This window comes from Methanobrevibacter sp. V74 (genome assembly GCF_963082495.1).
In the GTDB taxonomy this organism is placed as follows: domain Archaea; phylum Methanobacteriota; class Methanobacteria; order Methanobacteriales; family Methanobacteriaceae; genus Methanocatella.
In genome coordinates this window covers 1-57,671 of record NZ_CAUJAN010000003.1, presented here as the reverse complement: position 1 = coordinate 57,671, position 57,671 = coordinate 1, and the positions used below count along the sequence as shown (strand labels likewise).

Genomic DNA, 57,671 nt, shown 5'->3' with positions numbered 1-57,671 from the left:
GATGTTTTATTTGCACCGGGCAAAGCTTCCAATGCAGGTGGAGTAGCTACTTCAGCACTTGAAATGTCTCAAAACTCACAAAGATTATCTTGGACCTTTGAAGAAGTGGATGCTAAACTTCAAGGCATCATGGAAGATATCTTTGCAAATGTTGCTGCAGCTGCTACTGAATATGGAATGGATAAAAATTACGTGGCAGGAGCAAATATTGCAGGATTTAAAAAAGTAGTTGAAGCAATGAATGCACAAGGAATTGTATGATATTGCTTTAATTTTACACTAGAAGATATGAATAATAACATCATGTTATTAAAATAATCATGATGTTAATGAAGATGATTTTTTCATCAATTGATGTTAAAATTCTCTTCATTTCTTCTATAATAAAAGTATAATGTTGTATTAAAATTTTATCTTGATTTGAAGTGAAAAATACTTTTTACATTAACTTCATTTCATATATTAAAATACAATCTTTATTTGATTTATTTTTCTTTATTGATGTTAAAACAAATTAATAATATTTATTTTAAAAATATCTTTCGAAATTGTTAATTAATTTTTATTATAATGATTAATTATAATAAATAATTTATTTTGCGAATTTGGAGTCTATTTTCTTTGTGTAATTTATATATTACTTATTTTAAATAAAAATAGATTATTATTAAATCTTTATTTATCTGAGGACTGTATAATTTTGATTTACAAATTTTAAACAGTATATCAAAATATTTTTTTTTTTTTAAATTATTTTCATTAAATTTATATATATTAAAAAATAATAATCAATTGACTTAATGTTAATTTTATAGAATTAATATTTAAGTCGAAAAATAATGAGGTTAAATTAAATGTTTAAATTTGATAAAGAACAAGAAGTTTTTGACTTTGCCGGAGTCAAAATGGGTGGACAACCTGGGGAATATCCTACTGTTTTAGCAGGAACCATTTTCTATGGTGGACACAACATTATTAATGATGAATTGATTGGTGATTTCGATAAAGCTAGAGCTGAACAATTAGTTAATGAAATGGCATCTATTTCAGATGTAACCGGTAATCCATATATTGTACAAGTTTTCGGACAAACTGTCGAAGCACTTCCAAAATATATTGAATACATTGGTGAAATTTGTGACGCTCCTTTCCTTATAGATTCTACCTCTGGTGATGCTAGAGTTGCTGGTGCACAGTACGCTGATGAAGTAGGCTTAACCGAACGTGCAATCTATAACTCAATTAACATGGCAGCAGATAAATCTGAATTAGATGCACTTGCCGAAACAAACATTTCCGCTTCCATCATATTAGGATTCAACCCAATGAATGCAACCGTTGAAGGTAAAATGAATATGTGGGAAAACGGAGATGATGGTGCTTATGAAAAAGGTTTACTTGAAGTAGCTGCTGATTGTGGTATTGATAAATTTATGATGGATACTGCTGTGACTCCTTTAGGTCAGGGAGCAGGTATTGCTGCTAGAACTTCTTTTGCTGAAAAAGCAAAATGGGGTTATCCTGTTGGATCTGGTATTCACAACGTTCCATCTGCATGGGATTGGTTAAGAGACTATAAAAAAGAAGGAAATAAAACTGCATTTACTGTTTGTGATATTGGTGCAAACATTGTTCAAGTTATGTGTGCAGGAGACTTTGTTCTCTTTGGACCTATTGAAAATGCTAAAATCGCATTCCCTGCAGTTGCTCAAACAGACATGTTCATTTCAGAGGCTTCAAAACCTTTAGGAACTGAGCCTGTTGAAAATCACCCTATGAATAAATTATTATAATCTTGTTAATAACATTTTCAAACCTCAATATCGATTTGTTCTAAGTATCATTTTTCAATGATATTTGCAAATCTAAACATTAATCCAAAAATACCGAATTAGCACTGGACATCCTAAACACGTCCGGTGCTTTAATTAATAATAAACTATTAACCTTGCAGAAACCTTCGTCTTAAAATACTTGGAGTGTTATGTAAATATCATGCCTCTTCTAGTTTGATTCATTTGTTTTGTAGTTTTGTGCTTCCATTATAGTTTTTTTCGTTGAATTTTCTTTTTATTAGAATTATTACTCTTTTGTATTATTTTTCGTGCATATAAGTCCTTTCAGAAGATTGTTAGATTATTTAGTCTATAATGTCCTGTTTTTGCACCTTGGACATATCGATGTACCTGTTTAGCCATTTATATATTTTCTTATGGGTTCTGAATTATATGCTCTGTCTGCAAGTGCAAGTGAAAAAGAAAATTAATAAAAAGCATTTTTCCTATTGTTTTTTAATTTTTTAATGTTTCATATTAAACAGTTTCATTAGAAACGTTTATAATGTTTTAAGATAAATTATAATTATGAATGAAGAAATTTTTGATAATGTTCCATTTATAGCATTGATTCATAATATCTCTAAAAATCAATTAAAATACTTAAATTCAAAATTAGGTGATTTAGGTATAGATCATGACATTCGATTCATACTGTTTATTCATGATAATCCTGATTGTTCACAAGACGATTTAGCTAGTTTATTGGCTCAAAGTAAGGGAAATATTGCTAAAGTTTTAAAAAAACTTGAAGATAAAGGGTATATTGAACGTGAAATTAATCCTGAAAATCGTCGAAAATATATGTTAAAAACCACATCTAAAGCTAATGAAATAGTTCCTAAAGTAAGACAAATATCAAAAGATTGGGAAATGAAAGTAGGATTAACTGAAGCCGATGAAAATTTAAAAAGAAGAATTAAAGAAATTTCAATTAATTCTATGAATATTATTGGGAAGTAATTAATATGGAAATAAAATTTGAAACAATTGTAATGTTTATATCTTTCATTACATCTTTTTTTGCAATATTTTTATCAAATGGGATAATAATTGGTGTTCCTGCAATTGCACAGGATTTTGTAATGAATAATGTAGTTCAAAATTGGATTCCAACAATATTTTTCCTAGTTGTTGCGGTGTTCACCGTTCCGGCAGGTCAAATTTCAGGAAAATTCGGAGTTAAAAAATCACTTTTAGCAGGTATTATTGTATATTTGATAGGATCTATTGGAGGATGTCTTTCTTTTTCAACAGAATCCTTTTTATTATTTAAAATTGTTCAAGGGATTGGTGTATCATTTTTAAATGTTTCATCAATGGCTATGGTAGTTCAAGCAGTTAAACCACAAAATCGTGGTAAAGCTTTAGGTGTTACTGTAACTGGTGTTTATCTTGCAACCTCACTATCGCCGGTAATCGGAGGATTTTTAGTTCACAATCTAGGTTGGAGATCGCTATTTTATTTTGTAATTCCATTTTTAGTTTTATGTATGATACTGATGGCGGTAAAAATCCCACAAGAATGGAAAACCTATGAAAACCAACCTATTGATAAATTAGGTTCTATTTTATGGGGAATAGGTATTTTAACATTCATTTATGGATTCACCTCTTTAGTAAATACTCGAGGTGTTATTTTAACCATAGTAGGTATAATAATTTTATGCATATTCGGTGTTTATGAGTTAAAACAAAGTTTCCCTGTATTTAATTTGAATTTATTTAAAAATAATAAGTTCACATCATCAAATATTGCGGCATTATGTAGTTATTTCGCCATAATGGTTGTAACAACTATTTTAAATTACCATTTTCAGTATGTGCGGGGTTGGGATGCCCAAATGTCTGGTTTAATATTAGTTATTACGCCAATTATAATGGCAGTAATGGCTCCGAATACTGGTAAGTTATCTGATAGAATTCATCCACAGAAATTAGCAGCAGTTGGAATTGGAATTGCAGCAGTATCATTAGGAATATTAATATTTCTCAATGAAGGCACTCCATTATTCGTCGTTGTTTTAGCCATGATTTTACAAGGTATTGGAATGGGTTTATTCTCAAGTCCTAATATGAATGCGATTATGAGTTCTGTTCCACCAAAATATGCTCCAACAGCATCTGCTTCACAAGCAACAATGAGGACAATTGGTCAGACAATGAGTTTGGGTCTTTTAACATTGGTATTTGCTTGGGTTATGGGCAATTTAAAATTATCCCATGAATATGCAACTATGATTGTTCAGGCATCTCAAACAATTTGTTTGATTTGTTTTATTGCATGTATAATTGCGGTTTTCGCTTCTCTTGTTGGAGTACATTCAAAAGATGAATTTAACACAAATAGGAATCATTAATTTGATTCCTTTAAAATTCTAGTTGCTTAGCAATATAAATTTTACAAACCGTATTTGGAGATTCAAGATTAGCATCCTTAAATGATATTATATGGATTCAGCATGCTTTTTCAGCTATTGTTAAATTCATTATAATTGAGATGATTATTCATTCACAAATTTTTCTAAAGCTTCACCTTTAAAATGGAATAACTCCCAATCTTTCATTTCAGCTCCAATTGACAAGTAAAAATCAATACTTGGTTTATTCCAAGAAAGACAAGTCCATTCAAAGCGTCCATAACCTCTATTAAGTACTATTTTTCCAAGTTCTTTTAGAAGTGCTTTCCCGTAACCTTTGTTTCTGTGTTCAGGTTCAATAAATAGGTCTTCAAGATGCATATTTACATTTCCAGTATATGTTGAAAAACTTAAGAAGTATAGTGCAAAACCTATTGGTTCGCCATCTAGAAGAGCAAATATTACTTCCGCCTGATTTTCATCAAAGACCCATTTTTCAATGTCTTGGGATGTTGCAATAACTTCATCTGATCTTTTTTCATAATCAGCAAGTTTTTTAATGTATTCTAAAATTAAACCTGATTCTTGTCTTTCAGCTATCTTCAAAGTTAATTTTTCCATATTATTAATATAATAATTTCTCATTATATTAATTTTGACAGGTATTTAAAATATTTAATTATAATGAATATCTAAATAATTAGTAGGTGTTAAATATGGTTAATTATGATTCAGTCGAAAGTGCAAGAGAATTTTTCTATCAAGACAAATTTGCAGTAAATACTGAAATAAGATTAGATGATTTAACTGAAGATGAAGCATTTTGTAGTTTGGAATTAAGTGATGAACATAGAAATGCTTATGGTGGAGTAATGGGTGGAGTAATATTTACATTGGCCGATTTCGCTTTTGCAATTCTCTCAAATCAAATACACCAATTAACAGTTGCTCAACAAGTAAGTATTAATTATTTATCTGCTCCAAAAGGGGATAAACTCTTTGCCAAGGCAACTTGCCGTAAAAGTGGCCGAACATCATCAATTATAATTGTTAACATATCTGATGATTTGGGCAGGGACGTTGCACAGTTTGTCGGAACTGGTTTTAAGTTATAAACTAGATTTAATTTTTATTTTTCAAAACCAAATAGGATATTAATTTTTTTCATGCGTTCAAGCAGTTTAAAAAACGCATCGTGTTTTTCAATGCCGCCACTATCTGGATTAATTTCAAATGCTTTTTTAAAAGATTGTATTGCATCTCCAATTCTACCAATTCTAATAAATAATTCACCTTGCGCAAACCAAATTTCATCATAATTTTGATTTAAATCTATTGCTTTTTTAAAATAACTCGCAGAAATTTCAAAATCATTCATTTGCCAATGTTTAAGAGCTTTATACATAAAATCATGTGGTGTTATATTAACATTATTTTTCTTTTTGAGAAGTTGTGATTTTAAATTTGCAGCATTTTCATTTTTCGGATCAATTTTAAAGACAATATTATAAACATTTTCAGCCAGTTTAAACTCTTCTAATTCAACTAAATTCCTCCCTTTGAAAAGCAATGCTGAAATATTATGGGGTTGTTGTTTAATGATTTTATCAATACATATAATCGCTTTTTGATTTTGATTAGTCTTTTCTAAGTAATGGGCTTTTTGAAATAATCCTACAATATTGGTTGAATTTATCTTTAATAATGCGTCAACAGCTTCATTTAACTCCAGAGTTCTTTTAAGAGAAATTAATGCATTGGTTTTAAGCATTAAAATAGTTTCATCTTGGGTATGTTTCAATTGTTTATTACATTCTTCTAAAAGAATTTCATTATAATTCTTTGATTTTTCATTATCTCCAAGAATACTATAGATTTGAGCTAAATTATTTAAAACGCAAACATTGTCAGGTTCCAGTGCAAGACATTCTAGATATGTATTTTTAGATTCACCATATCTCTCATTTTGCAATTCCTTTTCAGCTTTTTTAAGTATTTTTTCAAATGAATTTTTTTTAAACATTCAATCTCTCCTTAAATAAGTCGTAATATTAATTAGTGCGAGGATGTTGTAGGGATTAATATGTAACAGTTCATTTGTTGTTTCAAGAGATTTATAGGATTTGTTTAGGTAATTTAAGGAGTTAATTTTGAATTGAAGCATTGCTTCGTTTTTTGGAAACTTGTCGCAAAGATTAATAATATTTTTGTGATATTTTCTAGACTTTTCATTTTGATTTGTAATGCTGTAGAGTTTAGCTATTTCGCTCATACGAGTAATGTCATTAATAATAATATTGCTTTTAATTTGCATATTTTCCACCAATTTAATTTGTAATTACTTAATATTATTTTAATTATTTTTAAATGTATCTATTATGTAATTTGAATAATATTGATTTGTTATTATTATTTTTAAGCTTAAATAAACATTATTTTTATCATGTAGTTGTCAAGAATATTGTTAATATGTAATTTGTTTTATTTTCTGGTGAAAACCGTTGTTGCGTATTTTGCTGAAGTTTGCCTATTTTGAATTTAGATTAAAATTCTTTTTTTTTAAAATTTGCAATATAATCTGATTAAATACTTTCTAAATACTTTATTTTCATATTCTTAATAAATAATACGATTTGTATGGCTTTTTTTATAAATTTAGATTGTTTAATTCATTTTTATCTTGGATATGCATTTGGACTAACCATTTAGTTTATATGTAATGAATGCAATAACTATTAAGTGATTTATTATCAAGTCGTGAAAAATTTTGATTTCGGAGTTTGCACTGCCGTAGACTCTGAAATTTTTTATAGAATTTTGACTGTTGTGATTATCAACAGATTTATAGCTATTTTTGATGAAATTACTTTTTATTGCAGTATTATTGCTAACTTTAAAGGGTAATTGAAATAAATTATTGTTGATTTGACTTAATTTTTTGATTTATTTTGTTTGAATGGTAATATTTAAATATTTAGTTATACCTAAAATACTATAAGATATATTTTTATTATATCTGTGTACTTGAGGTGAAATTATTAAAAATAATAAATTTATTATGGCTGTTTTAGTTATTGCCATAACTCTACTATTCTTAGGTTCTGTTAGTGCTGCAGATGATATTAATGATGTAAATCTAACAGATTATGATAATTCTCTTGAAATAAGTGAATTAAATGAAATAGATGATGTTGATGATGTTGCCAGGGAAGGCAACACTGTTAATGTCGGTGATGAAAAATGTAATGAAGTTCTAGGGGCTTCTAACGATGATGTTTTAGAAGGAACAGCATATACTTCTTTAACTCCTGTAAGTGGATATGTTGATGTTGGCGGAGTAATAACCGCTACTGTCAATGTCCCTATCTATGTTAAAATGGGTACTGATTATGATACATCATATGGTCCTCCATCTAGTGGGGATACTGTTTATATTCGTGAAAATCAGAATACTTATGTGAATTTGCTTCCATCAACAACTTATGGGGTAGCTACAAGTGGTGAGGGTGCTCCATTAACATTCACATCTGTGGGCACTTATTCTTTCTTATTTAAAGTACCTAAGGACAATTATGATATTTATTCCAATATATTGAATGTAAATGTTGTTGAAAATTCTGAACCTTTGGCTACTACTGTAACTTTGGAATTGTCTCCAAGTGAAGTAATAATTAATAATAATATTACGGTTATTCCTACGGTTAAGGATGAAAATAATAATGTTGTAACTTCTGGTGTTGTTAAAATTTATGATACTTTAAATTATTATTATGCTGATCCTGTTTTAACTATTAATGCTGGTGAAACTGGTAATTATTCTGATTCAGTTCATTCCCCAGGTTATACTGGATATTTGTATGGTGTCTACTTCCCGGGTGAAGGTAATTATAAGCAAAGTGATGTGTCTGCGGGGGCTTCATACACTCTTTTATCTTCAAATACTTTAGACTTAACCGTTAATGGCGGCACTGAAATTACTGTTGAGAATGGCACAAGTTTTGATGTGTTAGCTAGCTTAACTGGTGGAAATGGTGTAATAACATTATATGTTAATGGTGTTGAAAACATTACTTTAACTAAAAATGTTGTTACTGCTTTAACTTTACCTGTTGGTAATTATACTTTATCTGCTAGTTACAAAAAAGATGGTGGCGATTTTTATGCATCAGCTGAAAGTAACGAAGTAACTGTTCATGTTGTTGAAAAATCTGCTCAAAATCAAATTGTAGTTTCTGTTGAAGATGTAACGTTACAAAGTCAAGTCGAAATCAAAGTTGCCGCAACAATTGATGGCAAATACACTATTGATGTTAACGGAACTATGGTGGAAGTAACCGTAACTGGTGGAAAAGGCAGTCAAAATATTACTTTAGCTGCTGGCGAGTACTATGCTAATGTAACAGGTCAGGATGGGGCAAATATTACAAATGCAGTCTTTACTGTATACCCTGAACCAAAAATCGGCGAATTAATTATTAGGGATGCTAACTACATTAGTAATGACACCATTACAATATCTGCTGAAGGCAATGTTACAATTTATATTGAATATTACCTTACTTCTTCTGTTGATAATCCAACTACTGAAAGAATCGAATTTAATGTTGGAGGATTTAAAAAAGCTGTTGATAATCCAGTAAGGGGAACTTACACTGGTGCATTTAGTTTTGTTGTAAATGAAACTGCTGATTTCACTATTAACGCAAGTTATTATGCATACAAATTCATGGAAGGTGAATATGCATTTGAAAGTAACAATATTTTAAGATATTCAGTTGTAATCAACGGATCGTCTAAAAAAGATGTTACCTTAAATGTCACTGTTAACCATGAACATAATGATGATAATTATTATACTGGAACTTGGGATGACAAGTCATTTGATGTTGTCACAACCACTTTAGAGGGTATCGACGGAGTAATTATCTATAAAAAAGGCGAAACTGAATTAGGTAGAGCAAACATCGGTGAAGAATTTGTATTAAATGCTAGTACTTTAGGAATAGGAGCTCATGAAATCACTGCTGTATTTGAAGGTAATGATTCATACAATGGAGCTAATTATACTTTTACTATTGCTATTGCTAAAGCAGAAATTAACTACGTATTGACTATAGATAATGTAACTTATCCTAATCATGCTATTGGTAAATTCTATGCTAATGTAGGTGGTAATTATACCATAACTATTGGAGGAACTGATTATATTGTTAATTATGTGGAATCAGAAGATGATAATCCAGTGTCATTCGATATTAATTTATTGCCTGTTGGAGTTTACACACCTTCAAACATTGTATATGAAGATATGGAACATTATGAATTTGCCATGACAAATGCGCTTCCTACATTTGAAGTTATTGTTGGTGAAGTTGAATTAGATAGTAATGTTTTGACAATTGTAAACAGTACAACTCCTACATTCACAATCAGTTTACCTAATGCAACTGGCAATTTAACTGTATCTGTTGAGGGTAAAAATTATACTGCTGAATTAAAAGATGGTAAAGCTACCGTTAAGATTACTGATTTGAATCCAGATAATTACACAGCTACTGTAACTTACTCTGGGGATGATAACTATAAAGGCAGTTCAATCGAATCCAGTTTTGTTGTTAAAGAAAAAGTACCTATTGATGCAAATTCTACTTTATATGTGACCATTCCTGATGGAAGCCCTAATCCTGTATTTAGTATTAATTTGACTGATGCTACTGGTAATTTAACTGTAACTATTGGAAATAAAACCTATACTAAAGAGTTAGTAAATGGTAGTGCAACTATTGTTGTTGATGATTTAAATCATGGATCTTACAATGCAACTATAACTTACTCAGGGGATGATAAGTACCCAAGTATTTCTAAAAACACTACTATTACTATTCCAAAACCTGTTTTAAAAGCTTCAAATGTCAATGCTGTTTACTCTGCTAAAGCATATTATAAAGTTCTTGTGACAGTTAATGGAAAAGCTGTAGCTGGCGGAAATGTAACCATTAAATTCAATGGCATAACATACTTTGTCATTACTGATAAGTATGGTTATGCTGTTTTTAAAGTTAAAACAAATGTAAAACCTAAAAAATATGTTATAATATCTTCTTATAAAGGAGTGCAGGTTAAAAACATTGTAAAAGTTGCACATGTTATTAAAGCTAAAAATTACAATGTTAAAAAGTCTAAAAAGGTTACTAAAGTAAAAATTAAACTTAAAAAGGTTGATGGAAAATACCTCAAAAACAAAAAACTCAAAATTAAATTTAAAGGTAAATTCTATAATGTTAAAACCGGCAAAAAAGGTGTAGCTACTTGGAAAGTTAAAAAATCCATGCTTAAAAAACTTAAAGTTGGTAAAAAATACAAATATCAGGTAAAACTTGGAAATGATAAAGTAACTAAAAAATTAAAAATTAAAAGATAGGGATTAAATTCTCTATCAACTTTTTCTATTTTTCACAAGAAAACTTTCTTCAATATAATTGATTTTTTGATTAATTAAACTGCTATTTTTGATAAAATTATTCCATTTAAAATATTTTTCATCTAATATTTATCGGCCAATAATATAATTTTATTTATCTTTCCCGTTCATTGGCACTTTCAAAAACTTGTTTGATTTAAATATTTGCAAGTTTTTTATTAAAAACTTTTTCTTAATATTTGGAGTTATTTTTATAATTTAAAGCTAATTAATCAGTTATTTTGAAAAATTTAAATGAATAGATTAATCGAAAAAATTAGTTATCACACAAGTTTTTGAAAGAGTCCGTTCATTATACATCACAATATATAATTACTTATTTTTCTAAAAATATTAGTATGGGACTTATGGATGTAATGCTTAAAAGAAGGAGTACAAGGAAATTTGGTGACGAGCAGATAACAAAAGAAGAATTGGATAAAATCTTGCAAGCGGCACTTCTTGCTCCAACAAGTATGAATAGAAAACCATGTAACTTTATGGTAGTTGAAAGGGCTGAAACCTTGGAAAAATTATCAAAATCTAAGAATCATGGTGCAGATTTAATCAAAGGGGCTAATAAGGCCATAGTTGTTATTGCAGATACGATGATTGCAGATACTTGGTGTGAGGACTCATCAATTGCTCTGACTTATATGCATTTAATGGCAACAGAACTGGGGGTAGGAAGTTGCTGGGTACAAATACACTTAAGAAGTAAAGAGGGTATTGATTCAGAAGAAATTGTAAGGGATATTTTAAAAATTGATAATCATTACAGGATTGTGGGGATTCTTGCATTGGGTCACTCAGAAGATATCCCTAAACCCCACAAGGAAGCTGACATTGATAAGAGTAGGATACACTTTTTAGTTTAAATACTTTTTACCCTTAAATAGTTACAAAATATTTATATATGTTTTAAATTAACTCTTATACATAGGTAATTAGAAGGTATTAAAATGCATGTTAAAGATTTATTGGATTATCTAGAGGTTAAAATTAAATTACCACAACATTGGTATTCAACAGATATTAGTAATGATTTTGAAGGTGCAGAACTTATTCAAAATGATGAAGTTATTGAAATAGAAACAGTTGGTGAAAAAAACACAAAATTGATTGTTATCGATGTTAATGACGGAATGAGTGTGGTTACAAAATTCCCAGACGGCAAAGTAATTGGTGTTAAATATTTAGATAATAAAGATGATTTTGAATATATTGGAAAACCTTCTGAATTATATTATTAATAGTTAAGGATTATTGAGACATATTTAATGTTCATGAATTTTAAATTCAATTAAAATAAATGGAGGAATCTATCATGGCTGATAAAAAAGCACCTGCAGATGGTTGGCCGGTTATTAGTGGTGATTATATTGTAGGTGACCCAGAAAGTCCTGTTGCGGTAACTACTCTTGCTTCCCATATTGAAGCTGATCTGACAGGAGCAGCTATTGCAGGACCATGTAAAACAGAAAACTTAGGTATTGAGAAAGTAGTTGCAAATATTATATCCAATCCGAACATTAGATTTTTAATTTTGGCTGGTGCCGAAGTACAAGGTCATATTACTGGTCAAAGTTTTAAAGCGTTATACGAAAACGGTGCGGATGCAGATAAAAAGAAAATCATTGGCGCTACTGGGGCAATTCCATTTGTTGAAAATGTTCCTCTTGAAGGTGTTGAAAGATTCCAGCAACAATTAGAAATTGTTGATTTAATTGACACTGAAGATATTGGGGCAATTCAATCAAAAATCAATGAATGTGTTGAAAAAGATCCTGGAGCACTAGAAGCAGAACCTATTGTAATGGAAGTTGACGAAGAAGAAGAAAAATTAGTAATTGTCAACAAAAAAGATTCTAAGAAAAAAACTGAGGCATAACTTGTCTCAGTTTACTGTTTTTTTTTTAAAAAATTAAAAAATAGGATTGAATTAGCCAGTTCAATCCTTAAAATAAACCTGTATCATTTAAACGCTCTTCAAAGTAGTGAGCTGCATCATCTGCTTTTTCTTTAATAATGACTGCAACAATGACTGTTACAACAGCAATTCCAATTGAAATAGCTAATGCTGGAAGATAATTGGACCAAACCACTCCTAATTGGGCTTCTCTAATCAAATCAATAGCATATGTCATTGGCAGGTATGGATAAAGTGTTTGGAAAACATTATCCATAATTTCAATTGGATAGATTCCTCCAGTTCCAGAAATTTGAAGTACTAAAAGAACCACTCCAATTCCTTTTCCAACTTGTCCCAGGGCAGATATTAAAGAATACATTAACACCATAAAGGTCACCGATATCAGTGCTGCTGAAAATGTAAACAGTAAGGGATTTTCAATTTCAACTCCTAATAAAAATAATCCTGAAATTGTAACAGCTGCTTGAAGCAAACTCATTATTATAAATAATAATAGTTTTCCAAAGTACATTTCAATAGGTGAATATTTGGTTTCAGTACTACTTTCTATTCTAAGCATTACGCAGGTAATTACCGCTCCAACCCACATTGATAAAACAATGTAAAATGGTGCAACATTAGATCCATAATTTTCAACGGGATATACTTCGTTACGTTCTAATTTAATCGGGGAATAAATATAATCTCCGATTTGTGATTCGTTAACTCCGGTTATTCCTGAAAGTGAATTTGATGCACCATATAATGCACTAGCTGCTGAAAATAATGCTTGTGTCGCTGAATTTGATAATAATTGGGAACCTGCTGCAAGACTTAGCGCGCCGTTTGCTAATTCAGTAGAACCATCTGCTAACTTGTTTGCACCGTCAGCTACATTGCTGGCTCCTCCTGCAACATCACTTGCACCATTTGCAAGTTTTGAAGAACTGCTGGCTAATTGAACAGAACCCTCTGCCAGGTCACTGGATCCTCCCGCTAGTTTCGAACTCGAATTTGCAAGATTAACTGAACCCTCAACTACTCCTTTTACAGGTCCAGGTAATGTTGATGGATCAACTGATGATTCTAAATCACTTGCACCTTTTTGAACTTGCTTGGAACCAGATTTAATTTTATCTGCTGATGAGGATACTTTGCTTGCTCCGTTTTCAACAGATTTTGACCCTGACTTTATTTTGTTGGCACCATGATTCACATCTGAAGCACCTGATTTTACTTTACTGGCACCGGAACTCACGGAATTTGCTCCAGATGATACGTGGTCTGCTCCAGAGGCGATTTTATTCGCTCCATTTGAAAGTTGAGTAGCCCCGCTTGAAAGTTGTCCTGCTCCTGAAGATAAACCGTCTTGTAATTCACCTAATTTTCCATATGCGGCTATGTCAATAAATTCAACGATTTTAGCATTTATACGGGTATAAACGGCATTTGCTGCAGCATCAGTGAGTTTATTTGCAACAGGGTTGGCTTTAATATTAACAAGGTAATTTATTTTTGCGGATTTTGGATTGTCGGTTGTTATTGAAATGACATCTTTACTTAAATCCTTGGGAATTATCATCCCAGCATAATAGTCACCATTATTAACTCCTTCTCGCAGTTCATCTTCTGTGACAAAAACCCATTTATAGTTGCTGTCATTTTTCAGGTCTTTTACAATTTCATTTCCAACATTTAACTGTTGATTTTCGTATGTAGCTCCTTTATCAAGATTTGCTATTGCAAATTCGATGGAATCGGTATTTTCATAAGGATCCCAACATGCTTGGATATTTAAAAGAGCGTATAGTGAAGGTAAGATTATTATAGCAACTAATACAATTATTACAATTGGATTAGAAAATGATGCTTTTAAATCTCTTTTCATAATTTCAACAATATTGTTGATCTCTCTTCCACTCATTTTATTCACGTGTCCCGTTTAAGACGATATCTAGGAAGTCTTAAATATATATAATATATATCTCGCTTTGGAGTTTTTATAAACTCTCCAAAGAATCATTGGTTTAAAAAAAGAATACTGATCATGCTAAAATATAATGCCTAACTTTGTGCATTTTTCGTTGTTTGATTTTTAAAGTAAAAAATTCACTTAATTTTTTACATTATAATTTCATTAATTTTTAAAAATACATTATTTCGACAGAAAAGTTGCTATTCCTATTTTAATGACATTTAATTCATCATCGGTTAAGAAAACCACCTTGTAAAAGCAATCCATTAAATATTCTTCAAGACTTATAGAAGCCAAATTCAGATATTCCTTTGAGTTTATTGATTAAAATACACCAATGCTCTTTAGGTATTTATTGGATTTTCCATTCTAAAAAGATTAACTTCAAATTAATTACTGTAGTAGCTTCAGATATTCCATTTTTTCAAAACATGAAATGGGGTATTGATGATTTTCAATACTTCCATTTACAACTTCCATATGTAAGTAAGTATTTAATTACATTTAATTATTATGTTTTTGTGGGCTTCTGTCTTTACACTTTTTTGCATTTTTTTAAAAAATACAAAAACTTTATATATTTCACGAAATACATAGTATATTACAGTTTTAAAACTGCATTTTTTTGAAAGATATGATATTAATAGTTAAATTTATATATCATTAAAATTAATGTATTATTACAAAAATGCATAACTTTTTAAAAAATGCATTAATTTTAAAAAACCACACCATTGTATTTTAAGGTGACAAAAAAATAACCGAGGTAATAATATGAATGCTAAAATTAACTGGAGTGAAAAAGTAAAAAATTTGGATGAAAATATAAGAAAAGAAATTGGTATTGAAGAAGAGAACCATACTAAACATATATTAATCAATGTACAGACAAATGCCTCCGAAGATATTGGACCGGCATTTATCGTTGGGGAAGATGAAATATTCCTTGATTTATTTGTACTGTCATCACAAGGACTTGGAATAACATCAACTGCTGTTTTGAAAGATAACATTCAAAGTATAGGGGTTATTGGAGGCGTTTCTGCAGAAAAAGTTAACTTATCAGAAGTTACTGACGAAACACCGCTGCTTGATGATGTTACTGATTTATATCAATAGATTAGTTTTGCCTCACCACCAAAACTAATGCTCATTCAACCACCATTATTTTTTTCCAACTTTCTTCAAGGGATTGAAATGCAAGAAATAAAATTAACTGCTATAGCTGAAATAAATTCTGGCCTTTCATATAGGCGTTATTTAGATGAAAATGGGGATAAATTCAAAATAATTGTACAGAGATCCATAAAAAAAGATGGAGTATTGTCTGATTTTGAAGAAGTAACTTTAAATCACCACATTAAAGGCAGGTATTTTACACAAAGAAATGATGTGCTAATTAAAATGACATATCCCTATGATATAGTCTGCGTTAAACAAGAAAATTTGGTTATAAGTGATAAAATTGCAATAATACGACTTAAAAAAGGTTATGATCCAGAATTTATTGCACATTTACTTGCTAATGCCCATATTAAAAAACAACTTCATGAACTTGGAGGCAGTGGTAAAATGCCTCACACATCACTAAAAGAAATAAAGCAACTTCAACTTCATGTTCCTGATTTAGAAACACAAATCAAATATGGAAAATTATTGGATACAATAAATGATAAAATATTTGAGGATTTGCGCCAAGTTGAATATGACAGGAACCTCAAAGAAGCAATATTGAATGATTTATGGGATGGGGGTAATGAACTTAAAATCTAATAACTACAATATTTTAAAACAATTAATGTCAAATTCAAGAAGATTCAAGCTGCCTCCTCAAATTGACTACATTGTCCTTTACACATTTTTGTATAAATATTGCTCTGATATTGTAAAAGATTATTTGTTGATGGAGCTAAAAAATGCCGAAGTCACTCTTGACGAAGCTTATGTGAATAAAGTTTTCCAATCACAGCTTCGTCTTGATTCATTAAAATTAAATGGGTTTTTTATTAAAAGGCCTGAAGCTTTTATTGAAGAAGTAGTCAATGATAATTACTTAAAACCGGACTTTTTACAATATTTTTTAAATGCATTTCCAAAATATGCAGTATTCAGTTCGGAATATCATAATATGGAATATTTCAACCATTTATTCAAAACAATTGATGAAATTGATATATATGAATTTAGCAATGAGGGAAGTGAAAATATCTGTGAGGTGATATATTTAATTTCAAAATTAAATGTTTTTGAGCAAGATTTTGAATTTAAGGAGGTATTTAATGTAATCTCTTCCTCAAGATTGATGCATGTGGAATCAAATCCTGATTATATCACCCAAGTTCTGTCTGAACTTGTTTTAAGTGATAAAAAAAGGATGGGCAGTGTGTATGATCCTTTTATTAAAAATGGAGATTCTATCATGTCCTTAAATGAGAGTAACATCCAGTATTGTTATGGTAAAGATGAAAATAAATCAAATTTCTTATATGTATTTGCTAAATTTTTTATAAATAATTTTCCATCAAATAATGTCTTTTTAAAGCATGAAAATGCAATTAATTCTATAGATATAAATGGAGCTTCATTTGATGTTATTTTATCAAGAATTCCTATAGCTATTAAAAATTATCATTCCTCAAATTTTCAACAGAATATGGAAATTGTTAAAAGGAGTAAACGTTGTGAAATTGAAACATTGTTAGTTGATAAATTAAATATTGATGAGAATTCTTTTAAACAAGATTATGAGTTAAATAAAGCTCTTGAAAATCTTGTTGATAAAATTGACTTAAACGATTCAAATGTTGATTTTTCCGGAGAGTATAAATCATTAGCGGATAGTGAATTTTTATTTTTAATTAATCTTGCTGATTCACTAAAAGATGATGGAATCATGGTCATTAGTATTTCTGAAAATTTCTTATTTAAAGATTCACTTGAAATTCTTAGGAAGTATTTGACTCTTGAGAAGAATTACATAGACACAATTATTCGCATTCCTAGTGAAATTGATAAATCAGGGCCTGAAGTTGTTATTGTATTTAGAAAAGATAAGGTTTATCGGAATATCTTATTTATTGACATGTCTTCAGATTATGAAACACAAAGAGCTAAACGAGTTTTCCCAGGTTTATTTAGGAAAAATCTCATTTTAGATAATAAAACAATAGATAAAATGAAAAAAGTATTTTCAGACAAATTAACAGTATCTAAATTTTCAAATTTCATTTCAATAAATGAAATTAAAAATAATAAGTTTAATTTGTCTGTTTCTCGCTATGTAGATACTTTTGAAGGGGAATTCATTTCACTAGATGAGTTAATTTCACAAAAAGAAGATATTGATTCTAACATTAACAGGTTAAATCTAAAAATTGAAAAAATGATGGATGAATTAAATATCCGTTTTTAAGCGGATATCCTCATAAACATCATCATTTATAATCTCTTCTGCTTTATTAAAGTAAGATAAGTGTATAATTTGATTTTCATAAAGGTATAGTTTTCCAAGCCCTTCGGGATTTTCAAAATCATATGGTTTTTCTAACCCCATGTTTTCTCTTTTTTCAAATGTAGAATCAAATACATTGTTTATTATTTCTCTTACAGTATCAATATTCACTGTAAATATTTTATCTTCAATTTTCGCGTCAATTAAATAACTTTTTAATATTTTTTCATGAAATGCATTGTAAATTGTTGGGTTTAAAAATAATTCAAATCCTTTAATTTCACCATTAATCATGATTAAAACACCATTTTGACCATCAACAATTTCAAATTCTTTAATAATTTTATCGTGATTGCTTTTCAATTGTTCATAGCTTTCTTCCATTGCACTGGTTGGTGAAACATATGAATTTTCATCTTCTAAATCATTAATAGATGACCAAATGACGTCTTGGTATTGGGATCTACTTCTTGAGGCGATTTCTTTTGACCTTCTTGTGTTATAATTTGCAATATAGTCCGAATTTTTAAATTCACTTTTGTATCCCCATCTACCTCTTTCAGTACAGCTCACTGGAATTTTCATAGTACTTTTTGGCTCCATAACTATTGTATTGTTAACTAATCGGTTTTGATCTCCTCCGATTACTTCTTCTCCATCAATTAGGATTAAGGGGGTTATTGCATTGTTTTCAACAATTAATGTGTTTACTGTTGAGACTTCACATTCTTTAACTTGAACTAATCCTAGTTCGAATCCATTTTTAAGTGTTAAAATGTCTAACTTATTGTTAATTTGGGTTTTTAGGGGTATTATTGTAATATTTTTATGGCTTTGTGGAGTTAGGATATCAATATCTCTATTTACTTCATCTAATTTAATTGTCATGTTATCACTCTTTTAGCTCAACTTTTGATAAATCTTCACAGAGGAAATGAACATCACTTTCAAGATTTTTAATTTCTTCACTGAGTTCATCAATTGACAGTACTTTAGCTATTGCATCATTGGGGTGTATAAATTGTATTTTTGCAAAGTATTCATCAGTAATTTTGTCATATAATCTTCCAGCACTCATTGTACCTTTAATTACTGTGTTGGTGCTGTTGGATACATAACCTATTTTTCCAAAATATCTCATTTCACAAGCTATTGCTTCTGTATCTTGTCTATTTTCTGGTTCTTTTGTCAGCTTCACAATTCCATTTAGAACTAATGGTTTTGCCCCGTGCATATTCTCAAATGCCATTAGCGTAATATACATTTTTTACCTCCTTGTGTGTATCTTGTGTGTTACTATTATTTAAGGGTATCGTTAAATTGTAAAAAAATATTAAAAAAGAGTTAATAAAAAGGAAAAAATAGATTTTATAATCTGCTGACTTTAATTAAAGATTCAACAGGCACACCTTCAATTTCTGAAAGCCCTGCTTTATCAATTAACACTGTAACACAAGTAGGTTCTCCACCTAAATCTTTAACAGTGTGGATAACTTCTTTTGCAGTTTTGCCACTGGTAATTACATCATCAACAATAACAACTTTTTTGCCTTCAACAGTTCCGAAGTTAGTGCTGATTGTACCTTCATCATCAATTTCATCAGCATCTTTTCTGTGTTTTTGAGGGTGGAATATTGCAAGAGAAGTGTTTATGCCAGTCATGTCCTCAATTAAATCAGCCATTACGGTTGCAAATGGAATTCCACTAACTGCAATGCCTACAATGGTATCCACTTCCCCATGTGATAATGCCATGTCACTTAGGGCACCTGAAACATAACTTAAACGTGTTGAATTTCCACCTATGCTTTTCCAGTTAATAGCAAAGTCAACTGGTGCTTCTGCTTTCATTTCAGCTGTTTTTTGAAGGGTTAACCATCTTGCGGTGTCCATACTCACATTGAGTTCATCAGCTATTTCTCCAGTGGTAAATCCATGTTGTCTGAGTTCCTTAGCTTTTTGAATTAATTTTTGTTTCACGCTATCACCTTATTTTAGTTCTTCAAAACTAATCGGTTTATGTTCATTAGAGGATTTGTTAGCAGCAATAACCATTTTAAGGGCTTTAAGTCCATCTTCACCAGTGATTTCTGGTTCAATTCCATTCATCACTGCATTTACGAAGGATTTTAATTCGCCTTTAAGGGGTTCTTCATGTTTAATTTGAATATCTTGAGCAAATTTACCGTATACTTCAATACTCTGTTTGATGTAATCGACTGAGATTATTCCAGCAGTACCGGTAACTTCTAATTCTCTACGTTTATATGGAGTTAACCAATTTACTTCAACTATTCCAGTAGATTCATTATCAAAATTCACCATAATTTCTGCATGGTCTTCGAATTCACTGTCATCGAAACTACAGTTCATTGAACCATAAACTTGAACAACTTCTTCTTCAAATAAGTAATTCATTATGTCTAAATCATGAATAGCTAAATCTATTGACACACCGACATCTTTAATTCTTGGTGGAAGGGGCCCTACTCTTTTTGCAAAAGCAGATACCACGTCTCCAATAACTCCGTCATCAATAAGTTCTTTAGCTTTTTGAACAGCGGGATTAAATCTTTCAACATGTCCTGTTGCAAGCATGACTCCTGCTTCTTTAGCCGCGGAAATCATTTCTTCAGCTTCTTGCACGGTAAATGCAATTGGTTTTTCTACTAAAACATGTTTTCCATGATCAATAGCTTCCATTACAACTGCATGGTGGAATGTGGTTGGTACACATACACTTACTGCTTCAATTTCAGGATTTTCTAATAGTTCGCTATATTCAGTAAAACCTTTAGCACCATACTTTTTCTCAATTTTTTTAAGTGCTCTTTCACTTACATCACTTACAGCGACTAAATTTGCTTCTTCCATTTTGTGGTAAACACGAACATGGTTTTCACCCATTGCGCCTACACCGACAACTCCTACATTAATAGTTTTCAATCTAATTCCTCCGTTTAAACGTAATCCTTGAAAAGTTTCCCAATACGGCCACCAAGTTCAACCGCACTGCGAACAGATCCCTTTTCTGTTTGTCCTTTAAGGATTTCTCCTTCTTTAGTTAATAAAATTGAATAAATACTGAACTCATTATTTTTCACACGTGCTATAGCACCAATTGGCCATTGGCATCCAACGCCAAGTTCCTCTAGCACTTTTTTCTCAGCAAGTACTTCCTGCATTGAAACATAATCATTTAATTTAGAAATTAACTCGTTTTTATCAGAGTCACGTCTTGTAATAATAGCCAGTGCCCCTTGACCTGCCGGTGGCGTAATATACTCTAGTGGAAATACATTTTTAATATATTTTGTTAGATTTAATCTTTTAAGGCCAGCTTCAGCCATAATTGTTGCATCTAAATCGCTATTTAAGGCTTTTTGAATTCTAGTTTCAATATTTCCTCTGATGGGTTTAAGTTCAAATTCCTTTTCGTAATGATTACAAAAAGCTTCTCTTCTAAGACTACTAGTTCCAAGGCGTGAACCCGGACCTAGATTATTCCAGTCTTTTTTAGAGATTAATACTTCATTTGGAGATTCACGTTTTGGAACAGCTATAACTTTTAAATCTTCATCCAATTCAGTAGGCAAATCTTTAAAACTATGAACTGTAAAGTCAACTTCTTCTTCTAAAAGAGCAATATCCAATTCCTTAGTAAAAAGTCCTTTCGAATCCATATTGTACAATTGGGAGGTAGTAATTTTATCTCCTTTTGTCTTAATAATTTCAATATCAATAGTTTCGCCAGTTATTTTACTTAAATCTGAGCAAACTTGTTTTGTTTGAGCTAAAGCCAATTGGCTTCCACGGGTTCCAACAATCATTAGTTATCTCCAAAATTTAAAATTTATTTATAAGCTTATAACTTATAATATTTGCTACATTATTAATTTTTACATTAATATTTATTAAATGTTTCAATTTTTAAAAAATTTTATCTTTGTGAAAGTTTCCGGTAATCTGAACGATAAATAAAAAGGAGGTTTTTATTATTTTTTATAGCTAAATCGTAAATATCTTCATAATTTTCGAAATATAAGTAGTTTTGAGTTGTTTTTTTAGAAATTGACAATCCTAATTCTCCGGTCAAAATCAGATCTATGTTAACATTATTTAAATATTGTGTTAATTTTTCTTCATCAATCTCTTCGCAGGTAATCCCATAATCTCCTCCGATGGAAACATAATAATCATCTAGATCCTTAATCATGTTTATTGATTCTTTTATAGCTTGAGTATTCAGTCCGGGATTTATTTCTTCGATGATAATTGAGTTTTGCATTGTTTTTTTATTGGTTCTGCCGGGGATGCCTTTATAATTTTCAACTCCATTTATTATTTTGTCCAAATCAATTTCTAAACTCAGACAAGTTAAAATTACTCCTAATGTATTGCTGACATGATGAGGTCCGGGTGCAAAGCAATTCAGGCGAAGTTCGCCTGAAACAATATTGCTATTAACAGTTTTAATGTCATGATATATTATTTCAAGTTGTGTCCGGTCTAAATCATATTCCACATTTTTGATAAATAAATTTGAAGATGGGTCATTCAGTGAAAAGCTATTGATTTTGCCATGTTTTATATTAGAATAATATTTATCCAATGCTTCTTTTTGGATACATACGCATTTACATCTGAATACTTGTTTTTTAGCTTCACTTGCAGAACTTTTACCTTTTGCTATTGGATAGTCTTCGGTGATGTTTAATAGAAGTCCAACATCTCCAATTCCACTTGCTCCTAGGGAGGATTCAAAAATAGCGCAATCATATTTTCGTATGTTTTTGCTTTCAACGATGCCTTCAGCTATCTCACAAATGGGATTTGCAGTTTTATATGCTAAATCAATCGTTTCCTTGATATTGGCAGGCGCAATTGAAATATTTTTTTTTAGAATAATCTCTTTTCTGTTTTCATATAGCAATGCTCCTAAACTTGATAATATCAGTGGATTTTTATCAATTAATATTTCTTTAAGCATAAAAACGGAGGTGGTCTTTCCTTTAACTCCTGTAACTTCTATTTTGACTATATCTTCTCCCCAATCAATTAAAAGTTCTTTCATGATTTCATGATGGCTTTTGAAAGTATAGTTTAAGTTGGAATTATATGATTCAACCTCTTCAAAACTCAATGGCATATGGATTGGATATATTATAGTTATATCTCCTTTCAGATCTGCCAAATCACTTAATCGGATTAATTTAACATTATAAACGTCAAGCAGTTTACTGTCGGTACTGTTTAATGTATTGTATAGGTCATATACAAAGACATTTTTACCTTCTTTAGCTAAACTAATGGCTATTTTAACTCCTCCATGAGTTAAATCAATAACAAGATTATTCATTATTGCACCGATTATGTGTTTCAATTCCACCTTCTTTTAATTTGTCTTTTACTTTTTCATAGAAGTATTTACTTGAAGTTCTAATGAAGTATGCATCTTTCCTAGATTTTTTGAATTTAATTTCTTCTTCATATTTTGCTTCCTCATTAATCTGACCATCCATTACAAATACTGCATTTTTACCTTTTTTAAGCAATTTAACAGTGATTTCACTATTATCCGATACTACAAATGGCCTTACTCCAAGTTTATATGGACAAATTGGAATTATGACAAATCCCGCAACTTTCGGATCTACAATAGGTCCTCCTGCAGACATGGAATATGCTGTTGAACCGCTGGGGGTCGATATGATTAATCCGTCTGCTCTAACTTCTTCAATTATCTCCCCATCAACTAAAATCTCGAAATTAAGCATTTTCGCAGGTTTGTCAGTCATAACAACTACTTCGTTCATTGCTGTGAAATTATGATTTTCATGTGATACAACAAGTCGGGTTCTTTTTTCTTTATAATAATCTCCTTTTAAGATATCTTTAAATGCATCAAATGTATTTTCAACTTCAATTTCTGTTAAAAATCCTACTGTACCCATATTTATTCCAAAAATCGGAATTTCTGGTTTCAGCCTGGACTGCGCTCTTAATAGTGTGCCGTCCCCGCCGAGAATTGTTGCCATGTCACACTCAAAATTATATAACTCTTCAGCTAATTTTTCATAATCTATATTAAAATCAATGTCATCAAGCATGTTAGCAATTTTAGGGTAAGTTTCTTGGGTTTCTTTAATAATCTTTTCTAAATTAGGGTTTTGTTTAATTTCAGTTAATTTTTGAGCTAATTCTTTTTCAATGACTACTTCACAGCCATTTGTTAAAATATGGTCAATAATTTTTGCTGAAAATAAAATGGGTTTATCTTGATCAATTCTTGAAATAATTCCAATTTTACCAATAACATCTGCTTGATTATTATTTAAGATATCAATAATTTGTTTGTGCATTTCTCTGTTATTTGCAGCCACAACAATTGTTTTTTCATAAATGCTTAAGATATTGTTGAGTTTTTGACCGTATTTGTCTGTAATTATGCATCCTGCTTCTTCAAGAATTAATTTTCCTGCTGCAATATCAATTATTCTGCTTCCTCTTAAATCAAGAAACGCATCATATTTTCCGCTTGCAACATATGAAAGTTCCAAAACAACACTTCCAAGTACTCTCATACGTCTAGCACGGTCAACAAGGGTTGATGCTTCTGAAGTTCCTGTTTTTGTAAATCCTCCAAGAGTCATTTTGTTTATTTTAACATTATCCCGTGGTTTAACTTTTTCATTATTCAACAAGCATCCTTTACCTTTTTCAGCTTCAAAATAATTGCCGCTTGCTATATTATATACGAAACCAAGCTCCACATCATTTATTGTTGCAAGATTGCCTTGGTTAACTTCTGCCACAGCGATTGAAATAGCATATGCAGGAATTTCATTAATGGCATTATTTGTACCGTCAATCGGATCAATTAAAAATATGAATTTCGGAGTTTCATCTTCGCTCAAATCAGTTCTTCTCAATTCCTGGGTTAGGATAATACTTCTTTTTGTACCTTTTCCAAGTTTCAATTCCCCTACTTCTTCACTAACTAAATATGATAATACTTCTGCATTCTTTAGAATATTTATGAGTTTTTCTTCAGCTATTTGGTCGATATATGATGTTGGGGTTCCATCAGCTCCGATTTTTATTTCTGTTCCCCCTAATTCGGTTCCAACATATTCTCTAACAGCTGGACCAACTGCTTTGATTATTTTATTTACCAATTTTTTGGCGATTTTTTTGGTTTCGCTGTCCATATTATCACTCTATAATTTCGTCATTTAGATAAACTACTGAGGATACAACTGATGCAATGTTTTCAACAGTTGTGGTGGAATATTCAACTTTCAAATCTTTAATTTCACAGTGGCGTTTATTCATCATGTATTTAACCATTTTTTCGGATTCATCGATTAAATCACCAGTGTTTTTATTAATCCCTGTTGTTTCAACTACACAACCCAGTTTCTCACCAATAGCTACTGCGACAACTGCAGTTATAACATCACCTGGATTGTCTGAAGTCACTTCTGATAAAACACAGTTTACCATAGCACCGGCTTTAAGTTTTGGAAGTTTGCATATCTCAGCATTGCCTGCAAGCATGCTAGATACTTTAATCAGGTTAACATCTCCAATTCCAGCTTTGCTTAGTGCATTATCGAAAGCATTTAATTTTGCAGGTCCTTCGTCTTTTCCAGTAACAATTGCTATTTTCATGTTTATCACTTATTTTTTAATATGTATTTTAATGTATTTAATCATTATAATAAACGAATACTTTAAATAAAATGGAGAAGATAATTTATATTAATCTAATAATATTCCTTATTATAAGATTAAAAACCGGTTTTTAAATAAAATGGAGGAAAATTAATGTCAACAAAAGTTGTAGAAATTAAAACATTAAAAGTTGGAAAATATATTGTTTTAGGCGGAGAAGCTTGTAAAATTATTAGTTATACTACTTCATCTCCTGGTAAACACGGAGCTGCAAAAGCAAGAATCGAAGCAGTTGGTGTTTTCGATAATCAAAAAAGAAGTCTTGTTAAACCTGTAGATAACAAAGTTGATATTCCTATTATTGATAAAAGATTAGGACAAGTTATTTCTATTCAAGGGGCTAATGTTCAAATTATGGACTTAGAAAATTACGATACTATTGACTTACCAATGCCTGAAGATTTAAAAGATGAAATTACTGAAGGCAGAGAGGTTGAATATATTGTCGCTATGGGAAATATGAAAATAATGAGAACTAGAGGATCATAAGTTCTCTTAATCATTTTCCTTTTTAGATTTATTATGCTTTTAAATACTTATGAACCATGGAAATTTGCATTTTCTCAGGAAATTGAGAATTTAAAAGAAAATTCATATGGAATAATTGGAGTTCCATTTGACAGTACTACTTCTTATCATTCCGGTGCACGTTTAGGACCGATTGTTGTTCGCGAAGCTTCATTTAGTTTTGAAAAATACAATACTGTTTTTAATAAGGATTTAACAACTACTTTCCATGATTTTGGAGATGTTAATGTTATTCCTGGAAATTGTGAAGCAACTTGCAAGATTATTGAGCAAACTGTTGGCGAACTTTTAGATTTAAATATTAAGCCAATAATCATTGGCGGCGAACATTCCGCTTCTATTGGAGCTATTAAAATTCTAAGTGAAAAATATGATAAATTGACTGTTATTCACCTAGATGCTCACAGAGACCTTGCTTTTGAATTCATTGGTGAAAAGTATTCTCATGCAACTGTCATGAGAAGAGCTCATGAAAACGGTGTTGATTTGGTTCAAATCGGAATTAGGTCCTCTTCTTTAGAAGAAGATGAATTTGTAAAATCAACTTATAATATTCAAACATTTAAAAATAAGGATGTTCACAAACATATGGATGCTGTTGAATATTATTTGACTAATATTGAAGGGCCTATTTATATTTCAGTTGATATGGATGTTGTTGATCCAGCTATCGCTCCTAATGTAGGTAATCCTACTCCTGGGGGATTGTTTGTTTCTGAAATTGAGACTATTATTAAAACGTTAGCTCATAAAAATGTTGTAGGTTTGGATGTTGTTGAAACGGCTAGTGATAAGCTTGGAGACAACACTGCTGTTGTTGCAGCCAAAATTATTTACGATTTTTTAACATTAATCGGATAATTATTAACAATTCTTATTTTAAATAATACTTTAAACTTAGGTTTTGTTAATCATTGTTTCAATATTTTCAATTTATTTTATATCAAACGAACAAGTCTTATTTCTTAAAAAGAATTTATATTATTGAAAATATGTTAAATTCCTTGTTATGTCCTTTAATTTAGGTTTAACTAAATATTTTGTCTTCTTTTAGGTTAATATGGTTATAAAATCATTATATTTACACATGGCTTATTTGAAATTATTATTTACAAGCAGAATCATGACTGGGAATAAGAAGGTTTGGCTTTAAATCTGATTGAAATAGTTGTGTATAATGTTTAAAACAGGCTTTTATTGATGTATTCATGGTTAAAGGCCTATTGAATATGGATAATGTTGGTGATAAAGAATAATTAGTTCTTTACCATTTGTATTTCATCGCCATTTTTTCCATAATGGAAATAATCTTTCTGAGCTTTTATTATTTCTCAATATGCCACAAGAATAATTTAGATAAATTTAATACTGATTTTTTCAATATATTATAGTGTCTCAGAGGAACAATTGATTTTTCTGAAGAGGTGTTATATGTTAGATAACTATTTTAATTTTAAGGGAAATGATACAGATTTTAAAACTGAAATATTGGCAGGAATAACTACATTTCTTGCTATGGCTTATATTTTGGGTGTAAACCCAACAATGCTTGCGGATGGTGGAATGTCTGCAACTGGAGTATTTTTTGCAACTGCAATTGCATCAGGTGTTGCATGTATAATTATGGGGCTTGTCTCAAAATATCCTGTTGGGCTTGCTCCTGGAATGGGACTTAACGCACTGTTTACATATACGATTATATTGGGAATGGGTAATACATGGGAAACTGCACTTGCAGCAGTATTTGTTTCAAGTATAGTGTTCTTATTAATTACTATTTCCGGTTTAAGGGAAGCTATTTTAAATATTATTCCTGTTGACTTAAAATTGGGAATTGGTGCAGGTATCGGATTCTTCTTGGCATTCCTTGGACTTAAAGGTTCAGGAATTATTGTAGCTGATCCGTCAACTTATGTTGCAATGGGCAATTTACTTGCTCCTTCAGCACTTTTAGCTTTAATTGGTATTTTTATAACATTAATTTTCCATATTCGTAAAGTGCCGGCTGCTGTGTTCATTGGTATGATAATTACAGCTGTAATTGGTCTTATAATGTCAGTTATAGGATTTGGAGCTGGAAACCCATTAATGCCAACATTACCTGCTCAGGTAATTACTACCAATTTTGATTTGTCATTATTTGGAGGATTTGCAAGAGGATTTGGACAACTTTTCTCAAATATTCCAAACTTACTCATGATTGTATTCTCATTGGTATTTGTTACATTCTTTGATACAACTGGAACTTTAATATCCTTAGGCAGGCAATGCGGATTTATCGATGAAGACGGTCAAGCTGTCGGAATTGAAAAAGCGTTTTTCAGTGATGCAATAAGTGGAATTGTTGGTTCTATTTGCGGTACAAGTACAGTAACTGCATATGTTGAAAGTGCAACTGGTATTGGAATGGGTGCTAAAACAGGTTTAGCAGCTATTGTAACAGGTATATTATTTATTCTTTCAATTTTCTTCTCACCAATCGTATTATCTTTATTTACATCTTCAGTAACTACTGCTGCTTTAGTAATTGTTGGTATCTTAATGATGGCTCAATTAAAAGAGGTAGAATGGGATAATGTTGTTGTTGCGGCTTCAGTCTTTATGACAATCATTATGATGCTTTTATCATACTCAATATCCCTTGGTATTGCATGGGGTTTTGTAACTTACGCAGTTGCAACAATTGCCACTGGCAAATTTAAAGAAATGAATGCAGGAATATATGTTCTTGCAATTGTATTCTTGATATACTTATTCTTTGGACTTTAAACTCACTTCGGTGGGTTTAAACCATTTTTTTAAAAAATTAATATATATTACTGTAAAATCTTGCTTATTTTATCATGTAATTGCTATTATTAGTTCTTTTTCTGCAATTTTCAGATCTTCCTCTCAATAGGAATATGAACTTGTAAAATCGACTTATAATATTAAAACATTTAAAGATGTTATAAACATATGAGGAAATTGAATATTTCTTGAATAATTAATTATTCTATTTATATTTCAATAGATATGGATATAATTGAGTTATATATTGCATTTATTGTTATTTACTCATGAATGTTTATTTATCTATGAAATTGAAATATTGCTTTTTTTCTTATAAATGTTGTATGTTTTTGTTATTGAAACTGCATGTGTTGGTTTAGGAGATAATGTTGCAATGGTTCTAGCTAATTAATTCATGATTTTTTAACATTAAAATAAGATATTCTACTTTTGGTCTTTATACTCGTGTTCTATTTTATCAAGGTAATATTTACCTTTATCTGTAATGGCATAAAATCTATATCGTTTATCTTCTTCATTAAGACATTTTACTAATTTCGCTTCTTTCAATGTCTTTAAATATTTGGATACATGATTACTGTTATCATCAATATCTTTGCTAATTTTTGAGGGTATTTTATTTTCTTTTTCTAGAGATTTTAGAACTTTAAACCTTTTTTTAGAGCGTGTTAGTAAAGAAATAATGCTCATATCCTCTTTTCTATCCATATTTTGAATTTTAATTTTAGCTATTTAATAGATATCTATATGATATTAGCATGCTAATAGCAATGTTTATATTCTGTGTTTAATATAATCTAATAATATAAAATATTAAGGTTATAATTTTTCAATAAAATCTATTTAAATCTCATGAGGATATAAATGGAATGTCGAATAATTCTGACCTTAAAAAGTAAATGATTTAATAAATTTAGAGTTAAATAGGTGATAAAATGTTAGTGCGTAATTTAGATTTTCTATCTATTCCAAAAGAATTTTTCAAAGTAGAAATTGATATTCATGACAATAAATCAATTGTTTTAGTTTATATTGAACACAAAGGATACTCGTTAGTTTTAAAAGATGATGGCGATATTAATTCTGTATTTTTACTTAAGACAGATATTCTCCCAAATAATGTTAATGACCACTCTGACAGAGAAGATTTCATTAATGTCATTAAAATGTTGTTAAACAAAATTTACAGTGTTGCAGATATAAAAGAATATGAAAAACAACATCAAGAACATGTATTTTTAAGATTAATGGACATGTTGAATGAGGGAAAGGAGGTAGAGAAGATTAATGAAGAAAATTCTCAAACATATAAAGACATTGAAAAAGGATTCATGAAATTAGAATTAGATATTATGGATAATAAAATCAATGCGTTAAATAGCTCTATTTCTAATGTTTCAAGTAATTTGGATTCCACGGTTAAAGATATGGAAGAAAAAGCTTGGGGAAATAAAATTAAGAAAACTCTTGAACAAAATAATTGGGGTTAAATTATGGTTAATTGTCAAAACTGTGGAGCAGAAATTGTTGGATCAGATTTCTGTTTTAATTGTGGTGAGAAAGTAGAAAAATTTGAGGGTACTTCAGATGTTTGTCCAAAATGTGGAACTACGAATGATAAAAACACAACATTTTGTCGTGAATGTGGTTATAAATTAGAAAATGGAGCTTCTATTTCTTTCAAACAACAAGATTGGAATGTTAGACGTGATGAGATTCTTGCAAGGTATGATAAACTTGCTGAAGAATTCGGAATTAAAGATGAAGATTATTTCTTAACTAGTGTAAAACGTTTTAACATGTTAGAAAAATCTACTAGCAAACATAAAACTATTAATAAGTATATTGGAGGTTTTAATCCAGATAATTATATTGGTAATGAAACTATGATTGATGGTTTTTTCTTAATTAAAGAAAATAAATTCGTTTTTATGGAAATTGATAATAGAAACTGGGAAAAGGTCAATGCTGGAATAAATAATTTTTACTTTGATAAAATTGTATCAATAAGAGTTACTAAACGATTAGGTGATGAAAGTAGATATGAAGATATCACTAAAAGAGCTTGGACATCTCCTCATGATATCAGAAAAGACATTGAAAATAAAATACAATCTCTTAAAGCGACAAGATTTAAAGACATGATTGCAAATAACGACAGTGCAGATATGTTTGATAGATTATTAATAAAATTAGTTGACAATACTTCTTATGAAATTAGACTACCTAGTTTTGAATTTGGTCAAAGTTTAGTGGATTTATATGAATCTTTAAAAGACAAACCACAAACTGTTGTTGTTCAAAATCAAATTTCAAAACCTTCTAAAGCTCAACAATTAAAAGAATTCCAAGAATTATTAAATTCTGGTGCAATTACTCAAGAAGAATTTGATAAATTTAAACAAGATTTATTGTTTGGATGAGGATTTTAAATGGTTAAATGCAATAATTGTGGAATTACTGTTTCAAAGGATTCGGAAAATTGTCCAAATTGTGGAAATGATCTTATTAACTCTGATGAAAATCAAAGTTCATCAGATAATAATATTAACATAAACTCTGATAAATGTGGTGCCGAACTATCTTTTAATAATGACTTTTATCATTCTTGTGGTAATAAATTTGAAAATGAAGATAAAAATCTAAAATGTAGGAATTGTGGATCAGAATTATATGAAAATGTTTTGTTTTGTCCAACATGTGGTTCTAAGGTAATTTTTTCAAAAAAAATAATTCAAATAAAAACATGTCCAAATTGTAGAAAGGAAGTAGAAAATGATGTTGAGTTTTGCCCAGAATGTGGAACTAATATAGGTTCTGATGGGAAAACAAATCATGAATCTGTTCCTACTTCTTTTGAGAATAAAATTAATTTGGAAAAGATTATAAAACCATCTATAATAGCTTTAGTTGTATCTATAATTCTATCTTTATTAGGATTATTCATTGGATTTTCATGGTTCTCATTTATACTAGCGGTTATTTTGACTGTAGGTTTTTTTGCAGGAATTATTGATAATGAAGTTAATGCTATAATATTTGGTTTATTTGTTGGATTGATATTAGGTATTTTAGAAATTCAATTAGTTGAATTAATTTATGGTGCATTTGTTGCAAGATTTTATGAAGGTTTTTTTGGTGAGCATTTAATTATTTTGATGATTTCTGGAGTTATTGTAGCTTATATATCAAATATGTTTTTAAAAGAAACTATTGGGGACATCATCAGTAAATTCAAAGGCATGCTTTAATCTCTTTCTTTTTGTGCGACAAGCAATTATCTTAAATTTTGTCATATGCTCATTTCTTTTTTTTGAGAGTTTTATGTCAGTATAACTATTAACCTATTAACCTTGTTATACAGGATATTATCACTTGAAACTGTGGCACTGGCAACAGTGGTGGGATTACATGATAGTTTAAAGCATAATCTAATCATTATATCTGTATTGTCTTTATTTGGATGATATTTGATGGAGTGGTCTTGAGGAAGTCTGATGTTCTTTTATGGATAAATGATTATGAGAAAGTAAAATACCACTTTAGTCTAAAAACAGTAGAAAAATGACAAATAACTATAATGGATATATTGAGTTAAAAATGAGTATAATATGAATAATAGAAAGTAAAGTATATTTAAATGTGATTGTGGATGGTTTAGGTAATGAAAACTGGAAAACAAAATATTTTGGTGTTCAATATGTTGAACTATTCAAACTCGAAAACGAGATGTATTTAAAATACAACAATGAATATTTCGTGCTGAAGTAAATTGTGGATATTATATGTTTTAAATAACTGATATGCTTGAGATTACTTGTTTGAAAACGGGCACGGGTGGGTCTGATAAGAGGAGAAGTGAGTTATCATTCTGATTTATTTGATTTTTAAAATCATAACAATACCATTAAATATCACCAAAACTAAAACTTTAATATTAACTAAAAAATGGAGCATATTGTTATGAATAAAAGAACTATTGAGCTTTCAGGCCATATTATTGACTCATTGACTTTAACTAAGACAATGGGTATAATTATGGATAAAGGTGGGGAATTTGACATATTGGAAATTGATGTTGGACGTAAAAAATCAGATGAAAGTCATGCAAAGATTGAAGTTTCAGCAGATTCTCCCGAATTATTGGAATCTATTTTAGATGAATTATCTGTACTTGGTGCATCAATTGATGAAATTAAAGAAGTTAATCTTGTTGCATCTGTTAAAGATAAAGTTGCTCCTGAAGGTTTTTATTCATCATCTAATCACACAACTCATATTTTCTATGATGGGGATTGGATTCCTGTTGAAGAAATCGAAATGGACTGTTTGGTTGTTGTTGATGTTGATGCTAAACGTGCTTTTGTAAAACCTATTGCAGAGGTCAAATCCGGAGATAAAATTGTGGTGGGCCTTGATGGTGTTAAAGTTACTCCGCCCCATAGGTCTCGTGAAGAACAACAAGTATTTGAATTCATGAACAGTGAGGTGTCCTCTGAAAAACCTTTAATGAATCTTATACATGGTATTGCTAGAGAGATGAAAGAAATCAAAGCTAAAGGTGGAAAAATAGGTATTGTTGGAGGACCAGCAATTGTACACACTGGGTCTGGTAAATTTTTAGCATCACTTGTAAAAGAAGGATACATTGATGTTATCATGGCGGGCAATGCACTTGCAACTCATGATATTGAATCTGATTTATTCGGCACATCTTTAGGTATTGAAGTAAAAACTGGTAAAATTGTAGCTCATGGCCACACTCACCATATGAGAGCTATTAACAGAATAAATAATTCCGGTTCTATTAAAAATGCAGTTGAAGATGGTACTTTAACTGGTGGAATTATGTACGAATGTATTAAAAACGATGTTCCATTTGTCCTTGCAGGTTCTATTCGCGATGATGGTCCCTTGCCGGATGTTATAACAGATACTGCCGAAGCTCAGAAGTTAATGAGACATTATGCTCAGGAAGTTGATATGGTAATTATGATTGCAACAATGCTTCATTCTATCGCAACTGGTAACTTGCTTCCTTCAAGAGTTAAAAGTATCTGTGTAGATATTAATCCATCCACCGTTACTAAATTGTCTGATAGGGGTAGTGCACAAGTAGTGGGTATTGTAACTGATATTGGAACATTCTTGCCTCTCCTTTACAATGCTTTGAAGGAGGATTAAATGATATTTACTGCATATATCCTTGATGTTTTGACCGATTCAGTTTATCCGGCTAGAATAACGCTGGGAGATGGTGTTTTTAAAGAAATTGTTCCTATTAATGTCACTGAAGAAACTAAAATTGATGTCAAGGGTTTGCTGCTTCCGGGGTTCATCGATTCCCATATTCATATAGAAAGCAGCATGCTAACACCAGCACAATTTGCTAAAATTGCAGTTCGCCACGGTACTACTTCTGTTGTTTGTGATCCTCATGAAATAGCTAATGTTGCCGGAATTGAAGGGATAGAATTCATGATTGATAATGCTTCCACAGTTCCATTTAATTTTTATTTTTCCGCACCTTCTTGTGTGCCTGCTACTTCATTTGAAACAGCAGGTTGTGTTTTAGATTCATCGGATATTGAATATTTGCTTAAAAAAGAGGAAATTGTTGCACTTGGGGAAATGATGAATTTTCCGGGAGTGTTAAGTGGGGAGGAAGAGGTAATTAAAAAGTTGGAATTGGCTAGAAAGTATAAAAAACCTATTGATGGGCATGCTCCATTACTTTCGGGTAAGAATTTGGATAAATATCTGGAACAGTATATAGTTACAGACCATGAATGCAGTAATTTTGCTGAAGCTATTGAGAAAAAGCAAAAAGGTATGAAAATTATGGTTCGTGATGGTTCATCTGCTAAAAATATGGAAGCTCTTTTTGATTTTTCACAACGCTTGGCTCATTTGAAAAATCAAGATAGTTTTGGTATAATTCCAACAGAAGTTTTGGAAAGAAGAATCCACTCTCCGATTTTTGATTTTATTGTAAGTGATGACAAACATCCAAATGATTTAATTCATGGCCATTTGGATAAATCCGTTAAAAAAGCAGCTAATTTGGGTGTTGATATAATAAAAGCTATTGGAATGGTCACAATTAATCCTGCAACACATTATGGATTGGATGCAGGGGTTATTGTAACTGGTGCTAAAGCGGATTTCATCATCATTGATAATTTAACCGATTTCAATATATTGAAAACATATATTGGTGGCGAATGTGTATTTGATGGAGAAAATGTTCTGTTTGAGGTTCCTGAAGTCGAATCTAAAAATACTATAAACACTTCAAAAAAATCTTCCGAAGACTTTGAGATATATTATGATGGTGAGGAATGTGAGGTTAATGTAATAAAATGCTTCAATGGGGTGTTGCTTACAGAAAGAGCTACTACTAAACTATATTGTAGAGAAGGCAAAGTGCAGTCGGATATCTATGAAGATGTTTTAAGGATATCTGTTGTTGAGAGATATGGTTTAGAGAATATTGCAAATGCATTTATTAAAGGGTTCGGTCTTAAAAAAGGAGCATTGGCGTCATCAATTGCTCATGATTCCCATAATATCATTGTCATTGGATATGATACTGAAATGATGGCTCGTGCAGTCAACAAAATCATAGATAATAAAGGGGGAATAGCTGTAGTAAGCGAGGACTTTGAAGATTCATTATCTTTACCGATTGCCGGTTTAATGACTAATGAAGATGCATATGAAGTTGCTTCTAAGTTAAATATTTTACATAAAATGTGCTCAGCTCTTGGCTGTAAATTAGACTCTCCATTTATGACTATGGCATTCATGGCATTATTGGTCATTCCGTCTTTGAAAATATCTGATTTGGGCCTATTTGATGTTGATAACTTTGAATTTATTGATGTTATTAAAAATTAAGGTTTCAAACCTTTTTTCATTAACTCTTTTTTTATAGCTTTCATAGCAAGGATATCCTCTTTATGCCCCACTTTAACAACAACACGATTTGCCTCACGAAAACGATTTAAATATTCTTCTTTTTGATTGTCATCAAACATATCAAAGCGTGTAAGGTTAGATAAAGATTCAATCACATAATTAAATCCTCTATTCAAAGCTTTGGTATTTTTATTTATTACTAATTCTTTAACTTCAGCTTTAATAACAATAGCTTCGTCTTTCTTTTTAATTGGATCGCTTTGTTTTATCGCTTCGCTAAAATTAATAACTTCACATTTAAAATAAGCATCAGCATTTTTAATTGAACAATTCTGGTTAAAATAGTTCTCAGGCAAATTTCCAAGTGTAGATAATGTAAATAATTCTGGATCATGAGTAATATTTACAATAAACTCTTTTTGAGATAATATATTATCTAAAGTTTTGCTTCCTTTAAAAATACGGCAAAGTACTTTAGATTTACCAGAGCAAATTATTCCTATAGGGGCTGCATTTTTTATACTCTTTGAGTTTATAGTACTTACAATTGTTTCGTATTGCCTTCCTTTCACCATTCCTATTTTTAATAAATCAATATCCATTTTAACCCTTTTATAAAAAACATTTTTATATCTTGTTTAACAATATATTAATTATAATATTTAATTTTAAGGAGTTTAATCCATGAAATATAAAATGTATGATGAGATGATGGAACAACCTGACTCACTTAGAAAAACTTTTGAATGTGAAAAATCAACAATGGATGAAGTTTCTAAACTGATTCCTGAAAAAGATAAGGTATATTTAATCGGTTGTGGAAGTTCTATTTCAACTTGTTATAGTGTTAGAGATGCAATAAGAATGTCAAGCACAAATATTGACATTGAAGTTTATACTGGTTATGAATTTTACTACAATAAAAAATTAACCATTAATGAAAACTCTATTGCTATTTTTACCTCACAATCTGGTGAAACTGCTGATACTCTTGCTTCACTTAGAAAAACTAATGAATTTAATATTCACAGTGTATCTATTTCTAATGAACCTGAAAGCTCAATGATTAAAGAAGCTAAAACTCCAATTATTACAAGATGTGAAAAAGAAACAGCAATTTTAGGTACTAAAACTTACATTACTCAACTTGCTTGTCTGTATCAAATTTTATTCGCGGCCAGTAATTATGATGGAAAGGATACTTTATTAAAGCAATTAATTGTAATTCCCGACATTCTTGAAGATTTATTAAAAACTACTGAATATGATAATAGATTATTAGCTGAAAATTTTAAAAATGAGGATATTTTCTATTGTTTAGGTAGTGGACCCAACTTTGGGCTTGCTTATAAGTTAGCAATGACCATGCTCATGGAAGGGGCTATTAAACATGCATGCCCGGAATATTCTGCTGAATTTAGGCATGGTTTAATTGAAAGAGCCGAAAAGGATGTTCCGATTATATTTTTAAAATCAGATTTTGAATCTGATGAAATTACACAAAAAGCTATTGAATTTTCAGAAAATTTAAAATTAAAATCAATTATTTATGAATTAAAAGATTATGCGGATATTGATAAATTATTATCTCCATTTGTATTTGTAATCCCTCTTGAATGGTTTGTTTATTATTTAGCACATTATAATGGTGAAGATCCTGGTGCTACAAGACATATTGGAAAAGTAAGATATTAATCTTTAAAAAAAGAATAATGTAGAGTTTACTCTACATTGACTTTATGTTTTGGAATTACTAATTTCGGAATGGTTACAATAATGATTCCGTTAGAGAATTTAGCAGAAATATTTTCTAAATCAATGCTGTTTTCAAATCTTATAGTTTTAACACATCTGCCAGTCTTAATTGAAGACACGATTACTTCTGCATCTTCTTCTTCAAATTCTTCAATGAATGATTTGAAAGTAGTTTCAATGGTTAAATCATTGTCTCCTGCTTCAATTAAAACATCTTCTTTATCAACACCAGGAACTGCTGCTTTAATATGGTATTTGTTTTCGGTTTCAACAAGATCAATGTCTAAGGTTTGAACAGTAGATTTTTTGTAATCAGCATATTTTTGGTCTGCAGTTTTTTGAACATTTTTAATGTATTCTTTGAATTCATCTATGCTGGCGTTTAAATCGTTGATTACATTATCTGCAATATTTTTGCCTTTTTCTTTGGTTTCTTCATACTTATCTTTTTGTTCTTCTTTTTTCTCATCAAATTTATCTTTTGTATCAGAAATTTTAGTTTCTATAGTTTCACTATCCACCATAATTTCACGCTCCTTATTGATGAATTGATTATAAGTATGTGTTAATTACGTTTTGTCAGTATATAAATTTAACTATTAATAACTTCAAGTTACTAAATTTAGGCATTAGTAATACTCATCATCTTCTTCGAGTTTTCTGTCGATTTTTTTAATAGTATCAATTTTTCTGTTAATTTTATCAATGCCTTCTCCTTCAATAGCTGAAATAAAAATTGAATTGTTTTCATCATCAATATATTGATTGAGATATTCTGCATCGTCAATTAAGTCCATTTTATTAAATAAGTAAACAGTTGGAATTTCGGAAAATATTTTTTCAATTTGTTTTAATAAGTTGTATTGGTTATCTAAGTGAAATCCGCAAGTTTCAGAAGCATCAAAGATAAATAATATGGCATCCGCTAAATGTTCAAGTGCGACAATTGCATTCATCTCAATATCGTTCATTTCTAAAACTGGTCTGTCTAAAAGTCCTGGGGTGTCAATAATTTGAATACTTTTCCAATGTCTTTCTGTATGGCCAATCTGAATACCTTTTGTTGTAAATGGATAATTGGCAACTTGAGGATCTGCTCCGGTAATTTGTCTTAAAAGAGTAGATTTACCTACGTTAGGAAAACCAGCAATTACTATTGTTGTTGCATCAAAATCAATTGTAGGCATATTCCTTAAGTTTTGTTTTGCAAAATCAAGGAAATCCAGATTTTTTTTGATTTTATTTATAACTGATGCGATTCTGCCATAAGCCTGCTTTTGTATTGCAGTTGCATTTTCAGAAGGGTTTTTCCTAATTTTAGCCCCATATTCTTTTTCAAGTTGTGTTATGATTCCATAAGCCCAGTTAAGACCCCCAAGTGCCTGTTTCATATCATCAACACCAACAGTAATGTCGATATAGTCTTGATAAAACGGATGTAAACTCTCAATTTCAGGAACTGCATCAAGAATAGATTTTAATTTATCTTTAATAACTTGACAAGAAGTTACAACTCTTCTTTCTTCAATTCTTTTACCTTTTAAATGTTTAGGTATTTTTTGACTCCTCATTAAGTCTGCTTGTTTTTTACCTCTGCTGAATCCTTTATCTAAAATTTCATCAGGCGTAGGTATTGTAGGTATCATCATTATTATCACTAAAATATCAGTTACTTTTATGGTTTCACTTACCTTTTTTACAATAATCTTTTTGATTGGGATGCTTAATTAAATTTGCGGATGAAGTCCCAATTATTAGTTGGTTATAACATTTAAATAAACAGTTGTTTAGGTGTATATCGAAATGATGATTTCCATAAAATGCAAAATAATGTGGTGAAAATTGACTATGAATTTGTTTATTGTGGTTGTTAATGTTCTTGGACTTCAGATAATTTTCATCAAGAAAACATTAATTACGAATACAAAATTTAATGCAGTTTTAGATAATTGTAAAGAAGTTGTTGAATCCCAAATAGAAATATTAAATGCTTTAACTCCTACAGAAAAAACAAAATATGAAATAGCTTCGAGAAAAAAGTTAATCAAAGAATTAATTGGTAAAGTAGATGATTTAACTAATGAGTTAATCTTATCTGAAGAAAATAATATTGAAGATGTTATTGATGATATGGATAATTTGATTAATTCTGTTAATGATTATGAATAATATTTGAAGGAATGATAAAAAATGAAAATAATCAGTTGGAATTGTAATAGTAGGTTTAGAGAAAAAATCACATCAATTATGGATGAAGATTCAGAAAATTATTTAGATGAGGATATTTATGTAATCTGCGAATGTGAAAATCCTGAAGACCCACTTCCAAAATATAATGAATATAAAAGGATGGTAATGGATATATCTAATACTTATCTCTCTCAATGTACATTTTTGTACATTATACTATTTAATATTTTATGTTTTAGTTGTGTTGAAATTAATCACAGTGAAGCTGCAGAAATTCAGGAATCTGGTGTTGCTGCTGATTTGACAGTGATGTTTCATCACATAATTCTTCATGACACTGTTACTTAAATTAAAAGTAAATCAGTAACTATAACTTTAATAAAGTGTCTTTCGCATTAACGGTAAGCTAATTGAAATTTAATTTGTTTTCAAACATTATATTATACCAAATACATTCAAAGTAATAAATCTGGGTTGTTATTATCCTTAAAATTCATAGTCAGATTCATTAAAAATAGAATAGCCATTATTTCTTTCATGCTAAAATTATAGTCACAGATATTATATAAAAATATTAAACAATATAAAATACATCATATGAGAAGGTATATTGCAAATTGTATTAATGAAATATAATTTTAAATAATGGAAGATAGGAGTTTAAAAAAAAAAAAAAAAAACTCCTATTCTATATTTAACTTTATTTTTAAATGTTTTTTCTAATTTTAAGCTAATCACTATTTAAATTGAATAAAATTTTAGCCCAGTCATAACCATTTCACAGATTTAAAATTATTTTCTTCAAGAACTTATTTTACTCAACTAAATCTGATTCTTTAAAATGTTTTTCAATTATTTTCATTCCAATCCAAGCCCCAAATATAGCACAAACAATATTTAATACAAGTAAAATAATAAAAGTCGACCATGTGAAATAGTGAAGTGAAGAATTGATTGCTGCTTCAGTAATGCCGTACCTTGCACCTCTCTCAAGTATATATGATGGTCCAAAAGCAAATATTGGTAAATTTATGCCTATAAAATCAAAAGTCATTAAAGCAACAAATGCAGAGGATATTTTTTTAGAAGTACTATAATCTCCTGCTAGCATTTCAGCTATTACGGCACCAATTATCACTGAAATAACATGATAAATCTGGCCTGAAGAAAGAGATATTATTGCTAGTATTATTCCACAAATTAAAAATACTCCTCTTTTTCGTATTTTAATAGCCGGCAATAAATATACCACTCCAATCACTAAATAAACTGCAGCAGTAGAAATTAGTGATCCCAATATTGTTATGCAAAATAAAGAGGATACTAACATATATACTACAATAGCTATAGCATTAAAAATTCCTAAAGTTATTAAGTCTCGTGTATTCAATTTATTGTCATCTTTCATTTTAAATTCCATTGTTACACCTTCATTTTCTTAAAAAATTTTAATATAAAAAATTAAAGTAGATATTATGATTACGAATATTAGTAAATAATCGAATTTTGTAAATTTCAAATCATAAAGCATTGTTTTAGTTTTTCCACTATCTAACCCCCTTAACATTGCATAAGCCGATAACTCGTCGGCAATCTTAAAACTTCTAATTAAAATAGGGACAAGGAAATATTCCATATAATCTAATGGTTTTTTAATAATCATCTTAAACGAAGATGTTATGCCTCGAATTTTCATACTATCTTTTAGATAATTATATTCCTCAAATATGGTTGGTAAAAATCTTATCATCACGGAAAATGGTAATATTATGGTCTGAGGGATATTAAAATTTTCAAGAGCTATTATAAACTCAGATAATTTGGTTGTTTTAAATATGTAAAAACCCATCATCCCAAAAACAAAAAATCTTTCAATAAGATACAATGCTGTGGATACAGCAATATTCAACCCTATATTCCCTATAAAAATAGATAAGTAATCTATCAATAACAGAAAAGCAAAGATTAAAAACATTTTAAATGATTCTTTGAATATTCCATCATTAATAGATAAAAAAATAAATAAAAGTAAAATAAATACCATGTAACTTATTTCACTCAAATAAAACATCATAAATCCAATGACTATTATCAAAAAAAATTTAGTTCTAGGATCTAAATGATGATTCATTTCAAAAATACTGTGATTCATAATTTAATCTCCTAAAAATAATAATTGTTTAAACAAATCCAGATTTTCTTCTTTTAATTCGAAATCCTCGATTATTTCAGCATTATTTAAATATAAAATCCTTGTGGACACCATTAAAAGAAATTCAAAATCATGTGATATTATAAAAATAATTTTCCCTTTTTTAGACAAATTTATAATCAAATCGCATACATATTTCATGTTGTTAAAATCTAATCCGCTTGTAGGCTCATCGAAAATTATAATATCCTTTTCAGGAATAATGGAACAGGCAATAGTTAATCTTTGTTTTTGACCTCTAGAAAGACTTGTAGGATGATGTTCTAAATATTTATATAATCCCAGTTTCTTTGTTATTTTTTCTATTTTTTCATCCAAATCCACTACATTTTCATTGGCCAGTTCCAATTCCTTTCTGACACTACTTTCAAATAACTGATAATCTGAATCCTGCATTACAAAATAAGATTCTTTTAACCTGTCCTTATTAGATTTGACAACATTATCAATTGAAATCTCACCGCATTCTTCTTTTAGAAGTCCGGATATAATTTTTGCCAAGGTGGTTTTTCCAGCACCGTTTTTACCAATCAGACCTATAATTTCTCCGCCAAAAACTTTTAAATTAATATTGTCTAGATTTCTAGAACAACTGCCCTGTGAAAAGAGTAGTGAAGTTTTATGATTATAGGAAAAACATATGTCCTTAAGTTCTAAACATCTGCTTTTGTCAATATTGTTTGGATTGTTTTTAATAGAAATCTTATCCAAATGAAGGGACCTCAAACCTAAAGAATTAAATTCGTCATTGGACATTCTACAAATGTCTTCAAATGAATATTCTTTTTTTATTTTCCCATTTTCTATATAAATCATCCTATCAATCAGATTCTTTAGATAATAAATCCTATGTTCAATAACTATAATTGTATGGCCTTTACTTTTCAATAGTCTAAAAAGTTCAGTCAATTTATTAATTGAATCAAAATCTAAATTAGCAGAGGGTTCATCAAAAATATAAACTGACGGATTGAGAACAGCTGCAGAAGCAATAGCAATTTTCTGTTTTTCTCCACTAGATAATTTAAAAATATTTTTATCTTTTAAATATTCAATATCCAAGAAGGAAAAAACATCATCAACTTTTTTAATTATTTCATATTTATCCATAGCCATATTCTGACAAACAAATGATATTTCATCGGTAGTGTCTGTTGTGAAAAATTGAGAACGTGGGTCTTGAAAAACGGAACCGATTACTTCTGAAATTTCATGTAGAGCTAATTCTTTAGTATTTTTATCATTTACCAAAACATCACCCTCAAAAATTCCATTATAAAAATGAGGTATTAATCCGTTGAAACAATTGAAAAGAGTGCTTTTGCCCGATCCGCTAACTCCACTTACCAAAATTAATTCGTTTTCATTCATGTTTAAATTTATACCTTTTAAAATTTCCCTATTTTTTTTATAAGAAAAATTGAGATTTTGTATTGAAATCATATTTGTCACCAATATTTTAGATTTAAAAAGTATACTCTTTAGATTTTGATTGTACATTCCAAAGAGTTTTATACAAGCCTTCTTTTATAATTAAATCATCATGAGTTCCATTTTGAACAATTTGACCATCATCAAAGACCAATATATTCTCTGCATTTTTAATTGTGTTTAAATGATGGGCTATTACTAAAATCGTTTTATTTTTTGCTAATTCACTTATTGCATTTTGAATTTTGGATTCGTTAATTGGGTCTACGTTACTTGTAATTTCATCCAATATCAATATTGGAGCATTTTGTAAAAATGCACGGGCAATTGATATTCTTTGTTTCTGTCCGCCTGAAAGACCCAAACCATTTTCACCAATCATTGTATCATAACCGTCTGGCAATGTCATTATAAACTCATGAATTTGAGCTTTCTTTGCGGCTTCAATTACTTCTTCTTTGCTTGCATTTTTATCTCCTATTTTTATATTGTTGTAAATAGTGTCAGCAAATAAAATTACATTTTGCATAACAACACTTAAGTTACTTAATAGATAATCATAATCCATTTCTTGGATATCTACGCCTCCAATTTTAATTTTTCCCTCATCAGGATCCCAAAATCGTAAAAGCAAATTGGTGATTGTGGTTTTTCCAGAACCTGATGGTCCAACAAGTGCAGTTAAAGTATTCTCTTCAATTTCAAAATTGACGTTTTTAAGTTTAAAATCTTCATCCTCATATGAAAATTCAACATTTTCAAAGGTAATGTCGAAATTATTAGTTTTTTTAGGATTTGCAGGATTTTCAATACACTTTTCATTTAGGAACTTTAAAATTCGTTTATATGAATCAGATACTTTAATGTAATTCAAATAGTGCATTTCCATGGCAAAAAACGGTTTATAAAACTCCCTGCTTATAATAATAAATATCAAGTATGTTGCAAGGTTTATGTTATTTTTAAATAATAAAAACACTCCGATTATTAATAAAAATGATATTCCTAAACTCTAATATTAAATTATAGGTTCCCAGATATTTTGCATTGAATTTAGATAAATTTTTACTGCTTTTAGAAAATTTTTTAACCTTTCCTTTTAATAGATTTTCAAATTTTTTATTCTTGTTAAATGCTTTAATTAAGGGGATGCTTTTAACATACTCTACAAACAAACTGACCATGTCAAAAGAGTCATCTTTAACTGTCTTTTCTAAATATTTACCTCTTTTAATACTGTGATATAAAACAATGCCTGCAAACGGCAGTGGAATTATCATAACTAAACTAAGCTTCCAATTAAATAGGGTTAAACCTATTGCAATTAATGTTGCAATTATGAAATCGCTAATCATCCTTGACCAGATGTGTGCAACAACTTCTTCCATATTGTCAACATCCTTATGAATTATCGTACTAATTTCACCCAACCGTTCATTAGTATAAACTCCAAGAGAAAATTTTTTAAGCTTTAGAATAATCGATGTTCTAATTTTTTCAACTATTTCAAAGCCAGTGAAATGTTTTAAAATATCTGCAGAACAATTTGAAATTACTTTAATTATAAGTAAAAGAATCATGGATATCCAGTAATGCATTAAATCAACATGCATTCCTTCAATTATTTTGGAAATCATATCCAAAGCCAAAATTAAAATTCCAATACCACTTAAAGAATATGCAACAAAAGACAGTATGGAAATGAATAACATCAATTTTGCTTTAAAAGTCATGTCTTTAAAAATTAATCTATACATTTTAAATCTCCTTAATCTGCCAATTATCCACTTGATTCTGTTTATTTAACATATCCCTATATTTTTGACAATTTAATAATATTTCATGTTTTCCACTGCAAATTAACTTCCCATTGTCCATTAAAATTATATTGTCGAGGTTTTTGATTGTGTTTAAATGATGTGCAATTATTATAACTGTTTTATTCTTTCCAAGATTGTTTATTGCCTCATGAATAAGGTATTCGTTAGCAGAATCAACAGCTGAAGTAGCTTCATCCAAAATTACTATTGGAGAGTCTTTTAGTATCATTCTTGCTATTGAAATTCTTTGTTTTTCTCCACCTGAAAATTTAACACCGTTTTCTCCAACTACAGTATCATAACCATCTTTTAAAGAAATTATAAACTCATGAATCTGTGCTTTTTTGGCGGCTTCGATTATTTCTTCTTTTGTTGCATTTTCCCTTCCGATTTGGATATTATCTTCAATTGATTGATTGAAAAGAAAAACATCTTGTTGTACAATTGAGATTAAACTAGAAAGATCTTTTTCACTTATACTGTCAACATTTGTATTTCCGATGGTTACTGATCCCTTATCCACTTTCCAAAATCCCATTATTAGATTGGCTATAGTTGTTTTTCCACTGCCTGAAGATCCAATAATTCCAGTAGTTGAATTTTCCTTAAAAATCATATTAATATCGGATAAAGCTTTTTCGTTACCATCATATGAAAAATCAACATTTTTAAATACAATATCTCCATTGATAGGATTTTTAGTAATGTTATCCTTAGCTATTGGATTGACATTTAATATTGTGTTGATTTTTCTGATGGATTCATTTAAAATTATGTTAATATGCTGATAGGTGGGAAATCTATTTATTGTTTTTGAAAATTGTTCTCCTAGGATAATGGATAAAATAAAAATTATTAGAGGAATTTCATTATCAACTAAGAGCTTTGAGCCAATGATAATTAGTAAAATTAGTCCTAATTCTGAAAAGAATGAAATTACTGCTGATGGGATTGTAATGTTTAACATTTCAGATTTAATCCATTTTAGGTAATCATTCATACCATTTAAAACATCATTTGTTTTATTTTCATTATTACTGAATGCTTTTATTACAGAAATTGTGTTTATATATTCAACTAAATCTTCTGACATTTTTTTAGAGCTTTCTGTAAATTTTCTTAAAGAGTCACTTAAATAATAATCCGTTATTTTTTTAAGAATGAATATAATTGGCATTGTTGAAACTAATGCTAATGCAAGACACCAATTGCAAATTAATAAAATTATAAAAATTAATATTGGAATTAAAGTCATTGACATGATTTCAGGTGATGCATGTGCCAAATATAATTCTATTTGTTCGACATCATGATTTATAATGTTTGAAAAGTTTCCAATCTTTTTATCTTGAAAAAACCCGAGGGATAATTTCTTTAGATGATTTATAACTTTTAATCTTATTTCTACTAGTACTTCATATGCATATTCATGGGTTTTCCATATGGACAATCCATAAAAAACGGATTTTAATACAGAAAAAATTATAATTAATAATGATATGATTAGTAAATTATTCAAATCCATTGAATTAAACATGATTTGATTAATAATATAGACTGTTAGCAGTAAAGGCAATATTTCAAATATTGATTTGATTAATATTAAGAAATCAGAAACCCAATTTCTTTTTTTAAATATGATGCTGTTAATTCATTGTCCATGATGACCACAATTAATATTCGAACATTTGTTTAATTTTAGGTTTGTAAAAATTTTATTCGAACCAGAATAATGTCACAGAATACGAAGCATATTTTCCAAAATAAAATATCACAAAATCAAAACTAAACTTTTGTTTAATATTGAATTGTTTTAAACCACATATAAATTTTTCTATTTGAGGCCATTCCTAGAAACTTAAGATTTTTCATGTGAAATTTTTTATTAATTCTGTTTATTTGATAACGTTGTTATATTATTTTGGGATTAGGATTTGATTTTCGTAAGTTTTTTATATGATTTGTGAACAGAACTATTAAACAAGATGTGAAAACTCACTAATTTTTGGTGAAATTATTTGATTAGTGTGTTTTTTTCTTGTTTCCTGGATGTTTATTATAAACATCCGGGGGTTTTCGTTCTTTATTATTGTATTGATTTTCTTTATATTGTATTAGTTCTTTAGATGCTTCTTTTACTATAAAATCGATTATTTGCTCTCTTTTCGTTTGCGTTTCAAAATATTAGGTCAAATAAGAATAAATAGATGTTTCCCGTTATTTTTGCGAAATTCGACTGATAAATTATTTTTTCATCTTTATTTCTGGGTATTCTTGTTATATTGTTTTCTGCATGATTTTTAATTGTCATTGCTAGGTTATAAACGAATATGTGGGCGTGAAAATCTTGTTCGATTATTGTTCTTCGAATTCCGCTGAAATCTTCGATTTCGATTAAATTTTTTTAATCTGTCAAATCCAGTTTCAACTGACCATCTTTTACCATATAATTCTTTTAAATCTTCTGTTGAGAATTCTTCAGATGTTAAATTTGTTGCAAGTATTTCAGGTTCGTTCTTACCAATATCTACTAATGCTATGCGAATTTCTAATCGCCCCATCTTTCTTGCTTTTTCTTTTAAATTTTCATCATCAAAATGACTTAATCTATTATTTGTTAAATTTATTTTTATAATTTCATCATTAGTCTTCATTTGTTTGATTAAATGTCTAAATACATTTCTTTTTTGGTAGTCTTATTAAAAATTTAGAGTTTAAATCAATGGTTTTTGCCATGAGTTCGATTGATGGATATCCTCGATCGTAAATGGTAATTAATTTTGTAATGTTTAATCTTTGTTTTAAGTTCTCTAAATGTTCAATTGCTAAATCTACTTCATTTATTGTTGTTTCAACAATTTTTGCTGTTAAAATATGTTTAGAATGAACGTCTAAAAGACATGAAACTCTTGCACGAATTCTTTTTTCTTTTAACAGGTTTTCATCACCAACAGGGAATTCTTCATGTGTTAAAGTAACATTGGGAAGATCAATAATACTTCCATCACAAGCACTAACAATATATCCTTTAAATTTTGAAAATCCAGAATATTTGCCATATAATTGGTCAATAAAAGATTCATTCATATCAATAAAAACTTTTGGGTCAATGAACATTCTTTGTTTTCCAATTCCTTGGCTAGAAATTGTTTTAAACTTCTTATTCAATCCTATTGTGAAAAAAAATCTAATCGTTTCAATATAAGATGTACAGCTTCTTTGAGAAAGAATAAATGTTGTATACTCTTTTTGAGTCATTTTTCTATCTCTAATAAACTTATTATCTTCAGTTACATATTTTTCAGATATAAAAACATCAAATAAACTGAAAAAATCTTTGACAAATCTATCATAAGAATACATCAATCCAACCCCCAATCAAATAAATTCATGATTAAAAAACTTTAATTACTTATATAAATATATATAATTAATAATATTTAAAATAAACTATTAATAATTATTAAAATTAGATATAAATAAATTAAAATTAATTAATAAAGTATTAAAATAAATAATAACGGATTAAAGCAAAATAAATCAAAATTAGCAATTTTCAATGAATAAACAATGATAAAAAAAAATAAAAAATCTTAAGTTTCTAGGAATGATTTGAGGCATATTGAAGAGCTTATTTAAATCCGTTATAATAATATTCCGCAAATAAATCCAGCATACTTTCAGCCCATTTTTTCCCTTTATAATGACGGGCTATTTCCAGGATTCCTTCAATGAAAGTATTTGCTAAAATGTGTATAAATACATCATCAGATTCTAATTTATTATTAAAGTGGGATTTATCAATATTTTCAGAGATGTGAATTGTTAAATTCTCCACTAACTGTTCTTTGTATTCTTCATATTTAGTCCCAGAACTTTTATCAGCCAAAATTACAAATATTTTATGATTATCTAAAAGTTCTAAAATCATATCACGTTCAAAATTAATAAATACATTATATGGATCAGTATTTTTATAATTAAAATTTTCAAATGAAATGTTTATGGCTGGTTTAACAATTTCATCAAATAAATCCTCTTTATTATTAAAATAGGAGTAAATTAAACCAACAGACACATCGGCTTCATTTGCAATAGACCTTAAATTAGCGCTTTTAAAATCTTTTTTATAGAACTCATTTAAAGCAGCTTCAAAAATTCTATTCTTGACATCATCCTTTAAAACTTGAACCATATCACTCACTATTCACTGATGAAATTGTATGAATCCTCATTTAATTTTTTAAATATTAATAAAAAACTGTCTATGAATACAAGAGTATATTTAGTATTTGTTATTAATAAATTTAACACGAAAAATTGCTATAAATAATGGTTCATGACACAATCAGCATATGATGCATTAAGTAGCTATGACAATGACACAATTTACCATTAGTTTCATTTTTTTTACCTGCAAATTGCATACCATAAGTAGAATTAGTGATGGTGTTGCCACTTATTGTTCCTTTAAAGTTGCCTCCAAAGAACATTGCATATTGTCCACCAGTAATATTGTTATTTGAAACTACTGAACTTGGCCAATTACTCCATTCAGAATCTGAAAAGGTTTTATGATTTACTAAGGAAATTGCATCTCTAGTAACACCTGAAATTGTATTACCAGTTATTGTTGTTGCATTATAAGTTTGGAATATGTTTATTCCATCTTTTCCACCAGTAATTGTATTATCAGTAATTGCTACATTAGAAACATTTGATCCATAGATTGCAGCTTTTTGTGTAGAATTAACAATTATGTTAAATCCAGTAATTGTGAAATTAGATTTTCCAGTAATAGTAAACACATTGTCTGTGCCATTACCATAAATTGTTGCTCCGTTACCATATAATGCCACATTGTCTTTTAAGACTAATGCCATACTTTTATATGTTCCTGGAGTGAAATTGACTACGCCAGTTGATGTAGTATTAATATATCGATTTATAGTATCTGAATCCATTGAGTCATCTACATCATAACCACGAGTAGTTTGAATTTCATCATCAATTGAATCATCTTCATCTTGAACAGAATCAGATAAAGGCACATCATCAATGACAACATCATCTACTGAGTCATCAATTACATCATCAGCTACAACTTCTGCTGCTGAAACGGATCCAACTGCAAAAATTGCAAGAACCAACATTGCAATTACGATTTTATAGTTTAATCTCATAAATTTTTTCCTCCATAAATTTAATTATAGAGTTCAAACATAAATTAAAAATTAGAGTTTATTATATAATTTCGTTAATTTGATAGGTTCATATCTTATTAATTATGAATTATCATTCATTTCACAACGATTCTTTATTAATAAAGGAGGAGAAAAATGATTTAATCATTTTTTTATTCAAATTAATTTTTTTATATTTTAACCTCTATTTTTTTAACCAATATTTTAAACTCTTTAAAAGTTTTTGATGTGTAAAAATTCACACATCGAATATATTTATATTAATTATATATATTTAAGGATTATGCTTGTTTTTTTGATTTTCACTCTAATTGCTCCATATTATTAAAACATGACTCTTCGAGGGGGGCAAAACCTACCAAATAATACTAACTAAAATTACAAAAAAAGAAAAATTATTAAAAATAAAATCAAATAAAACAAAACACAAAGATTTCACATAAATAATTAAAGGTTAATTAACGAGTTTTATATCAATGATAATATTAATATATTAATTAAAGATTAGCCAAATTCTAATCTTATTTTTTAATCAATATTTTATTAGCTCTTTTTAATTCGAATTAATGAGAGTAAATTATGAACAAGAAAAAGCATTTGTATCACATTACTGCTTGCATTAGTAATTATACTATCAATTAGTGCGGTTTCAGCTGAAAACGATAATCAGACAATCTGTTGCAGATGAAACTACGTTAAGCACGGAATACAGAGTCAACGGTACCACAACTGATGATATTCAAAGTGCAATCAACAAGGCAAGTGATGGAGATACGGTAAATTTAGGTGAATCCAAGAGTTACAATATTAACACTGATACGATTATAATAACTAAAAGCATCACTTTAAAAGGTGAAAATGTTAATATTACTTCTGGGTCTAGCAATTGTAGAATTCAAATAAGAGGTGACGGAATCAAAATTAATGGAATCACATTCATTAATGCCAAACCGTTGCCGAGTTATATGGGAATTATAGAAGGTCAGGCGATTCAGGTTAGCGGTTCTAGAAATATTGTTATTGACAACTGCAGGTTCATTAACTTTGAAAGCGGTGTGTATTTATCATCAACATCTGATTCAACTATCAGGAATTCATATTTCACAGACACAACCACTCACGTGATTACAAGTGAGACCGGTACAAGGCGGTTAATCTTATGGGTGCCCATAACATCCAGGTAATCAACAATACCTTTGACGGACCGGTACTTGACGGTGTGAGCATTGTATCCACTTCAGGTGATGTATTGGTTGAAAACAACACTTTCATAAACAATGCCTATGCAGTTTTCTACGGAGGTGCATCAACCAAGGGATCAGTTATCAAAAACAACAAATTCATTAGCTGCGGTTATCTTGAAACTTCCTATTACAATAATTTAAAACAATGGGAAAACAATACCTATGACAATCTGCCAGTAATAAGCCTTAAAAAATCATCAGATAACCTTGATATCATAAACAATACTTTTGTTCTACGGGAATAATCTTTTGATTTATTCTGAAGCTGAAAACGAGGATCATGGGTTTCCTTCAGCAATCGGTTCAATAAACATGACAGGAAACACTGTTGAAACTCTAAACAGTAGTGTCAATCCGGCAAGTGTTACTTTTTACTGGTTGAAGGTGCTTAAAAGTCTTGAGTTGAACCCTACCGATGACATTATTGTTAAAAACAACAATATTGCAGAGGGCATTGAGGTTTTCCATCTGGAGTTTGCTGCAATCGAAACGAATCAAAAGGATTGACGAACCCATATCTGAAACCGATTTCCATCTGGAGTTTGCTGCAATCGAAACAGGTGACAACAGCATCTTGATTCCGAAAGCTAAAACTGATACATACATTACTATCAGTTATGTTAAGGGCGGTCCTGTGATACTTGTTTTAAATGACATTGCAGGTGAGCCGATTATTGGTGAAAAAATCACATACACCCTAAACTCAGGTGACAGTGTGGATGATGAAACCGATATGTACGGTCATGTATACATCAACGGTTTAAGTGGTGAAAATAAGATTACTGCTATAGTTTGCGACACTAAAAATTATAATATTTTATAGAAACTTCCAGAGCCAATTTTCCCAGAAACTTTCATTATCTACTACTTGTTCAAATTTGTTTTTAAAGATAAATTTTAATTGTTCAATGCTTGTTATGAATTTTCTTGATATTTTTGCTTTTATTGTCCTCCAAACTTGTTCTATTGGATTATATTTTGGAGAATATGGAGGTAAATGAATTAAGTCCATATTTAAAATATTGCATAACTCAGTGAAAAAGATAGCATGATGCACACTATAATTATCTAAGATTATAGCTATTGGTTTTTCCATTATCAATTGATGTTGAATATATTTATCAGAAAATAATGCTAATATAGTTTTGGACAAAAAATATTTATATTAAATGTGACTAAAATATTAATATGGGTAGGAATGCTTATATTAACAAAAAAATCCCACTTTCTAAAATTCATGAAGTTAAAGCTGCTCAAGGATTTAAAACGTTATATAGAATTTTATGAAAAAATTACATTCATTGAAGACATTTATGCTGGTGAAACAGTAAAATATGCAATAGAAAAACGTGGGAAAACAATTCCAACAGGCCATGCATGGTTAAAAGCTTGGAATGAAGAAGGATTTGATGGATTACTTAGAAAAGAAGGATCTGGACGAAAAACAAAATTATCAGAAAAACAATTTGAAGAACTAAAAGAGAACATTATAAAAAAACAATTAACAAGCGTTAGAGAAGTAAAACACGAAATAATCGAAGAATTTGGCGTTACTTATAGTGATAGACAAATTAGGCGGATAATGAAAAATTTAGGCTTCGGATAATGGAAAACCATATATTATTCCTGCTGAAGCACCAGAAGATGCTTCAGAACAACTAAAAAAAACACAAAAGAAAATAGATTTGAAAAAAGACATATTAATATTCGCAGATCAAACAGCAGTACAAAATAAAGACAATACAACCCGATTATACTATTTATTAGGAACAAAAAAATAGACAGACAAAAATAACTACGAGAATAAAATTAAACACAAATGGATACCAAGCAGTAAATGGCAATTCATTAATCTTATTTCAACCAAATACACGCACATTTGAGGAAATAAAATCATTAATCCAGCTTAAAATTGGCAATTGTGAAAATGAAGATTTAATATTAGAGCTTAAAAATATTTTGGCAGATGCGAAATTAGATGAAACTGAAATATATAATCAACTAAAATCTGAAAGCACAATTAACTCATTAAAAAATGAATTTAAAGAATTTATAGCAAACAATAATAGTTCTGAAGAACAATTTTTAGTAAAAATAAAAAATAAAGCAAATAAATTAATTCCTGAAAAGCACACAAACATAGAAAATATTCAAAAAGAAATACTAATTGAATCACTAAACAAAGAACATTTAATCAATAATCTACAAAAAGAAAGAAGAATTGCAGCAATATTGGATAATTACTCAGTTCACAAAGCTAAATTAGTGATTCAAGCATCAAAAATATTAAATATAAAATTAATTCATTTACCAGTGTATTCCCCTCACTTAAACCCAATAGAACAAGTCTGGAAATCAATAAAAAAACACATAGGAAACTATTTATTTGATACAATAGAATTCATGGAAGAACTATTCGAAAAAGAATTTTATAGGATTATAAATAATGATTCATATTATAAAAATTGGATTAAAAAATTCATCAACCTTAACTAAAAAATTTTTTGTCCAAAACTATATTTTAAAAAAATCTATGATGAATCTATCAAAATAATACATCAGTCCACCTCTATATTAACTTAATCAGTGACTAAAAAACTTTAATCACTAATATTAATATTTATAGTTAATAATATATAAAATAAATCATGCTTAATTATTGAAACTAACTATAATCAAATTAAAACTATTCAATAAAGTATTAGAATAAGTACAGGTAAAATTAATTAAAATAAGTAAAAACTAAGCAATTTAGTAAAAAAATTAAGAATAAAAAAAGAAGAAAAATCTTAAGTTTCTAGGAATGCTTCCTCCCCCACTTAACACTTTTATTTTTTGATTTAATAAAATGTTAAGAGAGAGAGCTAATGATAGTAATTGATATTTTCTATAGTATCATCATTGCCATCACTATTTAAAAATTTGGCCCTGGAATTTAAACACATCACAGCTTTCATCCATCCAGCTGTCTGCACTAATTCCTGCTTTCATACATGTGTGATCTAAAAAGTCTTCTTTTGTAAATGCATTTTCAACAGCTACTTGGGGAAGCAATAATCCTCTAGCATATCCTTTTTGAATAATTAATCCGTCACGACCAATTTCAATTTCATCAAAGTATTGGTTATAGTGCCCTACAACAATCATTTCAGGTTTTGTCAATACTGTAACTTCAAAATCCAAATCTTCAAATTCACTTTCACTTACTTGAGGAAATCTCGGATCATCAAGTGCAGCTGCTAGTGCCATTTCCATTGCCGCATCAATGGCTGGTTTAATAGGTTCTGCATACCCAATACAACCTCTTAATTCATTGTTTTTATTTAAAGTTACAAAAACGCCCAATTCTTCATCTAATTCAATTGGATAATCAGTAGGTTTTTCTAATTGCGTACCTGTTTTTAAAAAATGTTTAATAGATTCTTTTGCTATTTTAACTAAATACTCTCCTGCCCTATCACTTATCATTTAACCCATGCCTCCAACAAGTGCATTTAAAATTCTTGTATGAGGTCCCCCATCACCTACCGGTGCTGTTTGACCGTCTTTTCCACAAAATCCAACACTCAATTTAAAGTCATTACCTATTGCATCAATGTTTTTCAGGGTTTCTAAAATGTTCCCGGATAATGATACATCTCTTAAAGGTGTTGTGATTTCACCATTTTCAATTAAATAACCTTCAGCAGCATTAAATTGGAAAATACCTTTACCAGTATCAACCTGCCCTCCTCTTGAGCCTTTAAGATAAATTCCATTATCGATGTCTTCGAATAATTCACTAACTTCATTATCTCCAGGTTGTAAGAATGTATTGCTCATTCTAACGATTGGTTGGTCTGAAATTATGGATCTTGCATTTCCGGATGATTTCATTCCAAGTTTTGATGAAGTTGATCTTGAATTTAAAAGTGAAATTAGTTTCCCATCTTTAACTAATTGGTTTGGTTTGGTTTTAACTCCTTCAACATCATATGGATAGTATCCAAATCCTTCTCTTAAGCTTGCATCATCAAAAATATTAACAATATCTGAAGCAATTTGTGTACCAATTTTGTCTTTCAGGATAGAATCGTTTTGAAGTATTAAATCACCTTCAACGGCATGTCCTAAAGCTTCATGGATTAAAACTCCTGTAAGCTCAGGGTCAGCTATTACTGGGAATTTTCCAGATGGCGCTGGTTTGGCATCAAGTAATCTGACAGTTTTTTCACCAATTTTTTTCCCGAATTCTTCAATATCCGCTTCAGCTATTATTTCAAATCCTCTTACACCACCAAGACTCCCATGTCCGAATTGAATTATTTCTCCATTGGTTGCAGATGCGTTTAATGCCATTCTGCATCTGCTTGTTTTGATTTGAATTTCACTGCCCTCACTGTTCATGAATAATTCGTTTACCTCACTATCAGCATAGCTTACTGTGGTACTGTTGACTTTGTCAATTGATGCAGCATCATTAGCTTCTTTCATTATGTCTTTTTTTTCTTCAATTGAAATATCTTTGAAAGGTATTTTAACATCAATTTCTACTTTATCTTTGATTATATCACTTTCACTTAAACTAACGTCTCCTTTAAGTGAATTGGATAATTTTAATGCGGTTTCAGTAATTTCATTAATTTTTGATAAATCTGTGGCATATGCAAAACCCCAAGCTCCATTTTTCAACACTCTAATTCTTGCTCCTAAATTCATCCCAGTGTTAATTTCATCTACATTTCCATCTTTCATTAATAGGGAAGTATTTTCTCCCATTTCAAATCTGATATCCATGTAATCTACTTTTTGAGTGGTTTTTGCAATAATATTTTCGAATAAATTTATATATTCTTCCATGTTATCACTCATAAAATATTTATATATAGTATACATTGGATAACATATTTAATAAAAGGTTGCAAGGCTCTTTCAAAAAATTTGTTGATTTTCAAAATAGAGTCTTCGATTTCCATTCCAAATCAAATCTCTGCGGCAGATTCGTTTTAAACACCTTGTGTTGTCTTAAATGTTCTTTTCATTGATTTTAGCATAGTTTTTTGAAAGAGCCTGTTCACAAGAAGCATTATTATAAACTAAAGTCATAAAATATCAAAACACCTAAACTACTAAAACAAAACCAAAACATTTAAGTGTCACAAAGTGTATAAAAATAAAATGTGAGAAGTGTTTTGGTTTCGTGTTGTTAAATAACTATTTATCTTCTCACATACTTATAATTAACTATTTTTAAAAATAAAAAACATGAAATAAGAATTTTTTTAGAAGTATCTAATAAAAAAATAAAGGACAGACTCAATAGGCATTTATTGAATTATTTACAATGCCCATAATAATATCCATCAGAAACTAAAAGAAATTAAGCCCAATTCAAATCTGTTACATTATAATAGAATGCATCTGGTTGTGAATCTAATTTTATACTGAAATCCAAATCAAAAGCCCCATTCTCAGTTTGATTAATATTATTAGATTTAATACCAATCAATTTACCATGATTATAAAATATAATATCAATATTGACCTTCTCTACATCCCGATTATTGGCTGAGGTAATTTTTTGATGGAATTTATATTCCTGTGTATTTTCATTCCAATTTGTTATAGGTTGTTTAGAATAATCAAATAGAAGCGTATCATCACTGAGATTCGGAATATTATCTTCACTACTAGACATGAAATAATACCCTACACATACTAAAATAATGATAACTACTGCAGAAACTAGCACGAGCAAATTTTTATTCATAATTATTCCCACGTTCAAATAATTAGATAATTATTTCTTTAATAATAACTATAAATATTAAACCTTGTAGAAACCATATCAAAATTTATGGTAA

59 protein-coding genes (1 of these 59 running past the window's edge) are annotated in these 57,671 nt (G+C 29.5%); 29 read left to right on the top strand and 30 right to left on the bottom strand.

Annotated features, from left to right (window positions below):
* From gdhA to Q9969_RS05120, 4 genes are all read left to right on the top strand, one after another.
* Nucleotides 1-261: the end of an NADP-specific glutamate dehydrogenase gene (gdhA, locus tag Q9969_RS05135; protein WP_305514832.1), read on the top strand. 1,074 nt of this gene lie to the left of the window's left edge; only the last 261 of its 1,335 coding nucleotides appear in the window; its start codon lies off the left edge, out of view; its stop codon occupies nucleotides 259-261.
* Nucleotides 262-854: 593 nt separating this feature from the next.
* The gene (gene mtrH / locus Q9969_RS05130; protein ID WP_305514834.1) at nucleotides 855-1,793 is read left to right on the top strand and encodes a tetrahydromethanopterin S-methyltransferase subunit H; all 939 of its coding nucleotides are present in this window, start codon (nucleotides 855-857) and stop codon (nucleotides 1,791-1,793) included.
* 570 nt (nucleotides 1,794-2,363) lie between these two features.
* Complete coding sequence (locus tag Q9969_RS05125; RefSeq protein ID WP_305514836.1) at nucleotides 2,364-2,798, top strand: MarR family transcriptional regulator; 435 nt, start codon at nucleotides 2,364-2,366, stop codon at nucleotides 2,796-2,798.
* 5 nt (nucleotides 2,799-2,803) lie between these two features.
* On the top strand, nucleotides 2,804-4,195 hold the full coding sequence (locus Q9969_RS05120) for an MFS transporter (RefSeq protein WP_305555145.1): 1,392 nt from the start codon (nucleotides 2,804-2,806) through the stop codon (nucleotides 4,193-4,195).
* Nucleotides 4,196-4,339: 144 nt separating this feature from the next.
* Here the strand turns inward: Q9969_RS05120 and Q9969_RS05115 are convergent, their stop codons facing one another.
* Complete coding sequence (locus Q9969_RS05115) at nucleotides 4,340-4,816, bottom strand: GNAT family N-acetyltransferase (protein ID WP_305514841.1); 477 nt, start codon at nucleotides 4,814-4,816, stop codon at nucleotides 4,340-4,342.
* Nucleotides 4,817-4,911: 95 nt separating this feature from the next.
* Between Q9969_RS05115 and Q9969_RS05110 the strand changes: the two genes are divergently transcribed.
* Nucleotides 4,912-5,310 carry a PaaI family thioesterase gene (locus Q9969_RS05110; RefSeq protein ID WP_305555142.1) on the top strand — a complete coding sequence of 133 codons (399 nt, stop codon included), beginning with the start codon at nucleotides 4,912-4,914 and terminating at the stop codon, nucleotides 5,308-5,310.
* Nucleotides 5,311-5,324: 14 nt separating this feature from the next.
* Here Q9969_RS05110 and Q9969_RS05105 read toward each other — a convergent pair whose 3' ends face one another.
* Together Q9969_RS05105 and Q9969_RS05100 are read right to left on the bottom strand one after the other, a co-directional pair.
* Nucleotides 5,325-6,218, bottom strand: coding sequence for a tetratricopeptide repeat protein (locus Q9969_RS05105; RefSeq protein WP_305555139.1), 894 nt, complete (start codon nucleotides 6,216-6,218; stop codon nucleotides 5,325-5,327).
* Nucleotides 6,219-6,509: a hypothetical protein gene (locus tag Q9969_RS05100; RefSeq protein ID WP_305555136.1), complete on the bottom strand. Its 291-nt coding sequence runs from the start codon at nucleotides 6,507-6,509 to the stop codon at nucleotides 6,219-6,221. It lies immediately after the preceding gene.
* Nucleotides 6,510-7,253: 744 nt separating this feature from the next.
* Between Q9969_RS05100 and Q9969_RS05095 the strand changes: the two genes are divergently transcribed.
* From Q9969_RS05095 to mtrA, 4 genes are all read left to right on the top strand, one after another.
* Nucleotides 7,254-10,616: an Ig-like domain-containing protein gene (locus tag Q9969_RS05095; protein ID WP_305555134.1), complete on the top strand. Its 3,363-nt coding sequence runs from the start codon at nucleotides 7,254-7,256 to the stop codon at nucleotides 10,614-10,616.
* 398 nt (nucleotides 10,617-11,014) lie between these two features.
* A complete protein-coding gene (locus tag Q9969_RS05090) occupies nucleotides 11,015-11,533 on the top strand; it encodes a nitroreductase family protein (RefSeq protein WP_305555131.1) in 519 nt (172 codons plus the stop codon).
* Between the two features lie 84 nt (nucleotides 11,534-11,617).
* Entirely contained in the window at nucleotides 11,618-11,908 is a 291-nt protein-coding gene (locus Q9969_RS05085; RefSeq protein ID WP_305555124.1) for a hypothetical protein, read from the top strand.
* A gap of 74 nt (nucleotides 11,909-11,982) precedes the next feature.
* A complete protein-coding gene (gene mtrA, locus Q9969_RS05080; protein ID WP_305514465.1) occupies nucleotides 11,983-12,546 on the top strand; it encodes a tetrahydromethanopterin S-methyltransferase subunit A in 564 nt (187 codons plus the stop codon).
* A 67-nt stretch (nucleotides 12,547-12,613) separates the two neighbouring features.
* On the opposite strand, the gene Q9969_RS05075 is transcribed toward mtrA, so the two are convergent.
* Nucleotides 12,614-14,491, bottom strand: coding sequence for a YhgE/Pip domain-containing protein (locus tag Q9969_RS05075; RefSeq protein ID WP_305555121.1), 1,878 nt, complete (start codon nucleotides 14,489-14,491; stop codon nucleotides 12,614-12,616).
* 825 nt (nucleotides 14,492-15,316) lie between these two features.
* Here Q9969_RS05075 and Q9969_RS05070 point away from each other — a divergent pair.
* From Q9969_RS05070 to Q9969_RS05060, 3 genes are all read left to right on the top strand, one after another.
* Nucleotides 15,317-15,661, top strand: a complete 345-nt coding sequence (locus Q9969_RS05070; RefSeq protein WP_305555118.1) for a hypothetical protein — start codon at nucleotides 15,317-15,319, stop codon at nucleotides 15,659-15,661.
* Between the two features lie 78 nt (nucleotides 15,662-15,739).
* The gene (locus Q9969_RS05065) at nucleotides 15,740-16,315 is read left to right on the top strand and encodes a restriction endonuclease subunit S (protein ID WP_305555115.1); all 576 of its coding nucleotides are present in this window, start codon (nucleotides 15,740-15,742) and stop codon (nucleotides 16,313-16,315) included.
* On the top strand, nucleotides 16,299-17,954 hold the full coding sequence (locus tag Q9969_RS05060; RefSeq protein WP_305555112.1) for an N-6 DNA methylase: 1,656 nt from the start codon (nucleotides 16,299-16,301) through the stop codon (nucleotides 17,952-17,954). The genes Q9969_RS05065 and Q9969_RS05060 overlap by 17 nt, the downstream gene beginning before the upstream one ends.
* On the opposite strand, the gene Q9969_RS05055 is transcribed toward Q9969_RS05060, so the two are convergent.
* The 8 genes from Q9969_RS05055 to Q9969_RS05020 form a co-directional block, all read right to left on the bottom strand.
* Entirely contained in the window at nucleotides 17,937-18,881 is a 945-nt protein-coding gene (locus Q9969_RS05055) for a DUF6569 family protein (RefSeq protein ID WP_305555109.1), read from the bottom strand. The two genes, Q9969_RS05060 and Q9969_RS05055, sit on opposite strands and share 18 nt — an antisense overlap.
* Before the next feature lie 4 nt (nucleotides 18,882-18,885).
* Nucleotides 18,886-19,257, bottom strand: a complete 372-nt coding sequence (locus tag Q9969_RS05050; RefSeq protein WP_305555106.1) for an HIRAN domain-containing protein — start codon at nucleotides 19,255-19,257, stop codon at nucleotides 18,886-18,888.
* A 104-nt stretch (nucleotides 19,258-19,361) separates the two neighbouring features.
* Nucleotides 19,362-19,973, bottom strand: coding sequence for an orotate phosphoribosyltransferase-like protein (locus Q9969_RS05045; protein WP_305514483.1), 612 nt, complete (start codon nucleotides 19,971-19,973; stop codon nucleotides 19,362-19,364).
* Nucleotides 19,974-19,982: 9 nt separating this feature from the next.
* Nucleotides 19,983-20,939 carry a Gfo/Idh/MocA family oxidoreductase gene (locus Q9969_RS05040; RefSeq protein ID WP_305514485.1) on the bottom strand — a complete coding sequence of 319 codons (957 nt, stop codon included), beginning with the start codon at nucleotides 20,937-20,939 and terminating at the stop codon, nucleotides 19,983-19,985.
* A gap of 14 nt (nucleotides 20,940-20,953) precedes the next feature.
* Nucleotides 20,954-21,823 (bottom strand): hydroxymethylbilane synthase, encoded by an 870-nt coding sequence (gene hemC, locus Q9969_RS05035; RefSeq protein WP_305514487.1) that lies wholly within the window; start codon nucleotides 21,821-21,823, stop codon nucleotides 20,954-20,956.
* Between the two features lie 110 nt (nucleotides 21,824-21,933).
* Nucleotides 21,934-23,352, bottom strand: coding sequence for a coenzyme F430 synthase (gene cfbE, locus Q9969_RS05030; RefSeq protein WP_305514489.1), 1,419 nt, complete (start codon nucleotides 23,350-23,352; stop codon nucleotides 21,934-21,936).
* A complete protein-coding gene (locus Q9969_RS05025; protein WP_305514491.1) occupies nucleotides 23,345-25,204 on the bottom strand; it encodes a bifunctional NADP phosphatase/NAD kinase in 1,860 nt (619 codons plus the stop codon). Before Q9969_RS05025 ends, cfbE begins: the two co-directional genes overlap by 8 nt.
* A gap of 4 nt (nucleotides 25,205-25,208) precedes the next feature.
* A complete protein-coding gene (locus Q9969_RS05020; protein ID WP_305514493.1) occupies nucleotides 25,209-25,667 on the bottom strand; it encodes an arginine decarboxylase, pyruvoyl-dependent in 459 nt (152 codons plus the stop codon).
* Between the two features lie 156 nt (nucleotides 25,668-25,823).
* On the opposite strand from Q9969_RS05020, the gene Q9969_RS05015 reads away from it, so the two are divergent.
* From Q9969_RS05015 to Q9969_RS05005, 3 genes are all read left to right on the top strand, one after another.
* Nucleotides 25,824-26,219, top strand: coding sequence for a translation initiation factor IF-5A (locus Q9969_RS05015; protein WP_305514495.1), 396 nt, complete (start codon nucleotides 25,824-25,826; stop codon nucleotides 26,217-26,219).
* 33 nt (nucleotides 26,220-26,252) lie between these two features.
* On the top strand, nucleotides 26,253-27,119 hold the full coding sequence (gene speB, locus Q9969_RS05010) for an agmatinase (protein ID WP_305514497.1): 867 nt from the start codon (nucleotides 26,253-26,255) through the stop codon (nucleotides 27,117-27,119).
* 570 nt (nucleotides 27,120-27,689) lie between these two features.
* Complete coding sequence (locus Q9969_RS05005; protein WP_305514499.1) at nucleotides 27,690-29,027, top strand: NCS2 family permease; 1,338 nt, start codon at nucleotides 27,690-27,692, stop codon at nucleotides 29,025-29,027.
* A 447-nt stretch (nucleotides 29,028-29,474) separates the two neighbouring features.
* Here the strand turns inward: Q9969_RS05005 and Q9969_RS05000 are convergent, their stop codons facing one another.
* Nucleotides 29,475-29,759 carry a winged helix-turn-helix domain-containing protein gene (locus Q9969_RS05000; protein WP_305514501.1) on the bottom strand — a complete coding sequence of 95 codons (285 nt, stop codon included), beginning with the start codon at nucleotides 29,757-29,759 and terminating at the stop codon, nucleotides 29,475-29,477.
* A 227-nt stretch (nucleotides 29,760-29,986) separates the two neighbouring features.
* On the opposite strand from Q9969_RS05000, the gene Q9969_RS04995 reads away from it, so the two are divergent.
* From Q9969_RS04995 to ade, 5 genes are all read left to right on the top strand, one after another.
* A complete protein-coding gene (locus Q9969_RS04995; RefSeq protein ID WP_305514503.1) occupies nucleotides 29,987-30,541 on the top strand; it encodes a hypothetical protein in 555 nt (184 codons plus the stop codon).
* Nucleotides 30,542-30,544: 3 nt separating this feature from the next.
* Nucleotides 30,545-31,474 (top strand): zinc-ribbon domain-containing protein, encoded by a 930-nt coding sequence (locus Q9969_RS04990; protein ID WP_305514505.1) that lies wholly within the window; start codon nucleotides 30,545-30,547, stop codon nucleotides 31,472-31,474.
* A 9-nt stretch (nucleotides 31,475-31,483) separates the two neighbouring features.
* On the top strand, nucleotides 31,484-32,302 hold the full coding sequence (locus Q9969_RS04985; RefSeq protein ID WP_305514507.1) for a zinc-ribbon domain-containing protein: 819 nt from the start codon (nucleotides 31,484-31,486) through the stop codon (nucleotides 32,300-32,302).
* Between the two features lie 712 nt (nucleotides 32,303-33,014).
* A complete protein-coding gene (locus tag Q9969_RS04980) occupies nucleotides 33,015-34,235 on the top strand; it encodes a TIGR00300 family protein (RefSeq protein ID WP_305514509.1) in 1,221 nt (406 codons plus the stop codon).
* Nucleotides 34,236-35,951, top strand: coding sequence for an adenine deaminase (gene ade, locus Q9969_RS04975; RefSeq protein ID WP_305555102.1), 1,716 nt, complete (start codon nucleotides 34,236-34,238; stop codon nucleotides 35,949-35,951). It abuts the gene before it with no gap.
* Here the strand turns inward: ade and Q9969_RS04970 are convergent.
* Nucleotides 35,948-36,574: a DUF447 domain-containing protein gene (locus Q9969_RS04970; protein ID WP_305514513.1), complete on the bottom strand. Its 627-nt coding sequence runs from the start codon at nucleotides 36,572-36,574 to the stop codon at nucleotides 35,948-35,950. The two genes, ade and Q9969_RS04970, sit on opposite strands and share 4 nt — an antisense overlap.
* Before the next feature lie 82 nt (nucleotides 36,575-36,656).
* Between Q9969_RS04970 and Q9969_RS04965 the strand changes: the two genes are divergently transcribed.
* Nucleotides 36,657-37,667 (top strand): SIS domain-containing protein, encoded by a 1,011-nt coding sequence (locus Q9969_RS04965; RefSeq protein ID WP_305555099.1) that lies wholly within the window; start codon nucleotides 36,657-36,659, stop codon nucleotides 37,665-37,667.
* A gap of 26 nt (nucleotides 37,668-37,693) precedes the next feature.
* Here Q9969_RS04965 and Q9969_RS04960 read toward each other — a convergent pair whose 3' ends face one another.
* Complete coding sequence (locus Q9969_RS04960) at nucleotides 37,694-38,251, bottom strand: Hsp20/alpha crystallin family protein (RefSeq protein WP_305514516.1); 558 nt, start codon at nucleotides 38,249-38,251, stop codon at nucleotides 37,694-37,696.
* Between the two features lie 105 nt (nucleotides 38,252-38,356).
* A complete protein-coding gene (locus Q9969_RS04955; protein ID WP_305514517.1) occupies nucleotides 38,357-39,376 on the bottom strand; it encodes an NOG1 family protein in 1,020 nt (339 codons plus the stop codon).
* A 199-nt stretch (nucleotides 39,377-39,575) separates the two neighbouring features.
* On the opposite strand from Q9969_RS04955, the gene Q9969_RS04950 reads away from it, so the two are divergent.
* On the top strand, nucleotides 39,576-39,896 hold the full coding sequence (locus Q9969_RS04950; RefSeq protein ID WP_305555096.1) for a hypothetical protein: 321 nt from the start codon (nucleotides 39,576-39,578) through the stop codon (nucleotides 39,894-39,896).
* Between the two features lie 21 nt (nucleotides 39,897-39,917).
* Nucleotides 39,918-40,265, top strand: a complete 348-nt coding sequence (locus Q9969_RS04945) for a hypothetical protein (RefSeq protein ID WP_305555093.1) — start codon at nucleotides 39,918-39,920, stop codon at nucleotides 40,263-40,265.
* Nucleotides 40,266-40,731: 466 nt separating this feature from the next.
* Here Q9969_RS04945 and Q9969_RS04940 read toward each other — a convergent pair whose 3' ends face one another.
* The 10 genes from Q9969_RS04940 to Q9969_RS04895 all read right to left on the bottom strand — a co-directional run bounded on the left by Q9969_RS04940 (nucleotide 40,732) and on the right by Q9969_RS04895 (nucleotide 50,563).
* Nucleotides 40,732-41,337 (bottom strand): MptD family putative ECF transporter S component, encoded by a 606-nt coding sequence (locus tag Q9969_RS04940; RefSeq protein WP_305555090.1) that lies wholly within the window; start codon nucleotides 41,335-41,337, stop codon nucleotides 40,732-40,734.
* An 18-nt stretch (nucleotides 41,338-41,355) separates the two neighbouring features.
* Nucleotides 41,356-42,048, bottom strand: a complete 693-nt coding sequence (locus Q9969_RS04935) for an energy-coupling factor transporter transmembrane component T (protein ID WP_305555730.1) — start codon at nucleotides 42,046-42,048, stop codon at nucleotides 41,356-41,358.
* Between the two features lie 24 nt (nucleotides 42,049-42,072).
* Entirely contained in the window at nucleotides 42,073-43,572 is a 1,500-nt protein-coding gene (locus Q9969_RS04930) for an energy-coupling factor ABC transporter ATP-binding protein (RefSeq protein WP_305555087.1), read from the bottom strand.
* A gap of 22 nt (nucleotides 43,573-43,594) precedes the next feature.
* Nucleotides 43,595-44,434, bottom strand: a complete 840-nt coding sequence (locus Q9969_RS04925) for an ATP-binding cassette domain-containing protein (RefSeq protein WP_305555084.1) — start codon at nucleotides 44,432-44,434, stop codon at nucleotides 43,595-43,597.
* Nucleotides 44,435-44,522: 88 nt separating this feature from the next.
* Nucleotides 44,523-45,317: an ABC transporter transmembrane domain-containing protein gene (locus tag Q9969_RS04920; RefSeq protein WP_305555081.1), complete on the bottom strand. Its 795-nt coding sequence runs from the start codon at nucleotides 45,315-45,317 to the stop codon at nucleotides 44,523-44,525.
* A 1-nt stretch (nucleotide 45,318) separates the two neighbouring features.
* Nucleotides 45,319-46,968 (bottom strand): ABC transporter ATP-binding protein, encoded by a 1,650-nt coding sequence (locus Q9969_RS04915; protein WP_305555727.1) that lies wholly within the window; start codon nucleotides 46,966-46,968, stop codon nucleotides 45,319-45,321.
* A gap of 730 nt (nucleotides 46,969-47,698) precedes the next feature.
* Nucleotides 47,699-48,034, bottom strand: coding sequence for a transposase (locus Q9969_RS04910; protein ID WP_305555078.1), 336 nt, complete (start codon nucleotides 48,032-48,034; stop codon nucleotides 47,699-47,701).
* A 16-nt stretch (nucleotides 48,035-48,050) separates the two neighbouring features.
* Nucleotides 48,051-48,743 (bottom strand): hypothetical protein, encoded by a 693-nt coding sequence (locus Q9969_RS04905; protein WP_305555075.1) that lies wholly within the window; start codon nucleotides 48,741-48,743, stop codon nucleotides 48,051-48,053.
* A 268-nt stretch (nucleotides 48,744-49,011) separates the two neighbouring features.
* The gene (locus tag Q9969_RS04900; protein ID WP_305555072.1) at nucleotides 49,012-49,575 is read right to left on the bottom strand and encodes a TetR/AcrR family transcriptional regulator; all 564 of its coding nucleotides are present in this window, start codon (nucleotides 49,573-49,575) and stop codon (nucleotides 49,012-49,014) included.
* 142 nt (nucleotides 49,576-49,717) lie between these two features.
* On the bottom strand, nucleotides 49,718-50,563 hold the full coding sequence (locus Q9969_RS04895) for a right-handed parallel beta-helix repeat-containing protein (RefSeq protein WP_305555069.1): 846 nt from the start codon (nucleotides 50,561-50,563) through the stop codon (nucleotides 49,718-49,720).
* Nucleotides 50,564-51,225: 662 nt separating this feature from the next.
* Here Q9969_RS04895 and Q9969_RS04890 point away from each other — a divergent pair.
* The 4 genes from Q9969_RS04890 to Q9969_RS04875 are packed head-to-tail and all read left to right on the top strand — an operon-like array spanning nucleotide 51,226 to nucleotide 52,651.
* Nucleotides 51,226-51,768: a right-handed parallel beta-helix repeat-containing protein gene (locus Q9969_RS04890; protein WP_305555066.1), complete on the top strand. Its 543-nt coding sequence runs from the start codon at nucleotides 51,226-51,228 to the stop codon at nucleotides 51,766-51,768.
* On the top strand, nucleotides 51,744-52,073 hold the full coding sequence (locus tag Q9969_RS04885; RefSeq protein ID WP_305555063.1) for a NosD domain-containing protein: 330 nt from the start codon (nucleotides 51,744-51,746) through the stop codon (nucleotides 52,071-52,073). The genes Q9969_RS04890 and Q9969_RS04885 overlap by 25 nt, the downstream gene beginning before the upstream one ends.
* 4 nt (nucleotides 52,074-52,077) lie before the next feature.
* Nucleotides 52,078-52,335, top strand: coding sequence for a hypothetical protein (locus Q9969_RS04880; RefSeq protein ID WP_305555060.1), 258 nt, complete (start codon nucleotides 52,078-52,080; stop codon nucleotides 52,333-52,335).
* Nucleotides 52,304-52,651 (top strand): hypothetical protein, encoded by a 348-nt coding sequence (locus Q9969_RS04875; RefSeq protein WP_305555057.1) that lies wholly within the window; start codon nucleotides 52,304-52,306, stop codon nucleotides 52,649-52,651. Before Q9969_RS04880 ends, Q9969_RS04875 begins: the two co-directional genes overlap by 32 nt.
* On the opposite strand, the gene Q9969_RS04870 is transcribed toward Q9969_RS04875, so the two are convergent.
* Nucleotides 52,646-52,981 carry a transposase gene (locus tag Q9969_RS04870; RefSeq protein WP_342766056.1) on the bottom strand — a complete coding sequence of 112 codons (336 nt, stop codon included), beginning with the start codon at nucleotides 52,979-52,981 and terminating at the stop codon, nucleotides 52,646-52,648. The two genes, Q9969_RS04875 and Q9969_RS04870, sit on opposite strands and share 6 nt — an antisense overlap.
* Nucleotides 52,982-53,026: 45 nt before the next feature.
* Here Q9969_RS04870 and Q9969_RS04865 point away from each other — a divergent pair, with 45 nt between their 5' ends.
* Together Q9969_RS04865 and Q9969_RS04860 are read left to right on the top strand one after the other, a co-directional pair.
* Nucleotides 53,027-53,434 carry a helix-turn-helix domain-containing protein gene (locus Q9969_RS04865; protein ID WP_305555051.1) on the top strand — a complete coding sequence of 136 codons (408 nt, stop codon included), beginning with the start codon at nucleotides 53,027-53,029 and terminating at the stop codon, nucleotides 53,432-53,434.
* Nucleotides 53,435-53,787: 353 nt separating this feature from the next.
* The gene (locus Q9969_RS04860; RefSeq protein WP_305555048.1) at nucleotides 53,788-54,324 is read left to right on the top strand and encodes a transposase; all 537 of its coding nucleotides are present in this window, start codon (nucleotides 53,788-53,790) and stop codon (nucleotides 54,322-54,324) included.
* A gap of 414 nt (nucleotides 54,325-54,738) precedes the next feature.
* Here Q9969_RS04860 and Q9969_RS04855 read toward each other — a convergent pair whose 3' ends face one another.
* The 3 genes from Q9969_RS04855 to Q9969_RS04845 form a co-directional block, all read right to left on the bottom strand.
* Nucleotides 54,739-55,296: a TIGR00296 family protein gene (locus tag Q9969_RS04855; RefSeq protein WP_305555045.1), complete on the bottom strand. Its 558-nt coding sequence runs from the start codon at nucleotides 55,294-55,296 to the stop codon at nucleotides 54,739-54,741.
* Entirely contained in the window at nucleotides 55,297-56,667 is a 1,371-nt protein-coding gene (locus Q9969_RS04850) for a TldD/PmbA family protein (RefSeq protein WP_305555042.1), read from the bottom strand.
* A 520-nt stretch (nucleotides 56,668-57,187) separates the two neighbouring features.
* Nucleotides 57,188-57,577: a hypothetical protein gene (locus Q9969_RS04845; protein ID WP_305555039.1), complete on the bottom strand. Its 390-nt coding sequence runs from the start codon at nucleotides 57,575-57,577 to the stop codon at nucleotides 57,188-57,190.
* Nucleotides 57,578-57,671: the final 94 nt, after the last annotated feature.

Coding starts and splice junctions, on each gene's coding strand:
- Q9969_RS04900 (WP_305555072.1), bottom strand. CDS start 49,575: ATGGTTCAAGTTTTAAAGGATGATGTCAAGAATAGAATTTTTGAAGCT.
- Q9969_RS05050 (WP_305555106.1), bottom strand. CDS start 19,257: ATGTATATTACGCTAATGGCATTTGAGAATATGCACGGGGCAAAACCA.
- Q9969_RS04985 (WP_305514507.1), top strand. CDS start 31,484: ATGGTTAAATGCAATAATTGTGGAATTACTGTTTCAAAGGATTCGGAA.
- Q9969_RS04940 (WP_305555090.1), bottom strand. CDS start 41,337: ATGGAATTTAAAATGAAAGATGACAATAAATTGAATACACGAGACTTA.
- Q9969_RS04885 (WP_305555063.1), top strand. CDS start 51,744: ATGGGTGCCCATAACATCCAGGTAATCAACAATACCTTTGACGGACCG.
- Q9969_RS04935 (WP_305555730.1), bottom strand. CDS start 42,048: ATGAATCATCATTTAGATCCTAGAACTAAATTTTTTTTGATAATAGTC.
- cfbE (WP_305514489.1), bottom strand. CDS start 23,352: ATGAATAATCTTGTTATTGATTTAACTCATGGAGGAGTTAAAATAGCC.
- Q9969_RS04850 (WP_305555042.1), bottom strand. CDS start 56,667: ATGGAAGAATATATAAATTTATTCGAAAATATTATTGCAAAAACCACT.
- Q9969_RS04990 (WP_305514505.1), top strand. CDS start 30,545: ATGGTTAATTGTCAAAACTGTGGAGCAGAAATTGTTGGATCAGATTTC.
- Q9969_RS05120 (WP_305555145.1), top strand. CDS start 2,804: ATGGAAATAAAATTTGAAACAATTGTAATGTTTATATCTTTCATTACA.
- Q9969_RS05060 (WP_305555112.1), top strand. CDS start 16,299: ATGAACTTAAAATCTAATAACTACAATATTTTAAAACAATTAATGTCA.
- hemC (WP_305514487.1), bottom strand. CDS start 21,823: ATGATTGTTGGAACCCGTGGAAGCCAATTGGCTTTAGCTCAAACAAAA.
- Q9969_RS04855 (WP_305555045.1), bottom strand. CDS start 55,296: ATGATAAGTGATAGGGCAGGAGAGTATTTAGTTAAAATAGCAAAAGAA.
- Q9969_RS04945 (WP_305555093.1), top strand. CDS start 39,918: ATGAAAATAATCAGTTGGAATTGTAATAGTAGGTTTAGAGAAAAAATC.
- Q9969_RS05075 (WP_305555121.1), bottom strand. CDS start 14,491: ATGAGTGGAAGAGAGATCAACAATATTGTTGAAATTATGAAAAGAGAT.
- Q9969_RS05110 (WP_305555142.1), top strand. CDS start 4,912: ATGGTTAATTATGATTCAGTCGAAAGTGCAAGAGAATTTTTCTATCAA.
- Q9969_RS04955 (WP_305514517.1), bottom strand. CDS start 39,376: ATGATGATACCTACAATACCTACGCCTGATGAAATTTTAGATAAAGGA.
- Q9969_RS05085 (WP_305555124.1), top strand. CDS start 11,618: ATGCATGTTAAAGATTTATTGGATTATCTAGAGGTTAAAATTAAATTA.
- Q9969_RS05020 (WP_305514493.1), bottom strand. CDS start 25,667: ATGAAAATAGCAATTGTTACTGGAAAAGACGAAGGACCTGCAAAATTA.
- Q9969_RS04845 (WP_305555039.1), bottom strand. CDS start 57,577: ATGAATAAAAATTTGCTCGTGCTAGTTTCTGCAGTAGTTATCATTATT.
- Q9969_RS05025 (WP_305514491.1), bottom strand. CDS start 25,204: ATGGACAGCGAAACCAAAAAAATCGCCAAAAAATTGGTAAATAAAATA.
- mtrA (WP_305514465.1), top strand. CDS start 11,983: ATGGCTGATAAAAAAGCACCTGCAGATGGTTGGCCGGTTATTAGTGGT.
- Q9969_RS05070 (WP_305555118.1), top strand. CDS start 15,317: ATGAATGCTAAAATTAACTGGAGTGAAAAAGTAAAAAATTTGGATGAA.
- Q9969_RS04970 (WP_305514513.1), bottom strand. CDS start 36,574: ATGGATATTGATTTATTAAAAATAGGAATGGTGAAAGGAAGGCAATAC.
- Q9969_RS05105 (WP_305555139.1), bottom strand. CDS start 6,218: ATGTTTAAAAAAAATTCATTTGAAAAAATACTTAAAAAAGCTGAAAAG.
- Q9969_RS05015 (WP_305514495.1), top strand. CDS start 25,824: ATGTCAACAAAAGTTGTAGAAATTAAAACATTAAAAGTTGGAAAATAT.
- Q9969_RS05055 (WP_305555109.1), bottom strand. CDS start 18,881: ATGACAATTAAATTAGATGAAGTAAATAGAGATATTGATATCCTAACT.
- Q9969_RS05090 (WP_305555131.1), top strand. CDS start 11,015: ATGGGACTTATGGATGTAATGCTTAAAAGAAGGAGTACAAGGAAATTT.
- Q9969_RS05065 (WP_305555115.1), top strand. CDS start 15,740: ATGCAAGAAATAAAATTAACTGCTATAGCTGAAATAAATTCTGGCCTT.
- Q9969_RS04910 (WP_305555078.1), bottom strand. CDS start 48,034: ATGAAGACTAATGATGAAATTATAAAAATAAATTTAACAAATAATAGA.
- speB (WP_305514497.1), top strand. CDS start 26,253: ATGCTTTTAAATACTTATGAACCATGGAAATTTGCATTTTCTCAGGAA.
- Q9969_RS04995 (WP_305514503.1), top strand. CDS start 29,987: ATGTTAGTGCGTAATTTAGATTTTCTATCTATTCCAAAAGAATTTTTC.
- Q9969_RS04895 (WP_305555069.1), bottom strand. CDS start 50,563: ATGAGATTAAACTATAAAATCGTAATTGCAATGTTGGTTCTTGCAATT.
- Q9969_RS05095 (WP_305555134.1), top strand. CDS start 7,254: ATGGCTGTTTTAGTTATTGCCATAACTCTACTATTCTTAGGTTCTGTT.
- mtrH (WP_305514834.1), top strand. CDS start 855: ATGTTTAAATTTGATAAAGAACAAGAAGTTTTTGACTTTGCCGGAGTC.
- Q9969_RS04950 (WP_305555096.1), top strand. CDS start 39,576: ATGAATTTGTTTATTGTGGTTGTTAATGTTCTTGGACTTCAGATAATT.
- Q9969_RS04980 (WP_305514509.1), top strand. CDS start 33,015: ATGAATAAAAGAACTATTGAGCTTTCAGGCCATATTATTGACTCATTG.
- Q9969_RS04965 (WP_305555099.1), top strand. CDS start 36,657: ATGAAATATAAAATGTATGATGAGATGATGGAACAACCTGACTCACTT.
- Q9969_RS04930 (WP_305555087.1), bottom strand. CDS start 43,572: ATGATTTCAATACAAAATCTCAATTTTTCTTATAAAAAAAATAGGGAA.
- Q9969_RS04865 (WP_305555051.1), top strand. CDS start 53,027: ATGCTTATATTAACAAAAAAATCCCACTTTCTAAAATTCATGAAGTTA.
- Q9969_RS05005 (WP_305514499.1), top strand. CDS start 27,690: ATGTTAGATAACTATTTTAATTTTAAGGGAAATGATACAGATTTTAAA.
- ade (WP_305555102.1), top strand. CDS start 34,236: ATGATATTTACTGCATATATCCTTGATGTTTTGACCGATTCAGTTTAT.
- Q9969_RS05115 (WP_305514841.1), bottom strand. CDS start 4,816: ATGGAAAAATTAACTTTGAAGATAGCTGAAAGACAAGAATCAGGTTTA.
- Q9969_RS04905 (WP_305555075.1), bottom strand. CDS start 48,743: ATGTATTCTTATGATAGATTTGTCAAAGATTTTTTCAGTTTATTTGAT.
- Q9969_RS05125 (WP_305514836.1), top strand. CDS start 2,364: ATGAATGAAGAAATTTTTGATAATGTTCCATTTATAGCATTGATTCAT.
- Q9969_RS05000 (WP_305514501.1), bottom strand. CDS start 29,759: ATGGATAGAAAAGAGGATATGAGCATTATTTCTTTACTAACACGCTCT.
- Q9969_RS05100 (WP_305555136.1), bottom strand. CDS start 6,509: ATGCAAATTAAAAGCAATATTATTATTAATGACATTACTCGTATGAGC.
- Q9969_RS04960 (WP_305514516.1), bottom strand. CDS start 38,251: ATGGTGGATAGTGAAACTATAGAAACTAAAATTTCTGATACAAAAGAT.
- Q9969_RS04920 (WP_305555081.1), bottom strand. CDS start 45,317: ATGTATAGATTAATTTTTAAAGACATGACTTTTAAAGCAAAATTGATG.